General features: G+C 57.3%; 54 protein-coding genes (1 of these 54 only partly in view). 15 read left to right on the top strand and 39 right to left on the bottom strand.

Annotated features, from left to right (window positions below; all coding sequences use genetic code 11):
* The 4 genes from nusB to nrdR all read right to left on the bottom strand — a co-directional run.
* Positions 1-402, bottom strand: partial view of a transcription antitermination factor NusB gene (nusB, locus tag AC4ICF_RS05030; RefSeq protein ID WP_006809908.1) — the 5' portion only. 18 nt of this gene lie to the left of the window's left edge; the window shows 402 of its 420 coding nt (coding positions 1-402); it begins with the start codon at positions 400-402; the stop codon falls past the left edge of the window.
* 21 nt (positions 403-423) lie between these two features.
* Positions 424-894: a 6,7-dimethyl-8-ribityllumazine synthase gene (gene ribH / locus AC4ICF_RS05025; RefSeq protein ID WP_006176874.1), complete on the bottom strand. Its 471-nt coding sequence runs from the start codon at positions 892-894 to the stop codon at positions 424-426.
* An 87-nt stretch (positions 895-981) separates the two neighbouring features.
* Positions 982-2,085, bottom strand: a complete 1,104-nt coding sequence (gene ribD / locus AC4ICF_RS05020; protein WP_316380334.1) for a bifunctional diaminohydroxyphosphoribosylaminopyrimidine deaminase/5-amino-6-(5-phosphoribosylamino)uracil reductase RibD — start codon at positions 2,083-2,085, stop codon at positions 982-984.
* A 4-nt stretch (positions 2,086-2,089) separates the two neighbouring features.
* Entirely contained in the window at positions 2,090-2,539 is a 450-nt protein-coding gene (gene nrdR, locus AC4ICF_RS05015; RefSeq protein ID WP_008503337.1) for a transcriptional regulator NrdR, read from the bottom strand.
* A gap of 153 nt (positions 2,540-2,692) precedes the next feature.
* Here nrdR and AC4ICF_RS05010 point away from each other — a divergent pair, with 153 nt between their 5' ends.
* Together AC4ICF_RS05010 and AC4ICF_RS05005 are read left to right on the top strand one after the other, a co-directional pair.
* A complete protein-coding gene (locus AC4ICF_RS05010; protein ID WP_116341803.1) occupies positions 2,693-3,232 on the top strand; it encodes a SadB/YajI family lipoprotein in 540 nt (179 codons plus the stop codon).
* 270 nt (positions 3,233-3,502) lie between these two features.
* Positions 3,503-4,381, top strand: a complete 879-nt coding sequence (locus AC4ICF_RS05005; RefSeq protein ID WP_116341805.1) for a nucleoside-specific channel-forming protein Tsx — start codon at positions 3,503-3,505, stop codon at positions 4,379-4,381.
* A 120-nt stretch (positions 4,382-4,501) separates the two neighbouring features.
* Here AC4ICF_RS05005 and AC4ICF_RS05000 read toward each other — a convergent pair whose 3' ends face one another.
* From AC4ICF_RS05000 to queA, 7 genes are all read right to left on the bottom strand, one after another.
* A complete protein-coding gene (locus AC4ICF_RS05000) occupies positions 4,502-5,182 on the bottom strand; it encodes a helix-turn-helix transcriptional regulator (protein ID WP_116341636.1) in 681 nt (226 codons plus the stop codon).
* Between the two features lie 14 nt (positions 5,183-5,196).
* Positions 5,197-5,562: a VOC family protein gene (locus AC4ICF_RS04995; RefSeq protein WP_008503341.1), complete on the bottom strand. Its 366-nt coding sequence runs from the start codon at positions 5,560-5,562 to the stop codon at positions 5,197-5,199.
* A gap of 142 nt (positions 5,563-5,704) precedes the next feature.
* Positions 5,705-6,676 carry a protein translocase subunit SecF gene (gene secF, locus AC4ICF_RS04990; protein ID WP_028012143.1) on the bottom strand — a complete coding sequence of 324 codons (972 nt, stop codon included), beginning with the start codon at positions 6,674-6,676 and terminating at the stop codon, positions 5,705-5,707.
* Between the two features lie 10 nt (positions 6,677-6,686).
* A complete protein-coding gene (gene secD, locus AC4ICF_RS04985) occupies positions 6,687-8,534 on the bottom strand; it encodes a protein translocase subunit SecD (RefSeq protein ID WP_071888278.1) in 1,848 nt (615 codons plus the stop codon).
* 27 nt (positions 8,535-8,561) lie between these two features.
* Entirely contained in the window at positions 8,562-8,894 is a 333-nt protein-coding gene (gene yajC, locus AC4ICF_RS04980) for a preprotein translocase subunit YajC (protein ID WP_000007630.1), read from the bottom strand.
* A 22-nt stretch (positions 8,895-8,916) separates the two neighbouring features.
* Positions 8,917-10,044 (bottom strand): tRNA guanosine(34) transglycosylase Tgt, encoded by a 1,128-nt coding sequence (gene tgt / locus AC4ICF_RS04975; RefSeq protein WP_045259930.1) that lies wholly within the window; start codon positions 10,042-10,044, stop codon positions 8,917-8,919.
* 53 nt (positions 10,045-10,097) lie between these two features.
* Positions 10,098-11,168: a tRNA preQ1(34) S-adenosylmethionine ribosyltransferase-isomerase QueA gene (gene queA, locus AC4ICF_RS04970; protein WP_163330415.1), complete on the bottom strand. Its 1,071-nt coding sequence runs from the start codon at positions 11,166-11,168 to the stop codon at positions 10,098-10,100.
* Between the two features lie 92 nt (positions 11,169-11,260).
* Between queA and acpH the strand changes: the two genes are divergently transcribed.
* Both acpH and AC4ICF_RS04960 read left to right on the top strand, forming a co-directional pair.
* Positions 11,261-11,842 carry an ACP phosphodiesterase gene (gene acpH, locus AC4ICF_RS04965; protein ID WP_116341640.1) on the top strand — a complete coding sequence of 194 codons (582 nt, stop codon included), beginning with the start codon at positions 11,261-11,263 and terminating at the stop codon, positions 11,840-11,842.
* Between the two features lie 127 nt (positions 11,843-11,969).
* Positions 11,970-12,572 (top strand): peroxiredoxin C, encoded by a 603-nt coding sequence (locus AC4ICF_RS04960; protein WP_003859113.1) that lies wholly within the window; start codon positions 11,970-11,972, stop codon positions 12,570-12,572.
* Positions 12,573-12,615: 43 nt separating this feature from the next.
* On the opposite strand, the gene AC4ICF_RS04955 is transcribed toward AC4ICF_RS04960, so the two are convergent.
* The 7 genes from AC4ICF_RS04955 to phoB all read right to left on the bottom strand — a co-directional run bounded on the left by AC4ICF_RS04955 (position 12,616) and on the right by phoB (position 23,926).
* On the bottom strand, positions 12,616-14,001 hold the full coding sequence (locus tag AC4ICF_RS04955; protein WP_316380333.1) for a DUF3999 domain-containing protein: 1,386 nt from the start codon (positions 13,999-14,001) through the stop codon (positions 12,616-12,618).
* On the bottom strand, positions 13,998-16,619 hold the full coding sequence (locus AC4ICF_RS04950; RefSeq protein WP_316380332.1) for a DUF2339 domain-containing protein: 2,622 nt from the start codon (positions 16,617-16,619) through the stop codon (positions 13,998-14,000). The genes AC4ICF_RS04955 and AC4ICF_RS04950 overlap by 4 nt, the downstream gene beginning before the upstream one ends.
* Before the next feature lie 86 nt (positions 16,620-16,705).
* The gene (malZ, locus tag AC4ICF_RS04945; protein ID WP_316380331.1) at positions 16,706-18,523 is read right to left on the bottom strand and encodes a maltodextrin glucosidase; all 1,818 of its coding nucleotides are present in this window, start codon (positions 18,521-18,523) and stop codon (positions 16,706-16,708) included.
* A 212-nt stretch (positions 18,524-18,735) separates the two neighbouring features.
* Entirely contained in the window at positions 18,736-20,109 is a 1,374-nt protein-coding gene (gene proY / locus AC4ICF_RS04940; protein WP_116341648.1) for a proline-specific permease ProY, read from the bottom strand.
* Between the two features lie 81 nt (positions 20,110-20,190).
* A complete protein-coding gene (gene brnQ, locus AC4ICF_RS04935; RefSeq protein ID WP_316380330.1) occupies positions 20,191-21,510 on the bottom strand; it encodes a branched-chain amino acid transporter carrier protein BrnQ in 1,320 nt (439 codons plus the stop codon).
* A 409-nt stretch (positions 21,511-21,919) separates the two neighbouring features.
* Complete coding sequence (gene phoR / locus AC4ICF_RS04930; protein WP_316380328.1) at positions 21,920-23,215, bottom strand: phosphate regulon sensor histidine kinase PhoR; 1,296 nt, start codon at positions 23,213-23,215, stop codon at positions 21,920-21,922.
* A gap of 21 nt (positions 23,216-23,236) precedes the next feature.
* Positions 23,237-23,926: a phosphate response regulator transcription factor PhoB gene (phoB, locus tag AC4ICF_RS04925; RefSeq protein WP_008503265.1), complete on the bottom strand. Its 690-nt coding sequence runs from the start codon at positions 23,924-23,926 to the stop codon at positions 23,237-23,239.
* A 187-nt stretch (positions 23,927-24,113) separates the two neighbouring features.
* On the opposite strand from phoB, the gene sbcD reads away from it, so the two are divergent.
* Positions 24,114-25,319, top strand: a complete 1,206-nt coding sequence (gene sbcD / locus AC4ICF_RS04920) for an exonuclease subunit SbcD (protein ID WP_316380327.1) — start codon at positions 24,114-24,116, stop codon at positions 25,317-25,319.
* The gene (sbcC, locus tag AC4ICF_RS04915; RefSeq protein ID WP_316380326.1) at positions 25,316-28,447 is read left to right on the top strand and encodes an exonuclease subunit SbcC; all 3,132 of its coding nucleotides are present in this window, start codon (positions 25,316-25,318) and stop codon (positions 28,445-28,447) included. The genes sbcD and sbcC overlap by 4 nt, the downstream gene beginning before the upstream one ends.
* 75 nt (positions 28,448-28,522) lie before the next feature.
* On the opposite strand, the gene mak is transcribed toward sbcC, so the two are convergent.
* A complete protein-coding gene (mak, locus tag AC4ICF_RS04910; protein WP_316380325.1) occupies positions 28,523-29,428 on the bottom strand; it encodes a fructokinase in 906 nt (301 codons plus the stop codon).
* A gap of 123 nt (positions 29,429-29,551) precedes the next feature.
* On the opposite strand from mak, the gene rdgC reads away from it, so the two are divergent.
* Positions 29,552-30,466, top strand: coding sequence for a recombination-associated protein RdgC (rdgC, locus tag AC4ICF_RS04905; RefSeq protein ID WP_014882739.1), 915 nt, complete (start codon positions 29,552-29,554; stop codon positions 30,464-30,466).
* A gap of 48 nt (positions 30,467-30,514) precedes the next feature.
* Here rdgC and ppnP read toward each other — a convergent pair whose 3' ends face one another.
* The 5 genes from ppnP to AC4ICF_RS04880 form a co-directional block, all read right to left on the bottom strand.
* The gene (ppnP, locus tag AC4ICF_RS04900) at positions 30,515-30,802 is read right to left on the bottom strand and encodes a pyrimidine/purine nucleoside phosphorylase (protein ID WP_008503270.1); all 288 of its coding nucleotides are present in this window, start codon (positions 30,800-30,802) and stop codon (positions 30,515-30,517) included.
* Between the two features lie 71 nt (positions 30,803-30,873).
* Positions 30,874-31,551 carry an AroM family protein gene (locus tag AC4ICF_RS04895; protein ID WP_116341659.1) on the bottom strand — a complete coding sequence of 226 codons (678 nt, stop codon included), beginning with the start codon at positions 31,549-31,551 and terminating at the stop codon, positions 30,874-30,876.
* A gap of 237 nt (positions 31,552-31,788) precedes the next feature.
* Positions 31,789-31,980 (bottom strand): protein YaiA, encoded by a 192-nt coding sequence (gene yaiA, locus AC4ICF_RS04890; RefSeq protein ID WP_013095817.1) that lies wholly within the window; start codon positions 31,978-31,980, stop codon positions 31,789-31,791.
* Between the two features lie 44 nt (positions 31,981-32,024).
* A complete protein-coding gene (gene aroL, locus AC4ICF_RS04885) occupies positions 32,025-32,549 on the bottom strand; it encodes a shikimate kinase AroL (RefSeq protein ID WP_163330408.1) in 525 nt (174 codons plus the stop codon).
* A 144-nt stretch (positions 32,550-32,693) separates the two neighbouring features.
* Positions 32,694-33,152 carry a YaiI/YqxD family protein gene (locus AC4ICF_RS04880; protein ID WP_010428006.1) on the bottom strand — a complete coding sequence of 153 codons (459 nt, stop codon included), beginning with the start codon at positions 33,150-33,152 and terminating at the stop codon, positions 32,694-32,696.
* Positions 33,153-33,249: 97 nt separating this feature from the next.
* On the opposite strand from AC4ICF_RS04880, the gene proC reads away from it, so the two are divergent.
* Complete coding sequence (gene proC / locus AC4ICF_RS04875) at positions 33,250-34,059, top strand: pyrroline-5-carboxylate reductase (RefSeq protein ID WP_041911103.1); 810 nt, start codon at positions 33,250-33,252, stop codon at positions 34,057-34,059.
* A 14-nt stretch (positions 34,060-34,073) separates the two neighbouring features.
* Here proC and adrA read toward each other — a convergent pair whose 3' ends face one another.
* From adrA to AC4ICF_RS04850, 5 genes are all read right to left on the bottom strand, one after another.
* Positions 34,074-35,177, bottom strand: coding sequence for a diguanylate cyclase AdrA (gene adrA, locus AC4ICF_RS04870; protein WP_316380324.1), 1,104 nt, complete (start codon positions 35,175-35,177; stop codon positions 34,074-34,076).
* Positions 35,178-35,279: 102 nt separating this feature from the next.
* On the bottom strand, positions 35,280-35,600 hold the full coding sequence (gene psiF / locus AC4ICF_RS04865; protein ID WP_192983485.1) for a phosphate starvation-inducible protein PsiF: 321 nt from the start codon (positions 35,598-35,600) through the stop codon (positions 35,280-35,282).
* 287 nt (positions 35,601-35,887) lie between these two features.
* Positions 35,888-36,148: an anti-adapter protein IraP gene (gene iraP / locus AC4ICF_RS04860; RefSeq protein ID WP_061099070.1), complete on the bottom strand. Its 261-nt coding sequence runs from the start codon at positions 36,146-36,148 to the stop codon at positions 35,888-35,890.
* Positions 36,149-36,358: 210 nt separating this feature from the next.
* A complete protein-coding gene (locus AC4ICF_RS04855; RefSeq protein ID WP_192983487.1) occupies positions 36,359-37,573 on the bottom strand; it encodes a multidrug efflux MFS transporter in 1,215 nt (404 codons plus the stop codon).
* 168 nt (positions 37,574-37,741) lie between these two features.
* Positions 37,742-38,425 (bottom strand): extensin-like domain-containing protein, encoded by a 684-nt coding sequence (locus tag AC4ICF_RS04850; RefSeq protein ID WP_316380322.1) that lies wholly within the window; start codon positions 38,423-38,425, stop codon positions 37,742-37,744.
* 103 nt (positions 38,426-38,528) lie between these two features.
* Between AC4ICF_RS04850 and ddlA the strand changes: the two genes are divergently transcribed.
* Entirely contained in the window at positions 38,529-39,629 is a 1,101-nt protein-coding gene (ddlA, locus tag AC4ICF_RS04845; RefSeq protein ID WP_116341671.1) for a D-alanine--D-alanine ligase, read from the top strand.
* Here ddlA and AC4ICF_RS04840 read toward each other — a convergent pair.
* Entirely contained in the window at positions 39,626-39,856 is a 231-nt protein-coding gene (locus AC4ICF_RS04840) for a DUF2754 domain-containing protein (RefSeq protein WP_028012119.1), read from the bottom strand. The two genes, ddlA and AC4ICF_RS04840, sit on opposite strands and share 4 nt — an antisense overlap.
* Before the next feature lie 250 nt (positions 39,857-40,106).
* Here AC4ICF_RS04840 and AC4ICF_RS04835 point away from each other — a divergent pair, with 250 nt between their 5' ends.
* Entirely contained in the window at positions 40,107-40,406 is a 300-nt protein-coding gene (locus tag AC4ICF_RS04835) for a DUF2755 family protein (protein WP_014882725.1), read from the top strand.
* Here the strand turns inward: AC4ICF_RS04835 and AC4ICF_RS04830 are convergent.
* From AC4ICF_RS04830 to AC4ICF_RS04820, 3 genes are all read right to left on the bottom strand, one after another.
* A complete protein-coding gene (locus AC4ICF_RS04830; protein WP_302220095.1) occupies positions 40,403-41,500 on the bottom strand; it encodes a DUF1615 domain-containing protein in 1,098 nt (365 codons plus the stop codon). The two genes, AC4ICF_RS04835 and AC4ICF_RS04830, sit on opposite strands and share 4 nt — an antisense overlap.
* A 14-nt stretch (positions 41,501-41,514) precedes the next feature.
* Entirely contained in the window at positions 41,515-42,735 is a 1,221-nt protein-coding gene (gene sbmA, locus AC4ICF_RS04825) for a peptide antibiotic transporter SbmA (protein ID WP_316380321.1), read from the bottom strand.
* A gap of 115 nt (positions 42,736-42,850) precedes the next feature.
* A complete protein-coding gene (locus AC4ICF_RS04820) occupies positions 42,851-43,384 on the bottom strand; it encodes an isochorismatase family protein (protein ID WP_116341677.1) in 534 nt (177 codons plus the stop codon).
* A gap of 204 nt (positions 43,385-43,588) precedes the next feature.
* Between AC4ICF_RS04820 and ampH the strand changes: the two genes are divergently transcribed.
* The 3 genes from ampH to olsF all read left to right on the top strand — a co-directional run bounded on the left by ampH (position 43,589) and on the right by olsF (position 47,685).
* Positions 43,589-44,749 carry a D-alanyl-D-alanine-carboxypeptidase/endopeptidase AmpH gene (gene ampH, locus AC4ICF_RS04815; protein ID WP_061099077.1) on the top strand — a complete coding sequence of 387 codons (1,161 nt, stop codon included), beginning with the start codon at positions 43,589-43,591 and terminating at the stop codon, positions 44,747-44,749.
* A gap of 164 nt (positions 44,750-44,913) precedes the next feature.
* Positions 44,914-45,888 (top strand): porphobilinogen synthase, encoded by a 975-nt coding sequence (hemB, locus tag AC4ICF_RS04810; protein ID WP_061099078.1) that lies wholly within the window; start codon positions 44,914-44,916, stop codon positions 45,886-45,888.
* Positions 45,889-45,960: 72 nt separating this feature from the next.
* Complete coding sequence (gene olsF, locus AC4ICF_RS04805; protein ID WP_316380320.1) at positions 45,961-47,685, top strand: bifunctional ornithine lipid synthase OlsF; 1,725 nt, start codon at positions 45,961-45,963, stop codon at positions 47,683-47,685.
* A 111-nt stretch (positions 47,686-47,796) separates the two neighbouring features.
* Here olsF and tauD read toward each other — a convergent pair whose 3' ends face one another.
* From tauD to mmuP, 6 genes are all read right to left on the bottom strand, one after another.
* Entirely contained in the window at positions 47,797-48,648 is an 852-nt protein-coding gene (tauD, locus tag AC4ICF_RS04800; protein ID WP_116341681.1) for a taurine dioxygenase, read from the bottom strand.
* On the bottom strand, positions 48,645-49,472 hold the full coding sequence (gene tauC / locus AC4ICF_RS04795) for a taurine ABC transporter permease TauC (RefSeq protein ID WP_163330399.1): 828 nt from the start codon (positions 49,470-49,472) through the stop codon (positions 48,645-48,647). The genes tauD and tauC overlap by 4 nt, the downstream gene beginning before the upstream one ends.
* Positions 49,469-50,236: a taurine ABC transporter ATP-binding subunit gene (gene tauB, locus AC4ICF_RS04790; RefSeq protein ID WP_316380319.1), complete on the bottom strand. Its 768-nt coding sequence runs from the start codon at positions 50,234-50,236 to the stop codon at positions 49,469-49,471. Before tauB ends, tauC begins: the two co-directional genes overlap by 4 nt.
* 10 nt (positions 50,237-50,246) lie before the next feature.
* Positions 50,247-51,209 carry a taurine ABC transporter substrate-binding protein gene (tauA, locus tag AC4ICF_RS04785; RefSeq protein ID WP_166710245.1) on the bottom strand — a complete coding sequence of 321 codons (963 nt, stop codon included), beginning with the start codon at positions 51,207-51,209 and terminating at the stop codon, positions 50,247-50,249.
* 177 nt (positions 51,210-51,386) lie between these two features.
* Positions 51,387-52,319 (bottom strand): homocysteine S-methyltransferase, encoded by a 933-nt coding sequence (gene mmuM / locus AC4ICF_RS04780; protein ID WP_316380318.1) that lies wholly within the window; start codon positions 52,317-52,319, stop codon positions 51,387-51,389.
* On the bottom strand, positions 52,306-53,706 hold the full coding sequence (gene mmuP / locus AC4ICF_RS04775) for an S-methylmethionine permease (RefSeq protein ID WP_316380317.1): 1,401 nt from the start codon (positions 53,704-53,706) through the stop codon (positions 52,306-52,308). The genes mmuM and mmuP overlap by 14 nt, the downstream gene beginning before the upstream one ends.
* 348 nt (positions 53,707-54,054) lie before the next feature.
* Between mmuP and AC4ICF_RS04770 the strand changes: the two genes are divergently transcribed.
* Together AC4ICF_RS04770 and AC4ICF_RS04765 are read left to right on the top strand one after the other, a co-directional pair.
* Positions 54,055-55,164 (top strand): AI-2E family transporter, encoded by a 1,110-nt coding sequence (locus AC4ICF_RS04770; RefSeq protein ID WP_116341693.1) that lies wholly within the window; start codon positions 54,055-54,057, stop codon positions 55,162-55,164.
* Positions 55,165-55,277: 113 nt separating this feature from the next.
* Positions 55,278-57,062 (top strand): diguanylate cyclase, encoded by a 1,785-nt coding sequence (locus AC4ICF_RS04765; RefSeq protein ID WP_316380316.1) that lies wholly within the window; start codon positions 55,278-55,280, stop codon positions 57,060-57,062.
* Positions 57,063-57,303 lie beyond the last annotated feature (241 nt).

Here is a 57,303-nt window from a genome sequence, read left to right as displayed (position 1 = left end):
GATCGCAGGTGCTGCTTTATCAAGTACGCCGTTAACAAACTTGTGGCTGTCTTCAGCGCCGAAGGTTTTCGCCAGTTCGATCGCTTCGTTGATGGCCACTTTGTACGGGACATCATCACGTTTAGACAGCTCAAACAGCGCGATACGCAACACTGCTTTTTCCACCTGGCCCAGCTCTTCGAGCAGACGGGACAGGTATGGCTTCATCAGGCCATCGAGATACGCGCTATTAGTCGCCACTCCCGACAGCAGTTCACGGAAGTACAGAACGTCAACGTCTTTCACGTCCTGTTCTGACAGGAACTGGTATTCAACATCAGCGATGTCGTTCTGGGACAACTGCCAGGAGTAAAGTGCCTGGACGGCACATTCACGGGCGCGGCGACGAGCAGCAGGTTTCACGGAATTCCCCTTACAAAAAAATCAGGCCTTGATGGCTTTCAATACATTGATCATTTCAAGCGCGGTCAGTGCAGCTTCTGCACCTTTGTTACCGGCTTTGGTGCCAGCACGTTCGATGGCTTGTTCAATACTTTCGGTGGTCAGCACGCCGAACGCGACAGGAATTTCAGCATCCTGCGCAACGTGTGCCAGACCGTTGCTTGCACCGCCCGCAACGTATTCGAAGTGCGCAGTGCCGCCACGAATAACAGTACCCAGCGCAATCACCGCGTCGTATTTACCGGTTTTCGCCAGCGCGCCCGCCGCCAGTGGCAGTTCATAAGCGCCTGGAACCCAAACAACGGTAATGTTGTCATCTTTAACCTGGCCGATACGTTTCAGGGCGTCAATCGCACCTTCCAGCAGGCTGTCGTTGATGAAGTTGTTGAAACGCGCAATGGTGATGGCGACGCGAGCGTCCGGGGTAGCTACAGCAGCTTCAATAATGTTCATACTCTTCCTTTACGGGTTCATTTGGCCCCGCAGGGGGGCGGATTTTATCATAATACTTTGCGCACTGCTTCCCTATTTCGGGAGCAATTACGCTGTCGTTAAATGGAGGCAGACATCCGGACCCACCGGACGAATCTCGCTGAATGTGAGTTGCGGTGCGTCGGCCAGTTTTTCAAGGCCGGGCAGCACAAACAAGCCGCGCGCGTCGTGACCTAACAGTTTAGGTGCAACGTAGACGAGCAGTTCATCCACCAGCCCCGCCTGAAGCAGCGCGCCGGCAAGCGTCGGGCCAGCTTCGACCCAGATGCTGTTCACCTGCTGCTTGCCGAGCAGCATCATCAGCACCACCAGATCCAGATGCCCGTTATGCTCCGGCACCATAACGCTGCGCACGCCTTCCGGCCAGTCGCGCGTATCTTCCCTCGTGCGCGCAATCCAGGTTTCACCCGGCTGCTGGACGATGCGGTGCTGCGGCGTTACGCGGTTCTGGCTATCAATAACAATACGCAGCGGCTGACGCAGGTTCTCCTGCGGATAAAGCGCCTGGGTATCGGCATTCAGTTCATCCCAGCGCACGGTCATGGCCGGATCGTCAGCCAGGACCGTTTCACTGCTGGTGAGGATAGCATGGCTTTGCGCGCGCAGACGTTGCACATCGCGCCTTGCCTGTGGCGAAGTTACCCACTGGCTTTCGCCGTTTGCCATCGCCGTACGGCCGTCCAGCGAGGCGCCCAGCTTGAGCTGAATATACGGGAACCCTGTGCGCATGCGCTTCAGGAAGCCTCTGTTGAGGGCTTCAGCGTCCTGCATCATCAGCCCATGGCTGACGTCAATCCCTTCCTGCTGCAGGCGATACAGGCCGCGTCCGGCCACCTGCGGATTCGGGTCCTGCATCGATGCGACCACGCGTGAAACGCCCGCAGCAATCAGCGCTTCACAGCACGGCGGCGTACGCCCGTGATGGCTGCAGGGCTCCAGCGTCACATAGGCGGTGGCGCCGCGCGCCTTCTCGCCGGCCATGCGCAGCGCATGAACCTCCGCATGCGGCTCGCCTGCACGATAGTGAAACCCCTCCCCCACGATCTCGCCATCTTTCACGATAACGCACCCGACGTTCGGGTTGGGATGGGTGGTAAAACGACCGCGCTGCGCCAGCTTCATGGCTCGCGCCATGTAAATCTCATCGTGCATGAGCTTAATCCTGTAAGCGGGCGATCTCTTCGCCAAACTCTTTGATGTCTTCGAAGCTGCGGTAGACCGAGGCGAAGCGGATATAGGCGACCTTATCGAGCTTTTTCAGCTGCTCCATCACCAGGTTGCCGATCATTTTGCTCGGCACTTCACGCTCGCCAAGGCCACGCAGGTAAGATTTAATGTGGTTTAGCGCCATTTCGACGTCATCCGCGCTGACGGGCCGTTTTTCGAGGGCCTTCAGCATCCCGCTGCGCAGTTTCTCTTCGTTAAACGGCTCGCGCACGTCGTTACTTTTTACCACGCGCGGCATTACCAGCTCTGCAACCTCAAAGGTCGTGAAACGCTCGTTGCACACCAGACACTGCCGACGACGGCGCACTGAAGACCCTTCGCCCACAAGACGAGAGTCGATGACTTTGGTATCCACAGCGGAGCAGAATGGGCAATGCATACGGTATCCCTGTTATCTGGTTAACTGATTTTCATTTTACCCTGATCTGGCCTGACAACAAAGGAAGAGCTTTTTTGAGACAAAGGATCTATGTCTGGCGACGCGTTGCTGGCTACCATTATGGGGATCCGTTATTTCAAGGAAATAAACGCTATGACAAGACGTTACCTGAGAATTTTACTGGTGGGGAGCCTCTTCACCCTCAGTGCCTGTGCACAGCAAACCGAAGTTCGTCAGATGAAACAAAGCGTGAATACGCTCAACACGGCGATGGACAAACTGAACAAAGAAACGGTGAAGATCACCCAGCAAAACGCGCTGAACGCCAAATCCAGCAGCGGGGTGTACCTGCTGCCGGGGGCAAACACGCCTGCTCTGCTCAACAGCCAGATTGGCACGCTGAAAATGTCGCTGGTGAACGTGGCGGCGAATGCGGATGGTACGCGCGCAACATTGCGTATTCATGGAGAGTCCAACGATCCGCTGCCAGCCTTTAGCGGTACCGTCGAATGGGGACAGATCCAGGGCACCACGGAGAATTACCAGGAGGTGAATGTGAAGAATCAGCTGTTCACCGCTCCGGCCAGCGTGTTAGCGCCCAGCGACGTGGATATTCCGCTTCAGTTAAGCGGCCTTACGCCTGAGCAGTTAGGCTTTATCCGCATTCACGATATCCAACCCGCCGCGCAGTAATCCCCTCCTTTTGAGCGGAGTGAAATGTCACTCCGCTAACATTTACATTTCGTATGGATTGGCAACAGAAATGATTGCCGCTACAATCCCGGCCGTTTAAAGTACGCAAACGTGAACGCAATCGATTACGCGCGTGAGAGATATGTGAAACAACACATATTTTTGTGAGCAGGGATTCCTATAATAGGCACCGCAGAAACACGAAATATTTAGAAACGCAATTCGCGCATTTTTCACTCCCGGAAGGGAATTTCAATCAGTGGCATGATTATGAAAAAAACATTACTCGCAGCCGGTGCAGTTCTGGCACTTTCCTCCTCTTTCACTGTTAACGCAGCGGAAAACGAGAAACCACAATACCTCTCCGACTGGTGGCACCAGAGCGTTAACGTGGTAGGCAGCTACCACACCCGTTTCGGACCACAGATCCGCAACGATACCTACCTGGAGTACGAAGCATTCGCCAAGAAAGACTGGTTTGATTTCTATGGCTATATGGATGCACCGGTCTTCTTCGGTGGTAACTCTCAGGCTAAAGGTATCTGGAACCACGGTTCCCCACTGTTCATGGAGATCGAACCGCGCTTCTCCATCGACAAGCTGACCGGCACCAATCTAAGCTTCGGTCCGTTTAAAGAGTGGTACTTCGCGAACAACTATATCTACGACATGGGCCGCAACGAGTCCGGTCGTCAGAGCACCTGGTATATGGGTCTGGGTACCGACATCGACACGGGCCTGCCAATGAGCCTGTCCCTGAACGTATACGCGAAATATCAGTGGCAGAACTACGGTGCTGAAAACCAGAACGAGTGGGATGGCTACCGTTTCAAAGTGAAATACTTTGTTCCAATTACCCAACTCTGGGGCGGTAACCTGAGCTACATCGGCTTCACCAACTTCGACTGGGGTTCAGATCTGGGCGATAAGAGCGGTTACGCAGAGAACGGTATTAAGCAGCGTACCAATGACTCCATCGCCTCCAGTCACATCCTGGCGCTGAACTACGATCACTGGCACTACTCTGTTGTGGCACGTTACTGGCACAACGGCGGCCAGTGGAACGACGACGCTAAACTGGTATGGATGAACGAACACGTCCGTTCTACCGGCTGGGGTGGTTACCTGGTCGTAGGTTACAACTTCTAATCAGTGCGGGACCGTGCGGGCTGATGCCCTCACCCTGCCCCTCTCCCACAGGGAGAGGGAACAAATACTAAAAACGGCAACACACGTTGCCGTTTTGCTTTTACCTCGCCACCCGGCTTTTTACTGCCTCACCTTCCGCAAAAAATCCGCCAAAGACCTGTCCGCACTCTCGCTGAACCGCCTCTCCGTCTGCACAATATTGAGACACCGGTCGAGCCGAAAACAGCGGTAGTCATCGCGCCGTTCACACCACGCTGCCAGCAGCCAGCGCTCCCCCCAGAAGAACAAGCCCAGCGGCTGAACCTCACGTTTTGAGAGCTGCCCGGCTTCATCACGATAATGCAGCGCCAATACGCGCTGGGCGGAAATCGCCTGATGGATCATGTCAAAATCGCTGCGGGAGTGGCTTTGCATGCAAAAATCCGGGGCGTAGATCCGCGTCTGCTCCGCCTTTCGACGGTTCTCCTCGGGCAGGATAGCCAGCACCTTCTCCTGGGCCGATTCCAGCTCGCGCGACAGCGATTCGCCTCCCCAGGTTTTGAGCAGGCGAATCGCGACCATCAGCGCTTCGGATTCTTTATTTGTCAGCATCAGCGGCGGCAGATCAAAACCCGACATCAGCCGATATCCGCTTCCCGCCTCGCCTTCCACCGGCACGCCGGAAAGCGACAGGTCGCGGATATCGCGGTAGACCGTGCGCTCGGACACGCCAAGCCGGTCCGCCAGATGCGCTGCAGTTGTCAGACGCCTGCCCCGCAGGATCTGCACAATCTGAAACAAACGGTCAGCGCGTCGGGTCATATCTCATTCCGCTCTCAGGCAGGTTGATGGAGGCCGACGCGGTTACCCTCGCTGTCGGTAAACAGTGCGATAGTGCCGATACCATGCGGCAGTTCCAGCGGGCCAAATACGCACTCGCCGCCCGCGGAGGCAATGCGATCGAGCGTCGCCGCCAGATTGTCAGTATGCAGGTAAATAATAGCGCCCTGCAAAGACGGTGTAACGCCGTCAAATTTTGCCAGCGCCCCACCGGTGGCGGGATCCTCATGCGGAAAAACCGCCAGCTCTGCGCAATCCATTTTCTCGCGACGCAGCGCGAGCTGCATGACCGGCTCATAAAATTTGATGGCGCGATCCATATCCGAGACCGGAATTTCAAACCAGTTAATTACGCTTTTCATACATCCTCCTGCCTGTTGTTTGGGTTCAGAAGGAGTCTACGGCAGAGCTCCTGACAGCATACTGTCAGGAGTGTTTGTCAGGAGCAGATAAAAAAAATCCCGGTCAACAGACCGGGATTCCGATAACGCGCTAAACGTCGCCTTACGGCAGAATGGACGGCTGATCCGCCCCTTCTTTTTCGACTTTCTGCTGGAGCAGGTGCTCGCGCTTCATACCGAGTTTCAGGGCCAGAGCGGACGCGACGTAGATGGACGACGCCGTACCGATGGAGACACCGATCAGCATGGTCAGCGAGAAGCCTTCCAGCACCGGGCCACCGAAGAGGAACAGCATCAGGATCACCATCAGGGTGGTACCGGATGTGATCAAGGTACGGTGCAGCGTCTGGGTCAACGACACGTTAAAGATTTCGTACGGCGTGCCGCGACGGATCTTACGGAAGTTTTCACGGATACGGTCAGATACCACGATACTGTCGTTCAGTGAGTAACCGATAACGGACATCAGGGATGCCACGATAGTCAGGTCAATCTCAATGTGGAACAGAGACAGTATGCCCATGGTGATCACCACGTCGTGCGCCAGAGCGATAACCACACCGGCCGCCAGTCGCCACTCGAAGCGGAAACCGACGTACACCAGGATGGAGATCAGCGCCACCAGCAGCGCCATGGCGCCGGTCTGCGCCAGGTCTGCACCCACGCTCGGGCCGACGAACTCAATACGCTTGACCGCCGCGCTCTGGCTGGTGGTCTCGTTAATGACCTGTACGACCTTACTGCCCAGTTCCTGGCTGCCGTTGGCATCGTGCACCGGCGGCATACGCACCATGATGTCGCGGCTGCTGCCGAAGTTCTGCAGCAGCGGCTCTTCAAAGCCCGCTTTCTGCAAAGACAGACGCATCTGGTCCATATCGACCGGTTTTTCCAGGGAGATCTCGATGACCGTACCACCGGTGAAATCCAGACCCCAGTTAAAGCCTTTCACGCCCATAACGATGATGGACAGAATCAGCAGTAAACCTGAAATGCCGAAGGCCCAGTAGTCCCAGCGCATAAAGTCCCAGACTTTACGGCCATGGTTCAATTGTTCAACAGTATATTCCTGTGCCACAACGCACTCCTCAGATAGACAGCTTTTTGACGCGCTTGCCGCCGTACAGCAGGTTCACGATGGCACGGGTGCCGACAATAGCGGTAAACATTGACGTTGCGACACCGATACCGGTTGTAATCGCAAAGCCTTTGATCGCGCCAGTACCCACTGCATACAGGATAAGAACCTTAATCAGTGTTGTTACGTTCGCATCGAAAATGGAGCTGAACGCGCCTTTATAGCCTTCGTCAATCGCCTGCTGAACAGAGCGACCGTTGCTCAACTCTTCTTTGATACGTTCGTTAATCAGTACGTTGGCGTCGACCGCCACCGCAAGGGTCAGAACGATACCCGCAATCCCCGGCATGGTCAGCGTCGCCCCCGGCAGCAGGGACATAATGCCGATGATCAGCACCAGGTTCGCGATCAGCGCGGACGTCGCAATCAGACCAAACTTCTTATAGAAGAAGATCATGAAGAGGATAGAGACCGCCAGACCGGCCAGACACGCTTCCAGACCCTGCTGGATGTTTTGCATACCCAGCGTTGGACCAATGGTACGTTCTTCAACAATCTGAATTGGCGCAATCAGCGCACCGGCACGCAGCAGCAGAGAGAGCTGACGCGCTTCGTTCGGGTTGTTAATACCGGTAATACGGAAGCTGTTACCCAGACGAGACTGGATGTTGGCGATGTTAATCACCTCTTCCTCTTTCACCAGCACCGCACGACCGTTTGCATCTTTCTTACCGCTGTCTTTGTACTCCACGAACAGGGTCGCCATCGGTTTACCGATGTTGTCCTTAGTGAAGTTAGACATAATGTTACCACCCGCGCTATCCAGCGAGATGTTAACCTGCGGCTGGTTGTACTCATCCTGGCTCGACGTGGAGTCAGTGATGTGGTCACCGGTCAGGATCACGCGCTTGTACAGCACAACCGGCTGACCTTCGCGGGTCTGTTTCACTTCGGAGTCACCCGGAATACGGCCAGACGCCGCGGCGGACTGGTCGACATTGGAGTTCACCAGACGGAATTCCAGCGTCGCGGTCGCACCGAGAATCTCTTTCGCACGCGCGGTATCCTGGATACCCGGCAGTTCAACCACGATACGGTCAGCACCCTGACGCTGTACCAGCGGCTCAGCTACACCCAGCTGGTTCACACGGTTACGCAGAATGTTGATGTTCTGCTGAACGGCATATTCACGCGCTTCTTTCAGACGCGCATCGGTCATCACCGCACGCAGCTGGTTGCTGCCCTGAGAGGTGATCACCAGGTCACGGTGACGTTGGGTCAGGTAATCTACAGCCTGATCGCGCGCCGCGCTGTCGCGGAACGTGATGCTCATGCCGTAGTTATCTTCTTTACGCACGGTAGTGTATGGGATGCCTTTGTCACGCAGATCGCTGCGCAGGCTGTCGATATTCTGTTCCTGCAGCTTGCCGAGCGCGGTATCCATATCCACTTCCATCAGGAAGTGAACGCCGCCACGCAGGTCAAGACCGAGTTTCATTGGCTCTGCGTTCAGCGCAGCCAGCCAGCGAGGGGTTGCAGGAGCAAGGTTAAGCGCCACGACATATTTGTCACCCAGCACGCCCATCAGCGCTTCGCGAGCGCGGAGCTGCGTGTCGGTGGTGTCGAAGCGAGCAAGAATTGCACCCTCTTCCAGAGCCACAGACTTAGCGGTAATTTTTTCTTCTTGTAACGTTTTCTGGACCTGGATCAGCGTTTGCTCACTGGCGGCGACACCGCGCGCGCCAGTGATTTGAACAGCCGGATCCTCACCATACAGGTTGGGAAGCGCGTACAGCAGGCCGACGATAATCACGACGACCAGCATGATGTACTTCCACAAAGGATAACGGTTTAACACGGCAGTTCCCTTTGGGAAAAGTTGGGATTACAGCGCCTTCATAGTGCCTTTCGGCAGAACGGCAGCTACGAAGTCACGTTTGATAACCACTTCAGTGGTGTCGTTCAGGGCGATAGCAATGTAGCCGCTTTCAGCCACTTTGGTTACGCGGCCGACCAGACCACCGTTGGTCAGCACTTCATCGCCTTTCGCGATGGAGTCCATCAGCTTTTTGTGCTCTTTGGTACGCTTCTGCTGTGGGCGCAGGATCATGAAGTAGAAGATCAGACCGAACACAACCAGCATCAGGATCAGAGACATCGGGCTGCCCTGCGCCGGAGCACCTGTTGCCGCTACCGCATCAGAAATAAAAAAGCTCATTCAAATTCCCTCATTATTAATATTAATCAACGTTCAACGGTGGAACATCCCGCCCCTGACGTTGGTAAAAATCGGTCACGAAGCTCTCTAATTTACCCTCTTCGATAGCCTTGCGTAAACCAGACATTAAGCGCTGATAGTAGCGAAGATTATGAATCGTATTGAGACGCGCGCCCAAAATCTCGTTACAACGATCGAGATGATGCAGATACGCGCGAGAATAATTGCGACAGGTATAGCAATCGCACTCGGAATCGAGCGGGCTGGTGTCACTCTTATGCTTCGCGTTACGGATTTTCACCACGCCATCGGTAACGAACAGATGACCGTTACGCGCGTTGCGGGTTGGCATCACGCAGTCGAACATATCAATGCCGCGACGTACGCCTTCCACCAGATCTTCGGGTTTACCCACACCCATCAGGTATCGTGGTTTATCCGCCGGGATTTGCGGGCAGACGTGCTCCAGAATGCGGTGCATGTCCTCCTTCGGCTCACCCACAGCCAAACCGCCGACAGCGTAGCCATCAAAACCTATCTCTACCAGACCTTTAACAGAGATATCGCGTAAATCTTCGTAAACGCTGCCCTGAATAATGCCAAACAGCGCATTTTTGTTCTGCAGGGAGTCAAAACGGTCGCGGCTGCGCTTCGCCCAGCGCAGAGACATCTCCATAGAGCGTTTCGCGTAGTCCCAGTCTGCCGGGTATGGCGTACATTCGTCGAAGATCATCACGATGTCAGAGCCGAGATCGTACTGAATCTCCATCGATTTTTCTGGATCGAGGAAAATCGGATCGCCGTTGATCGGGTTACGGAAGTGTACGCCCTGCTCGGTGATCTTGCGGATATCGCCAAGGCTGAAAACCTGGAATCCACCGGAGTCGGTGAGGATGGGGCCTTTCCACTGCATAAAATCGTGCAGATCGCCGTGGAGCTTCATGATCTCCTGACCCGGACGCAGCCACAGGTGGAAGGTATTGCCGAGGATAATCTGTGCGCCAGTGGCTTCAACTTCTTCCGGCGTCATCCCTTTTACGGTGCCGTATGTGCCCACAGGCATAAACGCGGGGGTTTCCACCACGCCGCGATCAAACACCAGGCGACCGCGACGCGCGCGGCCATCGGTGGTATCAAGTTCAAATTTCATTTTTTCTCCGACGTCAGAAAAACAGTCCAACGTTGTAATACGGTGCCGCGGACTTATTCCCCGACACGCTCATTCAAAGCCAGCGGATTGTACGTGATAAACATCGCGTCCCCGTAGCTAAAAAAGCGATATTTTTGTTCTACCGCAGACTTGTAGGCGTTCATCGTATGCTGATAACCGGCAAACGCGGAAACCAGCATAATCAGCGTCGATTCAGGCAGATGGAAGTTGGTCACCAGCGCATCAATTACTTTGTACTGATAGCCCGGGTAGATAAAGATCTGCGTATCGCCAAAGAACGGCTCGATAAGATCGCGCTTTGCAGCCTGCGCGGCGCTCTCCAGTGAACGCACGGACGTCGTACCGACGGCCACGACGCGGCTACCCCGCGCTTTCGCCGCCAGCACCGCGTCCACCACATCCTGCGGCACTTCGGCATACTCGGAGTGCATGATGTGGTCTTCAATGCTGTCCACGCGCACCGGCTGGAAGGTGCCCGCGCCAACGTGCAGCGTCACAAACGCCATCTCAATGCCTTTGGCACGCAGCTTTTCCAGCAGCGGCTCATCAAAGTGCAGACCCGCCGTGGGTGCAGCCACCGCGCCAGGCTTCTGGCTGTAAACGGTCTGGTATAGCTCGCGGTCAGCCTCTTCGTCCGGGCGCTCAATGTACGGCGGCAGCGGCATATGGCCGATGGCGTTCAGGATATCGAGCACCGTACGCTCGTCGTTGAACTCCACCTCAAACAGCGCATCGTGGCGCGCGGTCATGGTCGCTTTAATGCTCTCGTCATCGCCGAGCAGCAGCTCCGCGCCCGGCTTCGGTGCCTTAGAGGCGCGAATATGTGCCAGAATGCGTTTATCATCGAGCATACGTTCGACCAGCACTTCAATCTTGCCGCCGCTGGCCTTACGGCCAAACAGGCGCGCCGGGATCACGCGGGTATTGTTAAAGACCAGCAGATCGCCAGGGTTGAGCTTGTCGAGCAAATCGGTGAAAGTACCGTGCGTCAGCTCGCCCGTTGGCCCATCCAGTGACAGTAAGCGACAGCTGCTGCGCTCAGGCATGGGATAGTGAGCAATCAGGGATTCAGGTAGTTCAAAGGAGAAATCGGCGACGCGCATGACGTATACTCGTGACTTAAAAACAGGCGGCATAGTCTAGTGCTCACACCCCTTTGCTGCAACAACTAGCCGCCACTGGACAAATAAAACGCATGAATTTTCTCGCTCACCTGCATCTCGCTCATCTCGCTGACAGCTCCCTGTCCGGCAATTTGCTGGCCGATTTTGTGCGCGGCAACCCCGCTGAGGACTATTCCCCTGAGGTTGTCGACGGGATTTTTATGCACCGCCGCATCGACGTGCTGACGGATAAGCTGCCGGAAGTGACGGAAGCCAAAGCGTGGTTTCGCCCTGAAACGCGCCGCGTTGCGCCGATCACGCTCGACGTGATGTGGGACCACTTCCTGTCGCGCCACTGGGAACAGCTGTCGCCGGAGATGCCGTTGCCGGCGTTTGTGCGCTACGCCCACCAGCAGGTGTCGATTATTCTGCCCGACTCGCCGCCGCGCTTTGTGAATCTGAATAACTACCTGTGGTCAGAACGCTGGCTGGAGCGCTATCGCGAGATGGATTTTATCCAGAATGTGCTGAATGGGATGGCAAGCCGCCGCCCGCGGCTGGATGCGCTGCGCGACTCCTGGTATGACCTGGATGAACATTACGATGCGCTGGAGAGCCAATTCTGGCAGTTCTATCCACGCATGATGGCGCAGGCGAAAAACAAACAGCTGTAACAGAATTCACATTGATAGGTAAAAGCTGGTGGAACGATTGTCACCACCTCTTTGTCTTATCCAGGAACACTCTCTATACTGGCTCGCGTTGCGTTCCAAATAACCTTAGTATCTACAGGAGAATCATATGGTTCTGGTAACTCGTCCGGCTCCGGATTTTACAGCTGCAGCAGTTCTGGGCAACGGTGAAATCGTTGAAAACTTCAACTTCAAACAGCACACCAACGGTAAAGCGACCGTTCTGTTCTTCTGGCCAATGGACTTCACTTTCGTTTGCCCGTCTGAGCTGATCGCGTTCGACAAACGTTATGAAGAATTCCAGAAGCGTGGCGTGGAAGTGGTTGGCGTCTCCTTCGACTCTGAATTTGTACACAACGCATGGCGTAACACCCCTGTCGAAAATGGCGGCATCGGTGCGGTGAAATACGCAATGGTTGCGGACATCAAACGCGAAATCCAGCAGGCTTACGGTATCGAACATCCGGACGCTGGCGTTGCACTGCGCGGCTCCTTCCTGATCGACGCAAACGGCATCGTTCGTCACCAGGTTGTGAACGATCTGCCGCTGGGTCGTAACATCGACGAAATGCTGCGCATGGTTGACGCGCTGCAGTTCCACGAAGAGCACGGCGAAGTGTGCCCGGCTCAGTGGGAAAAAGGTAAAGAAGGTATGGCAGCTTCCCCAGACGGCGTAGCTAAATACCTGTCTGAGAACGTATCCAGCCTGTAATCGGCACGGTTTACGGAAGAGGCCCGCTTATGCGGGCCTTTTTTTATGCCTTACGCTGCGTCTCTCGCCAGATGCGCCAGGCCATACCCACCAGCAGAATCACGCCCGCAATCAGCACGCCCCACACCAGCAGCGCGTTCATCCTGCTCTCCCGCTCGGACGCAGAGGTCGCGGTCAGACGCCCCTCGCCGCCTAATGCGACATCCCCCAGAATGTCGGCCTGCGGCAGGTTCGCCATATCATAGGTCTTGCGCAGATCGGCTGGGATCAGCATGTCAGGCTCCACGCTGGCTGGTTTTGCCGCCCCGTTACCCCAGGCGAGCACGTACGGTGCTTTTCCCTGCGCGTTGAACACCAGGTCATAGCGATCGCGATGCCCGGTGACGCTCGGCAGGTACTCCGGCAGGCGCGCATTCAGCGTCGTGACTTTCACCGCCTGCACCAGGCCCCCGTTAAGCGAAACTGGTGGAGACGTTTTTCCCTCCAGACGGTAAAGAACCTCTTTTTTCAGGGGGTGCCATGCGTCTTTATCCGAACTCCGCCACGCTATCTCCACGGGAAGGACGCCATCGCCGTTCAGTGAGATGCTGACAGCACTCAGCGGCTGCGGACGCGCCCAGCGCCACTGCGCTTCGCTTGTCGAAAGTTGCTCCCCTTCCCCCTCAAGGTCGATCGCTTCCGGGGCCGCCTGGGCAGGTGCGCTGATTGCGTTTACGCCGGTCAAGGTTATTCCCTGGCTCTGCGCGTTCAGCACCACCAGGAGATAGCGGTTCGTATCGGGAGACAAAACAATATCGGTATCGATCCGATCCAGCTTAAGACGATCCTGCCCGCTCACCACGTCCAGCAGCGGCATATCCTCACGCAGGGTATACCAGCGCTTAAGATCCTCGCTGTAATAGACCGACGCCGTTCCCTGCCACGGCGTCTGAGGGGTATTCCAGAGCAGCTGTAATTGGGACAGCCTTATTTCCCCCGTATCCTGCTCCGGCAGGGTCAGCAGATAATGCTGCCCGGTTGCGGCGGCTTTTTGTCCTTCAAGCACAATCTCAACGCCGTTTGCGGAACGGAGCAGGATCTTATCGCTCTCCTCACCCCCTCGCGCAGGCGCAAGGGGCGACGCGTCCAGCGGAAAGAGGCGCAGCGCCGTGGATTGCGCTGCCGCCTGCGGGCGCGTCGCGGTAACCAGGCTGAAGGGAACCGGCTCGCCCGACTGATTAAAGACGCGAACGTCATGCAGATCCGGCGACGTGCTCTGCGCATAGACGGCGAGCGGCAGCGTCACCCGATACCACTGGGAAGGAGCAGACGTATCCAGCGAGCGGCCAAAGACATAGTCCCGGGGCGATTCCGTTTGTACCTCTTCGCAGAACCCCGGGACGGCAAGCGCCAGCAGCGCGGTACAGGCTACCGCTTTCATCCATTTCATTTTTCATCTCCTGTTTTGGGCGGCAGCGGCGAGAAATACCCCACGATCAGCACCAGTATTGCCACGCCGATAAACGCCACCGCGCGTGACAGACCGCCTCCGCCCGCGCTGTCCACCAGCATCAGTTTAACCATCACCACCCCCAGCAGCGCGGCACCGCCAAGCCACTCCTGACGGGAAGCCCGGCGGGTGGCGTGGACCATGATCACCAGCGCGCTCAGCATCCAGAACAGGGCAAACGAGGTCTGGATAAGTCGCGAATCCCACAGTGATGCCATATTCCAGGCCACGTCGCCGTACCAGGCCAGGGCGCGCATCAGCGCACCGTTAAGCCACCAGAAGCCAAACGCCATAATCGCGACGGCAGGCCACGGACGTGCCTGCGAAAGCAGTGCCGGGTAGTAGCGTTCCACCATCTGATAAAAGACCACCAGCCCCAGCAGCGCGAACGCCGCGCCTTCCTCAAGCGGATTCACCAGCGGCAGCCAGGTCTGACGGTAAACCACGCCGTCCTGGAAATTGGTCACCACCAGCAATACCAGCAGCGCCGCGACCACGGGGATCGGTGCTATACACGCGTAGAGTGCGGGCCACTCCCGGAACGGCCACCCGCGACGGCGTACCGCCGCAGAGAGCGCCATAATCACCCCGCCGCCTGCGGCCATTGCCAGCCCGCTGCCCCAGGCCGCCATGCCCCACGGCAGCGACCGGGCAAACCAGTAAAGCTCCGCCGCCAGCACCAGTAAAATCATCCAGAACAGAGACAGGTGCAGCCCCCCAGAGATGCGCGGCGCTAAACGGGCGCCGTCGCGCCGCAGCAGCATCAACGCGGCAGGAAGCGCGATTCCCCAGGCCAGATTTGACCAGCCGGCGGCAAACATCTGCTGGTGCGAGAGCTGATAGCCCACCATCACCAGCATCAGCGGCCACAGCAGCCATTTGCTGGCATCCAGTTCCCGCCACGCCAGACGAGCCGCAGCCTGCCGCCAGCCCCAGACCGACGCCGCCGTCAGTGCCAGCACGCCCGCCAGAACAGGCAGTTCCTGCTTCAACACCAGCCGCGACGCGCCAAATAGCGCCACGAGCCAGAACAGCAGCCCGCCTGCCAGCAGCGCCCAGCTAACCGGCAGAAAGAGGTTCCGCCACAGCCAGGCCGCAGCCAGCCAGCAAAGGCTGAGGATGGTGAAGATCAGCAGCAGGCTCAGCGGCGTAACGCCGTTCATCTGCGCCCACAGCGCGCTGCCGAGCGCCAGCACCAGCAGCGCCGTCCCGCTATAGCTCATGCGCCGCTGGTGCTGCTGCACGCCCAGCCAGAGGATACCCAGCCCCTCAAGCGCCCAGGCCATCGCCGTCCACCGCGCGGAGAGCGCCAGCGGAATGGCGAGCGTGGCAAATCCGCCGCCGATGGCCAGCGCTGCCATCACCAGCGGTCGTCCGATGGAGGGATAGCGCCGCAGCGCAAGGAACGCGAGGGTAAGATAAAACGCCCCGTATCCCAGCGCGCTCAGGGCCGGGCCATATTCCCAGTGCCGGGTCATACCGTACTGCATCCCAAAGCCTATCAGCGGCGGGGCAAACAGCAGCACGCCGTCAATAATCTGCTTTCCTTTCTCCTGCGCCCGCAGCGACAGCGCCACGCTCAGCACGCCGAATATCAGCGTATTGGCAATCAGGAACAGCTGGCAGATCCAATAGTCTTCAGGCTGGTAATCACTCAGCCCCCACAGGCCGCCCACGCCAAAGGTAAAGAGCAGCCCGAGCAGGTTAAGCTCGCGCCAGTGCTGCCAGATGCTGATGGCGAGAATGCCGATGGAAAGCAGGAGATAGAAGGAGAACAGCGCCACAAAGTTGCCGCCCCCGGTAGATAGCAGCAGCGGCGCAAGATACCCGCCGAGGCTCGCCAGCATGGCAAGGCTCAACGCCTTTTGCAGCACCGCCAGCCCGACGCTCGCGGCGCAAATCACCACCAGCAGCGCAAAGGCCAGCGTCATCGGCAGCATCTGCCAGAGCCGGAAGGCGCCGAAGACCGTCAGGTAGAGAATGCCCGTCGCCCCGCCCTGCAAGATAAGCGCGTAGACCGGCTGCCTGTGCCGCAGCCGCCACCCAACCGCCAGCAGAACGATGGCAAACAGCGCCGTCGCCACCAGGCGCAGCTCAAGCGGGAACAGGGAATGTTCAACGGTATAGCGCAGCAGGAATGAAAGACCCAGGAAGAGCAGCAGAATGCCAAGCTTCGCCAGGGGATTGCCCTGCATAAACCAGCGCGCCAGCGAGGTCACTATGCCGCCAAAGGCAGAAGGCTGTTTAGCCGCAGGCGCAGGGGCCGGAGCGGGTTCGGCCTCGATAGCGGGAATTTCGGGACGCCAGGGATCGACAGGCGCGGGAGCGTCCTCAGCCACCAGCGCGGTCACGACCGCCGGAGTAGCAGCTTGCACCTGTTCTGGCTCCGGCGCTATCTCTGCCGCGCCGCGCTGCTCAAGCGCCTCAATGCGCTGGCGTAGCCGGGCGATCTCCTGCTGTGCCGCCGTGCTTCGATTAAACCCGATAACCGCGAGCACGGGCGCAACCAGCAGCGCAAAAACCAGGAACAAACAGCCAAGGATGTAAAGCTCGTCCATGTTTCCACCTTCACCGTATACAATCCGTTAAGATTGACACAAATCGTTGCATTTGCGCCATCTTAAAAGGTGGAAACATTAGCGGATTAGCTGCCGAGCCAGACCGTCGCGGATACCGCAGGCAGCGCCAGCACGCCGTCCTGCATCGTCGCCTTGCCCTCTTTATTCTTCCACATCGCCACCTTTAGCAGCGGTGAATCATCCAGCACCACTTCACAGCCCTCGCCCCGGTTGATCGCCACCAGCACGCGCTGCTGGTTATAGACGCGGACAAACACCACCACGTTATCGTGGGCGTACACTACCTGACAGCCACCGTAGCGCAGGGCAAGGCTCTGCTTGCGCAGTTTCGCCAGCCGCTGATACAGGCTGAACAGCACCTTGTCCTGTTTCTCTTCCTCCCACGGGAAAGTTTTGCGGCAGAACGGATCGTTGTTGCCGTCCAGCCCCACTTCATCTCCGTAGTAAATGCACGGCACACCCGGCCAGGTGAAGAGCCATGTGACCGCCAGGGGGAAACGTGCGATGTCCTTGCCGAGCAGGGATTTAAAGCGCGCGGTATCGTGGCTATCGAGCTGGTTAAACATCCGCAGCTGCTGCTGATGCGACAGGCCTGCGCGATAGTTATCCATCCACGCTGCGCAGGTTTCGGCATCGATATGGTTCGGATCGTAGGAGATATCGGTATTTGCCAGGAATCCCCACAGCGGGAAGGTAAAGCCGCGATAGTTCATCGCCGCATCTTCCGCATCGTTTTGCAGCCACTGCCGCGCGTCGCCAAAGTGTTCGCCAAACACAAACGCCTCCGGCTGGGCCGATTTTGCCGAGCGCGCGATCCCGGCGACGTGCTGAAGGTTATTCCGCGCCCCGCCCGCTTCACCGAGCATATGCACCACGTCCAGGCGCCAGCCGTCCATATTCCACGGCGCCTTCAGCCAGTGACGGACGATGCTGTCTTCACCGCCGTAAATTTCATCAATCAGAGAAGGCGACTGGAAATCCAGCTTCGGCAGGCTCGGGTATCCCAGCCAGTCCAGCGCGCGGCCCTCTTCGTTAAAGCTGTACCAGTCGCGCTGCGGCGAGTCCGGGTTATGACATGCCCCGCCCATCGACTGGTTATGGCGGTCAAACCAGGCGTGCGAATCGCCGCTGTGGTTGAACACGCCGTCCAGGATCAGGCGCATCCCCTCTTTTTGCGTATTCTTACGCAAGCGCAGCAGCGCCTCGTCGCCGCCAAACTGCTCATCAACGTGGCGATAATCTTCGGTATCGTATTTGTGCACGCTCGGGGCTTTAAACACCGGGTTGAGGTACAGCGCCGTCACGCCCAGTTTTTTCAGGTACGGCAGCTTTTCGCTGATGCCGTCGAGATCGCCGCCGTAGAACGTCGAGCCACCTGCCTGCGCCGTCACCGGTTCATCCCATTTTTTCAGGATGATGTCGTGACCGGCAGCATGATGGAAATAGACCTTGTCCTGGTCGGCGGTGCGTTTTTCGCTGCGCGCAAAGCGGTCCGGGAAAATCTGGTAAAAGACCTGTTCGTTAACCCACTGCGGGCCGTTATCAGGATAATCGACGGCAAACTGCTCCAGCCGCGCGGGCGGGAAACGGCTAAACCCCTGCGGGGTAAACCACAGCTGACGGTTGTTCCACAGCAGCTTGAAGCTGTATCGACGGCGCGGCTGCCCGCTGCGCAAATCGATATTCGCGCGCCACGCGGTGATCCCCGGCTGCGGCTGGCTGCGCAGCTTGTGCATTTTCAGCCCGGTCTCTTCGTTATCAATTTCGGCGCGAAGCGTCACGCGTTCAGGCTGGTTTTCCCCCGCCAGCCAGAGCGTAATCACAAGGTTGTCTTTGTTTTGCTTAACAAATGGGGCAACCGGAAGGTGCCAGGCGTTTAACATCACGAATCCCCTCTGATGAAATTGACGTCACCTTGCCACAGGGTGGTTAAGGATAGCTCACCATGACGTGATTTATTGGGGGAGGAGGACGGGGGAGGAGGTAATAATGCCCGCACGGACAGCTCCCTCTCCCTTGAGGGAGAGGGCTGGGGTGAGGGGGAAACATGCGGCTATTGGGGTAATTCCGTTCCACGGAACAAGTAATACAAATATTACTGTGCTTCCGCCAGCTGGCGGTCGCGGCGGCACTTAAACACCCAGCCGATCAGCAACAGAACGATCCACGCACAGCCCACGTACAGGGAAATGCGGGTATCCGGGTGGTAGCCAATCAGGCCAATGATAAACACCAGGAAGATCAGCCCGACCACGGTCGTCGCCACCCCGCCCGGCACCTTAAACTTCAGCGCTTTCGCCTCATCCGGCGACAGACGACGGCGGAAGGCAATCTGCGACAGCAGGATCATGATCCATACCCATACCGTCGCGAAGGTCGCCAGGGACGCAATCACCAGGAAAACGTTCTCCGGCATGATGTAATTCAGGTAAACCGAGAACAGCAGCGCTACGGTCATCACCACCACCGTCACCCACGGCGTGCCGCGGCGTGACGTTTTGGCGAACACCTTCGGCGCGCTGCCCTGCTCCGCCATGCCGTGAAGCATGCGGCCCACGCCAAAGACGTCACTGTTTATCGCGGAGAGCGACGCGGTTAGCACCACAAAGTTAAGAATGCTGGCCGCAAAGGCAATCCCCATATGCTGGAAGGTCAGAACAAACGGGCTACCGTTGGTACCCACCTGATTCCACGGGTAGATGGACATAATCACGAACAGCGTACCCACATAGAACACCAGAATACGCATCGGCACCGAGTTGATGGCGCGCGGAATGGACTTCTCTGGATCTTTCGCTTCCCCGGCGGTGATACCGATAATCTCGATACCGCCGTAGGCGAACATCACCATTTGCAGCGACATGACCATCCCGAGCCAGCCGTTGCTGAAGAAGCCACCGTTGCTCCAGAGGTTGTGAATACCGGTCGGCTGCCCGCCGTTGCCAATTCCCCAGATAATGATCCCGAAACCGGCCACAATCATGATGATGATGGTGGCGACCTTGAAGAAGGAGAACCAGAACTCCAGCTCGCCGAACACCTTCACGCTCATCAGGTTGACGGCGCAAATGATCAGCACCACGCTCAGCACCCAAATCCAGTGCGGCACCGCCGGGAACCAGACGCCCATATAGATGCCGAATGCCGTCACGTCGGCAATCGCCACAATCAAAATTTCAAAGCAGTAGGTCCAGCCGGTGATAAACCCGGCCAGCGGGCCGAGGTTTTCCTGCGCGTAGCGGGAGAAGGAGCTGGCAGACGGGTTGTGAACCGACATTTCGCCGAGGGCGCGCATGATGATATACGCCGCCACGCCGCCGATAATGTACGCCAGCAGAACGCTGGGACCGGCCATTTTGATGGCATCTGCCGAGCCATAAAAAAGACCGGTGCCGATAGCAGAGCCCAGCGCCATAAAGCGGATGTGGCGCGTGCTCAATCCACGTTTAAGTTTGTTAGTGCTTTCCATTTAAATCTTGCCATTCAACACGAAAAAAACAAAAAACCACGGGGCCTTAAGCCCCGTGGTTAAACAGTTTGTTGCCGTTGATTAATGAGCGTTAGATGCGACCTGACGCCCTGCAGCACGATCCCAGATAACCGCCAGAACCAGTGCAACAACGGTAGGCATCAGCCAGGCCAGGCCCTGCTCGGACAGCGGCAGACGCTGTGTCCAGGCTGGCAGAATTTCAGCGAACGCTGATGCTTTAATCCCGTCAAGGATACCAAAAATCAGGCTGATAAACATAGCTGGCGCAATAATTCGTGAGGAGTTATGCCACCACGGACGGGTGAAGCTCAACACCACCAGCACGATGCACGGCGGATAAATCGCCGTCAGCACCGGAATCGAGACCTGAATCAGGTGGCTCAGACCGAGGTTGGACACCGCCATGGAGAAGATACCGAGGATAAACACCAGGGTACGGTATGAGAGCGGCAGATACTGCGCAAAGAACTCTGCGCAGGCGCAGGTCAGGCCAACCGCGGTTACCAGGCACGCCAGGAAGATCAGTGCCGCCAGCAGCATACTGCCCGCACCACCGAAGGTGTGCTGAACGTAACCGTGCAGGATAGCCGCACCGTTGGCGTTTTGATCAACCAGCATCGCGCTATCAGAGCCCAGGCGGAACAGTGCCAGATACAGCAGCGTCAGCCCCACGCCGGCCATCAGGCCAGCCCAGATGGTATAGCGGGTCAGCAGACGCGCTTCGGTCACACCGCGGGAACGCGCGGCGTTAACGATAACGATACCAAACACCATCGCGCCCAGCGTATCCATCGTCAGGTAGCCGTTCACAAAGCCGTTAGAGAACGCGGCGTTTTTATAGGCGTCCATCGCGTCGCTAATTGGACCGGCTGGCCAGATGATGGCCGCCACGGCCAGCACGATCAGCGCCACAATTTTCAGCGGTGCCAGGAAGTTACCGACCGTGTCCAGCAGCTTGCCCGGATAGAGGGAAACCAGGATCACGATGGCAAAGTAAATCAGGCTGTAGATAAACAGCGGCATCGCGCCGTCGCCGGTCAGAGGAGCAATACCTACTTCGAAGGAAACGGTCGCGGTACGCGGGGTCGCAAACAGCGGGCCAACGGCCAGATAGCAGACGGTAGCCAGCAGTACGCCCGCCACTTTACCAATCGGGGTGCTGAGGCTATCCACGCCGCCGCCGACTTTCGCCAGCGCGACAACGGTCAGGACCGGCAGACCCACGGCAGTAATCAGGAAACCAAACGCGGCGGTCCAGACGTGTTCACCCGCCTGTAAGCCAACCATTGGAGGGAAAATGATGTTGCCTGCGCCAACGAACAGCGCAAATGTCATAAAGCCCAGCGCGATAATGTCACGCGATTTTAAGTGATGGGTCATAAAACCTTACTGCCTGTGGATGTGGTGTTGAAAACGTTGAGATTTTCGATTCCCCTGACGGGACGATACAGCCGAAAATTTGCTCAATTTCAGCGGGAAATGCTCCCGTCCTGGCGTGGAGAAGAATAGTTTTTCGATTTACCACGCAAATACAGTCGGTCTGACAGTATCTGGGGGGCAATTTAAACGCTTATAACGTTTAAAGGCAAGGTGGGATCGTAAAACCAGAACAATATGCCAGCATGAAAATACACTCCAGCACAATACGCTAATTATAAGAAAAACCCATGGCTAATCATGCGAACAAAAAACAGCCAGCCGTATAAAATTCACACGCGTTTCGCTTGACTGCAAAGCAAACGGGCCAGCAAACGCTGACCCGTGGAAAGGTAAAATGACACGCCTGCCGTCAGGCGCTCTTTTTGGCAATTAATCGTTCCGGGATAACGAAACTGAAGCGGGTTCCCTTACCCAGGGTACTCTGGATATCAAGACGGCTTTCATGGTGATTCACCGCGTGTTTCACAATCGCCAGCCCCAGTCCGCTCCCCCCCGTCTGCCGCGAACGCGCTTTATCCACCCGGTAGAAACGCTCGGTCAGGCGCGGAATATGCTCCGGGGCAATCCCCGGCCCGTTATCCTCCACGCTAAACTCGGCGCCTGTCGGCGTATGCTGCCAGCGCACCACGATATCCGTCCCTTCCGGCGTATGGTTTACCGCGTTGTACACCAGGTTGGAGATGGCGCTACGCAGTTCATCTTCGCTGCCCAGCACCTTCAGCGTGTTGTCGACCTCAAAGGTCAACTGATGTTTTTTATGGCTTAACGTCTGCGCTTCACGCTCCACGACGCGCAGCATCATTGGCACATCTATGGTGTCATTCAGCGCAAGCGACGGCGCCGCTTCAATCTTCGAGAGCGTCAGCAGCTGTTTCACCAGCCCTTCCATCCGGTGCGTTTGCTCGCGCATCGTGTGTAGCGCTTTTTCACGCGGCGCGCCTTCCAGGGTTTGCTCCTGCATCATCTCCAGGTAGCCCTGCAGCACGGTCAACGGGGTGCGTAGCTCGTGGCTCACATTGGCGAAGAAGTTACGACGCGCCCCTTCCAGCTGGTGCATCTGGGTAACGTCGCGCGCCACCATCAGCCACTGGCGATCGCTGTAGGGCATAACGCGGATTTCCAGATGGCGACCGTTATTCAGCTTCAGATTGTGTGGACGGGTAAAATCACGCTTTTTCAGATACAGCGTGAACTCGGGATAACGCAGAAGATTGAGGATGTTCTGACCATTATCGTCCGGCCAGCGCAGGCCCAGCAGCTGTTGCGCAAGGCCGTTACACCAGAAGATTGTCCCTTCTTCGGTTGTCAGGATCACCGCATCCGGCAGCGACTCTGCACCGCTGCGAAAGCGTTTGATCAGGCTTCCCAGCTCGCGACGGCGCTTTTTATTACGCATCTGCATCTGGTGCAGACCGTACAGCAGCGGCTCCCAGCTGCCGCTTCCCGGCGGCGGCGTCATGCTGCGGTCAACCCACAGCCACCATGAGAGACGCAGCAGGTTCCAGAAATGCCAGACTAACAGCCCGGTGACCGCCGCCAGCAGAAACCACGGCAGATGCCCAAGAAAGGCCCCCAGAATAAGGGCCGGAATACAGCATAAGATCAGTTCAAAGACGAGCCTTTTCCATGACAGACGTTCCAGCACGCGTCACACTCCTGTCATTGTTCAGAAACGGGTCGAGAAACGATAACCCGTGCCGCGGACCGTCTGTACCATGCGATCGTGGCCGCTCAGTTCCAGCGCTTTTCGCAGGCGGCGGATATGTACGTCAACCGTCCGGTCTTCGACATACACGTTAGTTCCCCAGACGTTATTCAGCAACTGCTCGCGGCTGTAAACGCGTTCCGGATGGGTCATAAAGAAGTGCAGGAGTTTAAATTCGGTAGGCCCCATGTCGAGGGGGTTTTCGCCGGTCATCACGCGGTGTGAGGTGGGGTCAAGGCTGAGGCCCTGCATTTCGATCACCTCTTCCACCGCCATCGGCGAAATCCGGCGCATGACGGCCTTAATGCGCGCTACCAGCTCTTTCGGGGAGAAAGGCTTGGTAATGTAATCGTCCGCGCCGGTCTCCAGACCGCGCACGCGATCCTCTTCCTCTCCGCGCGCCGTGAGCATCACAACCGGAATATCGCGGGTCAGCGCTTCACGCTTCAGGTGTTTGATAAACTGCAGTCCGGAGCCGCCGGGCAACATCCAGTCAAGCAGAATCAGATCGGGCCAGGGTTCATTCAGCTGGTTCACCGCGCTGTCATAATCTTCCGCTTCAACCGGCTGGAAGCCATTTTGTTCGAGCACGAAGCACACCATTTCACGAATTGGAGCTTCATCTTCTACGACCAGAATACGTCTCGCCATACTTTGCCCTGTCTTATCTTATTTAAGTTACAAGTTTGTAATGCGGCGCCATTATGCGTCAGTTTTATGACAGATTTATGAAAAACAGTACCACTACAAATGGCAAACTGTTGTTTTATTACAGCGGTTATTTTCCTCTCCCTGACAGTTTATAATCGCCCGCATCGTTTTTCGCCACGGATCTCCTATGCGCATACTTCACACCTCGGACTGGCATCTGGGTCAAAATTTTTACAGCAAAAGCCGTGCGGCTGAACATGAAGCGTTCCTGAACTGGCTGCTGGAAACGGCCCGGACGCACGAGGTGGACGCGATTATCGTGGCGGGTGACATCTTTGATACCGGCTCGCCCCCCAGCTATGCGCGTGAGCTGTACAACCGCTTCGTTGTCAACCTGCAGCAGACCGGCTGTCATCTGGTGATTGTCGCCGGCAACCATGATTCCGTCGCGACGCTCAATGAATCCCGCGACATCCTGGCGTTTCTCAATACCACCGTGGTCGCCAGCGCCGGGCACGCGCCCCAGATCCTGAAAAAACGCGACGGCACCCCGGGGGCGGTACTGTGCCCCATTCCGTTTTTACGGCCGCGCGACATCGTGCAAAGCCAGGCGGGGCTGTCGGGTGCGGAAAAGCAGCAGCATTTATTACAGGCCATCACCGATTATTACCACCAGCAGCATGCCGATGCCTGCGCCCTGCGCGGTGAACAGGCCATTCCGGTCATTGCCACCGGGCACCTCACCACCGTCGGGGCCAGTAAAAGTGACGCTGTCCGCGAGATCTATATCGGCACGCTGGATGCGTTCCCGGCGCAAAACTTCCCGCCAGCCGACTACATCGCGCTCGGGCACATTCACCGTGCCCAGGTCATCGGCGGCTGCGAGCATATCCGCTACTGTGGTTCCCCTATTTCGCTCAGCTTCGATGAAACCGGGAAAGCCAAGTCCGTGCATCTGGTGAGCTTCAGCGAGGGTAAACTCAGCGCCGTCGAGACGCTGGAGGTGCCGGTCACCCAGCCGCTGGCGGTGCTGAAGGGCGATCTGGACGCCATTACCGCCCAGCTTGAGCAGTGGCGCGGCGCGGAGCTTAACCCGCCCGTCTGGCTGGATATCGAAATCACCACCGACGACTATCTCCACGATATGCAGCGGAAAATTCAGGCGCTGACCGAAGAGTTGCCGGTAGAGGTGTTGCTGGTGCGCCGCAGCCGCGAGCAGCGCGAGAAAATTCTGCTCGGCACCCAGCGCGAAACCCTCAGTGAACTGCGGGTAGAAGAGGTATTTGAACGCCGCCTGTCGCAGGAAGAGATCGATGATGCGAAGCGCCTCCGGCTCAACGAGCTGTTCAGCCATACCCTGCACGCCCTCAATGACGAGGAAGAAAACGCATGAAAATTCTGAGCCTGCGTCTGAAAAATCTCAACTCCCTCAAGGGCGAGTGGAAAATTGACTTCACCGCGGAGCCGTTTGCCAGCAACGGCCTGTTTGCCATCACTGGCGCAACCGGTGCGGGCAAAACTACCCTGCTCGACGCCATCTGCCTTGCGCTCTACCACGAAACGCCGCGCCTGAATAAGGTCTCTCAGGCGCAAAACGACCTGATGACACGCGATACAGCCGAGTGCCTGGCGGAAGTGGAGTTTGAGGTGAAAGGCGTTGCCTATCGCGCCTTCTGGAGCCAGAACCGGGCGCGCAACCAGCCGGACGGGAACTTACAGGCACCGCGCGTGGAGCTGGCCCGCTGCGAGGACGGCAAGATTCTGGCCGATAAGGTTTCGGATAAACTGGAGCAAACCGCGGCGCTCACCGGGCTGGACTACGGCCGCTTTACCCGCTCGATGCTGCTCTCGCAGGGACAGTTTGCCGCCTTCCTGAATGCCAAACCGGGCGATCGCGCAGAATTGCTGGAAGAGCTAACCGGCACCGAGATCTACGGTCAGATTTCCGCCATGGTGTTTGAAAAACACAAAGCTGCACGCGGCGTGCTGGAAAAGTACGAGGCGCAGGCGGCGGGCGTCGTGCTGCTCAGCGAAGCGCAACAGCAGCAGTTGCAGCAAAGTTTGCAGGCACTTACTGACGAAGAGAAAACCCTGCTGGCCCAACAGCAGCGACAGCAGAAAGATTTTCAGTGGCTTACGCGCCATGACGAGCTTGTGCAGGAGCAGCAGCGCGTCACCGCCCTGCAGCAGCAGGCGCAACAGGCGCTAACGAACGCGGCGCCGGAACTGGCAAAGCTCCAGCTTGCTCTGCCCGCCGCCCAGCTTCGTCCGCTCTGGGAGCACCAGCAGGAGCAAACCTCACGTCTGACGCAAACCCAGCAGCGAATTAACGAAGTAAATACTCGCTTACAGACTAAAACCGCACTGCGCGCGCGGATCCGCAATACCGCCCTGCGTACCCATGAGCGGCTACAGGCCGAACTGACGGCACTGGCGCAGTGGCTGGCGGAGCACGAGCGTTATCGCCTGCTGGGACAGGAAATTGCCGGCTGGCGCGCCCAGTTCTCACAGCTAAACCGTGACAAAAGTCAGCTCGCCGCACTTGCTGCGCGGATGACTGAGCTACGTCAGAAGCTGGCGGAGATGCCGGAAAATACGCTGACGCTGACGGCGGATGAGGTCAGCGCGGCCATGGAGCAGCAGTCCCGGTCCCGCACGCTGCGTCAGCAGCTGACGTCGCTCCATGCCCGCTATCAGCCGCTGCAAAAGCGCCTGCGCCAGAGCGGTGAAAGCGCGCAAAAAGCCCAGGCGGAGCAGAGCAAGCTCAATGAAACGCTGGCGCTGCGCCGCCAGCAGTACAAAGAGAAACACCAGCACTATCTGGACCTGAAGGCCCTGTGCGAACGTGAAGCGACGATTAAAGATCTGGAAAGCTATCGCTCACAGCTTGAGGCAGGCAAACCCTGTCCGCTGTGCGGCTCCAGTGACCATCCTGCCGTTGAGCAATACCGGTCGCTTGAGCTGACGGATAACCAGCGCCGCCGTGATGCGCTGGAAAAAGAGGTCGCCGCGCTTAAAGAGGAAGGCCTGCTGGTGCTGGGGCAGGTGAATGCCCTGGCTCAGCAAATCCAGCGTGAGACAGACGAAGCGCAGGCCTTGTCTCAGGAGGAGCAAGCACTCACTAAAGCGTGGGTGGAGGCCTGCGCGTCTTTGAATATCGCATTGAATATTCAGGAGGATATCGCGCCATGGATGAACGAGCAGGAACAGTACGAGCGGCAGCTTTATCAGCTCAGCCAGCGCCTGACCCTGCAAAACCAGCTGAACGAGCAGGAAGCGCAGGAGCGCCAGTATCAGCAGCAGCTGACGGCCGCCCGCCAGGCGCTGGAACACACCCTGCTCGCACTCTCGCTTAGCGTTCCCGAAGAGGGTAATGAAGCCGGCTGGCTGCACGCCCGCGAAGCGGAATTCTCTCAATGGCAGGAGAAGCAAACGCAGCACGGCGTGCTTCAGGAACATATAAACGCGCTGAAGCCGCTGCTCGACACGCTTCCGGCAACAAACAGCGAAGAGGCTGAACCGGCCATCCCTGATGGCTGGCGCGACATCCACAATGAATGCGTGTCGCTGCAAAGCCAGCTCACCGTCCAGCAGCAGCAGGAAGCGCTGGAGCGCGAGCGCCTGCAGCAGTCGCAGACGCAATTCACCGCGGCGATCGCAGCGAGCTGTTTTGCCGATCGGGAGGCGTTCCTTGCGGCCCTGCTGGACGACGACGCTATCAGTCACCTCCAGCAGCTGAAACAGTCGCTGGAAAACCAGATACAGCAGGCCGCAGCCCTTTCCGGCCAGGCTAATCAGCAGCTGCAGGCGCACCTTGCACTGCGCCCGGAAGAACTTGACGCGGATGCGTCAACTCTGCAAAGCCAGCTGCAGCAGCTGGCGCAACGGCTTCGCGAGAACACCACGCATCAGGGCGAGATCCGCCAGCAGCTTAAGCAGGACAGCGATAACCGCCAGCATCAGCAGGCGTTAATGCTGCAAATTGAAGAGGCCGCGCGCCAGGCAGATGACTGGGGATACCTGAACGCGCTGATCGGCTCCAGCACCGGCGACAAGTTCCGCAAGTTCGCGCAGGGGCTGACGCTGGATAACCTGGTCTGGCTCGCTAACCAGCAGCTCAACCGCCTGCACGGGCGTTATCTGCTGCAGCGCAAAGCCAGCGAGGCGCTGGAGCTGGAAGTGGTCGACACCTGGCAGGCCGATGCGGTGCGTGATACGCGTACGCTCTCCGGCGGCGAAAGCTTCCTGGTCAGCCTGGCGCTGGCGTTAGCGCTGTCCGATCTGGTGAGCCATAAAACGCGAATTGATTCCCTGTTCCTGGATGAGGGGTTCGGCACGCTCGACAGTGAAACGCTGGATACCGCGCTGGATGCGCTCGACGCGCTGAACGCCACTGGAAAAACTATCGGGGTGATCAGCCACGTTGAAGCGATGAAAGAACGCATTCCGGTGCAGATTAAGGTGAAGAAAATCAACGGGCTGGGGTATAGCAGGCTGGATAGGGTGTTTGCGGTGGAATAAATGGGGGGATGGTGCGGTCTGATGCCCTCACCCTGGCCCTCTCCCACGGGGAGAGGGTACAAACACAACCTGTTTTTATTCCGGCCATAACCACGCCGCGCCTCGCACGCCGCTTGAGTCGCCGTGGACGGCTTTACGGATCGGGGTTTCACACTCGCCGCCGAAGACCCACTGTTTCACCAGGTTCGGTACCGTGGCGTACAGTCGATCAACGTTGCTCATGCCGCCGCCGAGCACAATCACGTCCGGGTCAAGAATATTCACCACGTGCGCCAGCGATTTCGCCAGACGCATTTCGTAGCGGCTGAGCGCCAGTTCGGCCACGGGATCCTGTTCTTCCACCAGACGCATAATCTCGTTCCCCTTGAGCGGCTGACCGCTCAGGCGATGGTAGTCGTTCGCAAAACCGGTGCCGGAGATAAACGTCTCGATACAGCCCTGCTTGCCGCAGTAGCACGGCACCTCGGCGCGGTATTTAAGCTCATCTTCATCCATCCACGGCAGCGGGTTGTGTCCCCACTCGCCCGCCGTGCCGTTGCCGCCGATATGGGCACGTCCGCCAAAGGCCACACCCGCGCCGCAGCCGGTACCGATAATCACCGCAAACACGGTCTGCGCCCCGGCTGCCGCGCCGTCGATGGCCTCAGAGACCGCCAGGCAGTTAGCGTCGTTGGCCAGACGCACTTCCCGGTTCAGGCGCACGCTTAAATCTTTATCAAACGGCTGACCGTTGAGCCAGGTGGAGTTGGCGTTTTTTACCACCCCGGTATACGGCGAGATCGACCCCGGGATCCCCATCCCGACGCTGCCGGTTTGTCCTGTCGCCTGCTCGGCCATATCGACCAGCCGGGCAATCGTCTCGATCGTCTGGTGATAGTCATCGCGCGGCGTCGGCAGACGATGGCGAAACAGCTGTTCCCCCTGCTCGCTCAGTGCGATGACTTCTGTTTTGGTGCCGCCCAAATCAATCCCAATACGCACAAGACTCTCCTCATTATTTTGATTATCAACAGAGTAGAAGCACGCTTCCCGATTAGCAATGCAAGCGATGCGACAATTCGTTATCATGCCCGCTGATTTAACGACAAGGCCGTGGAAATTATCATGCTGTGGTTCAAAAATTTGATGGTTTACCGTCTCAGCCGCGACGTTTCGCTGCGCGCAGAAGAGATGGAAAAACAGTTAGCCGCTTATAGCTTTTCCCCTTGCGGTAGCCAGGATATGGCGAAAACCGGCTGGGTTCCGCCAATGGGCTCACAAAGCGATGCACTGACCCACGCCAGCAGCACGGGTCAAATCATCGTCTGCGCCCGCAAAGAAGAGAAAATTCTGCCCACGCCGGTGGTTAAGCAGGCGCTTGAAGCAAAAATTTTCAAGCTGGAAGCCGAACAGGGCCGCAAGCTGAAAAAAACCGAAAAAGATTCGCTGAAAGACGAAGTGCTGCACTCTCTGCTGCCGCGCGCCTTTAGCCGCTTCAGCCAGACGATGATGTGGATCGATACCGTTAACGGGCTGATTATGGTGGACTGCGCCAGCGCCAAAAAAGCCGAAGATACGCTGGCCCTGCTGCGTAAAAGCATCGGCTCTTTACCGGTCGTTCCGCTGGCGCTGGAAACGCCGATTGAGCTGACCCTGACCGAATGGGTCCGCAGCGGTACCGCGGCGCAAGGTTTCCAGATCCTGGACGAGGCCGAGCTGAAAGCCCTGCTGGAAGATGGCGGCGTGATCCGCGCGAAGAAGCAGGATCTGGTGAGCGACGAGATCGCCGTACACATTGAGGCTGGTAAAGTGGTCACCAAACTGGCGCTCGACTGGCAGCAGCGCATTCAGTTCGTGATGTGTGACGACGGCTCCGTGAAGCGTCTGAAGTTCTGCGATGAACTGCGCGATCAGAACGAAGATATCGACCGGGAAGATTACGCCCAGCGCTTTGACGCGGACTTTATCCTGATGACCGGCGAGCTGGCCGCGTTAATTCAGAATCTGGTGGAAGGTCTTGGCGGCGAAGCGCAGAGATAACAGGCAAAACGTAGGCCGGGTAAGCGTGAGCGCCACCCGGCTTATTTTTTATTTCAGGTAGCGGCACAGATAAGAGGTCGGCTCAGCAACCTGCAAATGGAACTCGCTGTGGCCAGGTACGTTGAAAACTTGCCCGGCAGCGTAAACTTTCCATTCCGTTTCACCCGGCAGTAAGACGTTCAGCGCGCCGCTGACCACCGTCATCTCTTCCGCTTCAGCCGTGCCAAAGGTGTATTCCCCTTCAGCCATCACGCCCACACTGGCGCGGCCAGTGCTGCTGCTGGTAAAACCGATGGATTTCACTTTACCGGAAAAGTATTCGTTACTTTGAAGCATGAACTGGCCCTTATATTCAGAGATAAAAATTCACTATAGGGGCCATGCTCATCACCTGTCACGCAAAATCATTACGTCAGAAGCTCTGAGGCCAGGCGAGCCATCAGAACGTTGGATAACAGCACCGGCACGTCCAGCGCCTTTTGCAGTAAATCCCGGTGATGCTGGTGGAAACCAAGACAGTCCAGAATCAACACATCTGCCCCTCTCTCCAGCAGCGCCTTCCCGGCAGCAATGAGTTTAGCCTCGCTGTCCCAGAAGGGGTTTGCCAGAGCATACAGAGGCGTTTTTTCGAGCACATGCCATTTTGCTTCCTGGTTGTCCATGAGCTCCTCAATGGGCACAATGACCCCAACCTGGTGCCCGTCAACAATGGAGGCAACCAGCGGAGGAATAATGCGCATTGGCTCAAGCAGAATCGCATTACGCGCAATGAGTCCCTTAATGGGGGCGGTACTCATCAGCAAAATAACGTCATACGCTTGATTATCGAGTACTTCTATTACAGCCTGCAGCGAACGCTCAATTTTCTGTCGAGAAACATGCGCCAGTTTACCGTCGCTTAATAACGTCGCCAGGGGATCCTCCCCCGCCTCTACAGCGTAGTCTTCCATGACCTCTTCCCGACTCATCTTACCCAGCAGGCTAAGATGCGTGATCTGTTGTTCAGATACATGCTCGGTTAAGAGCGGTAACACTTCGCTTACAGGGACCACACCAATGGTGAGGATCGCCAACGTTGCCTTCATCTTCTTCGCCTTCCATCACTACAAAAACGTGTACACAGGTACAGGCTCACTACGCTGCACAGTTCGTTTTTTCAACAAAACAGCACCAAGCGTAGCAGGCGATCTCTGTCCCGAAATGTAAAGATCGCCTGCCGGTAACGGAGCTACCTGTAATAACTAAATATTAACTCCTGCTTAACATTTGCGATGAGTAAAAAGTGTGATTCAGGCACGGTATTGGAGCGTTTAGGAAAACATTCATGACTTATCGGGATCTTCGTAGCGCCGTTTGGCATCCAGCGCTTCCTGTTCAGTCTCATGTTCACTGATCAGCGAGTCCGGTTTGGGGTGATCGGCACGCAGCTGGTACCAGGTGACAGTCTGGTCGCCATTGCCTTTTTCAACGGTAACAATACGTGCTTCGCGCGGATAGGGAGGTCTGGTTGGCATAGCTCATCCTTTTTTTATGTCTGAGCTATCAGTATAGACGGCGGTTAGCTGGCACACGCCAGACGCAGGGCGGTAATAATCTGAATTACCACATCTTCCGGGGCCGCAGAGGCATCCACAACATGGTGCGCCGCTTCACGGTACAGGGCATCGCGCTCGGCCAGCACTTCGCTCACCTCTTCGCTGAGCGGCCTTGACGTCAGCGCCGGGCGTTGTCCCTCTTCAGGAAATGCCTCAAGGCGCCCGACCAGCGCCGCCACCGGCGCGCAGAGATAGATCACAATGCCTTTTTCGCGCATAAAGTGACGATTACATTCGGCCAGAACAATGCCGCCTCCCGTCGCAATGACGGCTGACGGCGTGGTGACCGCTTTCAGCGCGGCCGTTTCGCGGGCGCGAAAGCTTTCCCATCCCTCTTGCTCCACGATGTCTGCAATGGTTTTGCCGGCCTCGGTCTGCAGCCAGTGGTCGGTATCAATAAACTGACGATGACACGCGCGTGCCAGTTCCAGGCCAACGGTGGTTTTCCCACAGCCGCGGGGGCCAACTAAAAAGATGGGTTGGGTCATAGCCAGGTGTTCCCCTTGATGCCGAATGGCTGAAGAGTGTAAAGAAATAATTGCAGAAGATGTGTCGATTACTTTACTGCAAAGCGGTACGGGATGACAACCCTGTGGAAGCCACACTGTACCACAAATTGACAATAATTATCATTACGCTGTACGGCGCTTCACTTCCAGCAGCCATTTATCCAGTTCGGCGGCAAACTGCTGGCGATCGCGCTGGGACAGGCTGTCCGGCCCACCGGTCTGCACGCCGCTGGCCCGCATCGTATCCATAAAATCGCGCATGGTGAGCTTTTCACGAATGGTTGAAGGCGAATAACGTTCACCGCGTGGGTTGAGCGCCGCCGCCCCTTTCTCCAGCACTTCAGCCGCCAGCGGTATGTCGGCGGTAATAACCAGATCCTCCGCGCTGCACAGACGAACTATTTCGTTATCCGCTACGTCGAACCCGGCCGGCACCCGCAAGGAGCGGATGAACCGCGAAGGCGGTACGCGAATATTCTGGTTCGCCACCAGCGTCAGCGGCATCTGAACGCGCTCGGCGGCGCGGAATAAAATCTCTTTAATCACATTCGGACACGCGTCCGCATCAACCCAAATCGCCATATTGTCTCCCCATAATGACTCTGCCGACTATTGTCGCCTGCATTTCGTTGTTAAGCTATCAATCAGAGAAAACAACGCATAATGACGGAGAATCGTGATGGATAAGAAAATCGGGTTTATCGGCTGCGGTAACATGGGCAAAGCCATCCTGGGCGGCCTGATCGCCAGCGGGCAGGTCCTGCCGGGTCAGATTTGGGTCTATACCCCGTCACCGGATAACGTCGCCGCGTTGCGCGATCAATACGGGATCAACGCCGCCGAAAGCGCGCAGGAGGTGGCCCAGGTTGCCGATATCGTCTTTGGTGCCGTTAAGCCGAACATCATGATCAAAGTGTTAAGCGACATCACCTCCAGCCTGAATAAAGAGACGCTGGTCGTGTCGATTGCCGCGGGCGTGACGCTCGATCAGCTGGCCCGCGCGCTGGGCCACGACCGTAAAATCGTCCGCGCGATGCCGAATACCCCCTCACTGGTCAACGCTGGCATGACCTCCGTCACCCCTAACGCGCTGGTGACCTCAGAAGAGGTAGCGGACGTGCTGAACATTTTCCGCTGCTTCGGCGAGGCGGAAGTGATTGCGGAATCGATGATCCATCCGGTGGTCGGCGTGAGCGGTTCAGCCCCCGCGTACGTCTTCATGTTTTTAGAAGCGATGGCGGACGCCGCCGTGCTTGGCGGTATGCCGCGTGCGCAGGCGTATAAATTCGCCGCACAGGCAGTGATGGGCTCCGCCAAAATGGTGCTGGAGACCGGTAAACACCCGGGAGAACTGAAAGATATGGTCTGCTCCCCGGCCGGTACCACCATCGAAGCGGTGCGGGTGCTGGAAGAGCGCGGGTTCCGTTCGGCCGTCATCGAGGCGATGGCCAAATGCATGGAAAAGTCAGAGAAGCTGAGTAAATCCTGATGTCTGGTCGGGCGTCAGGCCGCCACTTCGGTGCGGCCGCGCCCGGCATTTTTCGCCTTATACAGCGCCACATCTGCCGCCTTCAGCCATTCCCGATAGTGCACAAACTGCGGTCCCCAGGGAGCCACGCCCACGCTGATGCGCAGAGGCTCTTTCGGCGCACACGGTAACGAGAGCGTTTCCAGCCGCGCGTGAACCCGCGACATGACGGCGATGGCGCTTTCAGCGGCCGTCTGGGACATAATCACCGCGAATTCATCCCCGCCAAACCGACCTATCGCATCGCCTGACCGCACCGACATCTGGAGCTGGCGGGTAATGGCCACGATAGCCTTGTCGCCCACGTCGTGCCCCCAGGTATCGTTGATGTTTTTAAAGTGGTCGATATCAATCAGCAATATCGTGGCGGTGCAGTGGCTCCGGCGACAGAGCTCAAACTCATTGCGCAGCAGCATTTCCCAATGTCGACGGTTAAAGACCCCGGTCATGCCGTCACGGGTACTCATCATTTCCAACCGCCGCTTATGTTCCGCCAGCCTGACGGCAGTGCGATGGCTAAGCCAGGCAAACAGCATGGGATAAAGCATAAGGACGGGAAGCGTTAAGCCCCACTCCAGCACTCCCGGATTAAAGGGCACCACGCGGCCAACGAGAGGTAATGTGACCAGCACGGAAAGCGTGGTGAGTGCCATCCCTGAAATAAACAGACGACAGCCGCCTGAGCCCATCATATTTATACCCACCATCATCAACAGCGCTGCCGCAGGTAACGCATAAACTCCCATCACGCCAATCCATAGCCCGGCGATAATGGCATCCATCTTAAGGTTGAAGATCTCCTGCTGAAGAGGTGAAGCGGCGCGGCAGGATAACTGCCAGGCGAAGTGCGGCCAGACGAATGCCCACCCCACCAGTAACAACCACCAGCCGCCGGGTAAAAAATGGCTGACAAGCATTTCTGCCACGGGGAAAAACATCGCCGCCAGCCCGACAGCGCGCGCCAGCCGAACTCGCCTGGCGAGCTGGAAGCCGGCGCGGTGAGGGTCATCCTGAGAAAGAGTTAAACTCCACTCTTCCCGAATGCGCTTTTTGGTGTAATACGTTTCATCATTCATCATTTTTGGGAATATTCTGAAACATTTTCCCAAATTATAGAGAGGGGGTCTGCGGGGAAAGTATGAAATTTCGGGTGAGCAGCCCGCGCCGCTCACCCGTTAGAACTACACTTTTTTCTTCAGGCAGGCACTCATGAACTTGCTGCGATCGTCTCCCTTCAGGGACTGTTCGGTCGCTTTCGCATTACACTCGCGCATTTTTTGCTGCTGCGGCGTCAGGCTTTTTTCGCCGGGTTTCGCGGCGCCGTTTTTCAGGCAGTCGCTCATGTAGGTCTTACGCGCATCCCCCTTGAGACTCTGGGACGTCGCCTGTTGATTGCAGGTGGTCATACGTTGCTGCTGCGGCGTGAGCGTTTTCTCTTCCGCATTCGCCGAGGAGATCAGGAACAGGCCGGAGAACAGAGTAACCAGTAATGTTGTTTTCATTGCACCATCCTTTTGTGAACATTCCCTGTAAGTCTGGTTCGTGACAGAAAAAAAACCACCCGGCAGATGTGATTTCCGCCGGGAATTTATCATTTCATATCCAGCGCGCCGAAATGGACGGTCTCGGCATAAATAGCCGGGGTAATTAACAGGGGAAGTAACGCGATAAAACATGCGCTCTGTTTCAATTTATTTTATCCAGGTCCCAATACATAAAAAATAAAACAGAGCGACTACAGGCATCCGGCATGACAATTTTATGATATGTCAGCACCGTCCGTAACGGCTTAACTGCGCGGATGCCTCAACAGCTTCTTTACGTATTGCTGCAGCAACTCGGCATCCTCTGGCGGAACCTGCGTATCGGGCCGCGCTTTGTCCAGCGCCCCTTCGATGCTATCAATCAACGCCTGCTGGTCAGATGTTGCCATCTGCCGCAGCAGCGCCGTGACAACGATTTCCAGCGCTTCGACCTGGGCGACCAGCTCTTTCGACTCCTCTTCCTTTTGTGCAAGCTTGACCAGCAACTCAGCAATGAGATTCTTCATCGTGCTATTTCCTTATGGGATTTTCTCTGAAATTAACACCAGGAATGAAATATGCAAAGCGGAGAAAAGTATTATCTTATGCAAAAGTGACGTTGCCGCCAAATTAGCGCCCCGGCATTTTCAGCGAAACGTTTTTCTATAAAATAAACGCCGCATTTTGTTATATAAAAATGCGGCAACCATAAGAATATATAATACATCTAACAGCGGTTATTTCGCCGATTTCGCCTCCGCTATTTGCCTGCGGCGACGCAGGGCAATAGCCAGCTGAATAATATTGATTAAAACGACTATCGCCGTCGCGGCAAATACCCAGCGAAAACCCGCCATTGCAGAAACGGATGCGCCAATAAGCGGACCGGCAACGTTGCCTAAATACATAAAAGACTGGTTATAACCAAAAATACGCCCCGTGACCTGGTCGCTGGAATATTTGACCAGCAACGTCTGTACGGCAGGCAACATAGCGCCATCCGCGAAGCCGAGTAAAAATCGCAGCACGCCCAGCTGAAGCGGAGAGGTAACAAACGACATGGCGAAAAAGAGCACCACCGCAAAAATCAGCGTCGCCATCAGGATGCGCGCCGTGCCGATCCTGTCACCTAACTTGCCCAGGCGCGGGGCAGAGATCAGCGCGGAAACGCCCGGCACGGCGGCAATCATGCCGCTGAGAAAGGCGATATTGTTGCTGTCCGGCTCCATCGACTTAATAAACAGCGCCAGAATCGGGCCGACCGAACCGTTGCAGAGCTGGATCACCATGGTGGTGACAAACAGGCTAATCACGAGTCCCGGGTAAGGCAGCGAGGCGAAGACGGCCCTGCCGCTCAGGCGCTCAGATTTACTGATAACGGGGCGGCCACCCTCTTTGATAAGAAAGAGCGTAACCAGAAAGCTGATCACCAGCAGGATCGCGGTGATGATGAACACCGCGCGCAGCCCGACGTGGTCAGCCAGAAAGCCCCCCAGCAGCGGGCCGCCGATAACGCCGCTGATCTGGGCGGTAGAGAGCGTACTCAGCGCCCAGCCGCTGCGCTCGCGCGGCACCTGAGAGGCAACCAGCGCCATGGCGTTGGGAATATACCCGGACGTCAGCCCCATCACCGCCCGCAGGAAAAACAGCTGCCAGACGTTGGTGGCAAAGGCCTGGAGCAGAATAGCTATCGCCATCCCGAGCGAGGCGCGCAGCAGCATCAGCTTGCGCCCTTTCCTGTCGGCCAGGCTGCCCCACATCGGTGACACAATGGCGGAAACCAGAAACGTGACGCTGAACGTCAGGCCGGACCACATGGAGAGCGCTTCATGCGAGGTGACCCCCAGCTGCGAGACGTACAGCGGCAGGAACGGCAGGATCTGGCTGATGGCAAGCCCTGTAAAGAAGCAGCCGAACCAGACCGAGATGAGATTAACTTTCCAGGATTCCATACAGAAATAGTCTTCATTTTTAGGCGAATTCGCCGTCAGATTAGCAAGTTACGCGCCTTAACGTCGCACCAGAGATGCGGCCTTGCTGACTTTGGTGTTTTATCTTCCCAGTCATCATATTTGTGAAATAAGTCGCAAATCATCCATTTTCTGGCGGAAGATTATGCTTCAGCGACAGAGGCCAAAACCGCGCATTCCCAGATGAAAATGGCTGGCGTGCGCCGCGTTATACTCCGGCCCAAGACCGTTACCGTAGTAGCCGCAGCTTGCCGCCAGCAGAGCCTTCAACCAGGGCTGCGTTTTTGCCGATTTCCAGCCCTTCAGCACCGTAACATGCTCCCCGTTCGCCAGCCGAAAAGCGGCGATATCCAGCGCCTCTGCCGTGGCATGCTCGCTGCGCCGCGCATCGGGCCGGTGGTAGATATTGCGGCAGGCAAAGCTGCCGAGGTGCTCAATGCGGGTCAGTTCACTGCCGGTGAAGCGTTTAGTCAGGGGCCGGGCTTGCTGGCTGACAAACAGGGCCGAGCTGAGCGCCAGCGGACAGCTGGCAAGAAAACTGCCGTTCAGGCTCACCGGGCCGAAGTCTCGCACGCGCACGACGTCGCTCAGCGGACATTCCCCGCCGCTGTCAGCGACCGCCTGGGTGCGAATAAGGTTTCTTTGATTAGCCTGCGCTAACAGGCTCGAGCAGGCTTCGGGCGTTAAGCGCCGAAGTTTATACTGGGTAATGCGGCCAGGCGGGTCGTCCAGGGTCAGCGGCGTGAAGGGGTTGTAGTAAGACGGCAACCAGCGATAGCCCGCCGTTGCGATTGCCCCAAGGATGAAAACGATCAGCAGCGTTTTTCCTTTCACTCTCCCCCCTCACTGTTCCCCAAAACATTATGGCAGAAGGCCGCGAAACCCGCAGGGCATCGTGGTATGTTATTGGCTTTTCGTCAGACTGGAAGAGAGTGAGATGGCAAAGCAGCGCGTAGGTATTGTCTTTGGGGGAAAATCAGCAGAGCACGAGGTGTCATTGCAATCGGCTAAAAATATCGTTGATGCGATCGATAAAAGCCGTTTCGACGTGGTGCTGCTGGGCATTGATAAACAGGGCCAGTGGCACGTTAACGATGCCAGCCAGTATCTGCTGAATGCCCACGATCCGGCGCACATCGCCCTCAACCCTTCGGAGATCAGCGTCGCCACCGTACCCGGCGTCATGAAGGGACAGCTCATCGACGCAGGCAACGCGCAGGCTCTCGCCCAGATCGACGTGGTCTTCCCTATCGTGCACGGCACCCTGGGCGAAGATGGTTCCCTGCAGGGGATGTTGCGCATGGCCAACCTGCCGTTCGTCGGCTCGGACGTACTGGGCTCCGCCGCCTGCATGGACAAAGACGTCACCAAACGTCTGCTGCGTGATGCCGGCCTGAATATCGCACCATTCGTGACGCTCACCCGCGCCAACCGCGATAAGCACAGCTTCGCGCAGATCAGCGCTGAATTGGGTCTGCCGCTGTTTGTGAAGCCGGCCAATCAGGGCTCCTCCGTGGGCGTCAGCAAAGTCACCAGCGAAGCAGAGTTCACGCAGGCCGTTCGTATGGCGTTTGAGTTCGACCATAAAGTGGTGGTTGAGCAGGGGATCAAAGGCCGCGAAATTGAGTGCGCCGTGCTGGGCAACGATTTTCCACAGGCGAGCACCTGCGGTGAAGTGGTCTTAAACAGCGACTTCTACTCCTATGACACCAAATACATTGATGATAAAGGCGCACAGGTTGTCGTTCCGGCGAATATCGATCCGGTGATCAACGACGCGATCCGGGCGATCGCCATTCGCGCCTATCAGACGCTCGGCTGCAGCGGCATGGCGCGCGTAGATGTGTTCCTGACGCCGGAGAACGAAGTTGTGATCAATGAAATCAACACGCTGCCGGGTTTCACCAACATCAGCATGTATCCAAAACTGTGGCAGGCCAGCGGGCTAGGCTACTCTGAGCTGATCACCCGCCTGATCGAACTGGCGCTGGAGCGTCACGCCGCCGACAGCGCCCTGAAAAGTTCCGTTAACGGTTAATCGGCACCCTTAGCCGTCTCCTCCGCTGTCGTCTCTTCCGGACGACGGCGGATAATCAACCCTGCGAGCCAGAAACTGATTACCCAGGTCACCAGGCCCACGGCATAGGTTTGCCAGCCTTTTGCCTCAAATCCCAACAGCCCCACGACGCCGTTAAGAATAAAAATCAGGCCAATAGCAAAGGCGTAGTAGTGCCAGTCACGGCGAAGTTTGGACGTGAGCTTCATAACAACTCCGGCAGGGAAAAAAAGACATCCTCTCACAGTTTTACCGCCAGGTCTGTGGCAGATGCGGAAATTCTGAAACGCGGCGCAGTTTCATTTAAGTTAACAAATTGTGACATGCTGCAGAAATCAACAATCCAGGAGAATTCCTGAGCGAAAATTACCACGATTCTGATATTGACAAATGCGATGACCTGTCAAACTCACTCCGTAAGACGCGTATTAAAACAGAGTGATATCTCGGGAGGTCAACATGGCTGACTTTACATTGTCGAAACCGATTTTTGGCGGCAAACCAAAAACCTCCACGGCGGGTAATATCGCGTATGCCCTGTTTGTCCTGTTCTGTTTCTGGGCTGGCTCCCAGCTGCTCAATATGCTGGTGCACGCGCCGGGCGTTTATGAACATCTGATGCAGGTGCAGGATAACGGACGCCCGCGGGTTGAAATCGGGTTTGGCGTGAGCACGCTGTTTGGCCTCGTTCCCTTCCTCGCGGGGTGTATGATTTTAGGCGTTGTCGCGCTCGTCCTGCGCTTTCGTCGTCGCCATTAAAGCCCCATACAGCGAGCCCGTCGATCGTCCACGCGTTTCGCGAACCATGCTGTTGTCAGGTTACGCGTGATCTTAGGGCTTTCCAGCTGAATACCCGGCAGAATAGCCCTCGGTAACGTTTTCCCACTCTTCTTCTCTGCAAGGGCAAATACCTTCTTGTAGAGATCCGTTTTCTCAAACGCCAGGCTGTCGCCTTTCTCAAGCTGACGCCGAATGTCGCTATTACTCATATCAAGCGCTGTCGATAATTTCCGGATCGCCCGCTCGGTGCTTCCCGCCTCGCTGCTGCCGTAGGCGATAAGATCGCCGTCCAGCGCCAGCTTGACGCCGCTTGCGCGGCTGACCGCACTCTGAAACGCCGCGTTACGGCTGGCATACCAGCCTGCGTTAAAGTCTGCAAAGCGGTACAGCGGCTCGCTGTAGTTCGCCGGATAGTTCAGCAGATGATACGTGCCGAACCACAGCCCGCCGCGCAGGGAGAAGACCTCCTGACGCACCGTACCGTCAATTTCCCACGGGTAGCCGTCGGTATGCTTCTCAGCAAACGCAATGCTCACCTGCATCGGGCCGCCGGTGTGAACCGGATTCAGCGAGCCAAACAGTTTCTGTCCCATCGGCACCATGTTAATGAAATCATCAAAGATGGCGCTGAGCTGTTTTTCGGTTTTCACCGTGTCCAGCCGTTCGCTGTAGCTTTTACCGTTTGGCGAGGTGATTTTCAGCGCGGTATGCACGAGGAACACCGGGATATGCATTGATTCCGCGCGGCGGTCAATCTCTTTCCAGGCGATTTTGTTGAGACCCGGCACCACCGGGTCTGACTGGTACATCGACTCCTGCTGTGCCACCGCCAGCACCGAGCAGATATTCTCCTCGGTAGGGGCAATCTTCTGGCTTTCGAAGGTTTTTGCCAGCGCATCGGCCCACGCATTGCGATCCTTCACGCTGGCGGGCATTTTTTGCCGCACAACGCTTGCCACATCCACGGGCTTCTCACCCTTTTTAAGCGGAGTCGCCCCTTTTTCGGCGCAGCCCGCCAGAACGAGGGCAGCCAGCAAGGACAACGGTAACGCACGCGGTAAGGCAAAAGACATAGCAACTTCCTGTATTAGCTAAATGTGTTGGTGACTTCCTGCAGGTCACGATCGCCCAGCTCATGTTCAAAGCTGCGCAGACGTTTATAGATAGACATCAACTCTACCAGCGTGGTCCAGGAGTTGATCAGATACTGTAATGAGTTTCTGACCTGATCGAACACGTTCGTAATCTGGGTCAGTAAGCCCAGCGTGATTGTTCCCGCAACAATAGATGGGAACAACAGGAATAGTCCAAAAACAGTATCGACCTGCAGATAGAAAATACGGGCAATATTGAAATACATGTAGTGGAAATAGAGCCTGAAGTAGTTGAAACGGACGTTGCGGAACAGCTCTTTTATCGTCGGGGGCGCAGCGCGCGTTGGGTCGTCCTCTCCGTAGACCAGTTCCTTACGATAGGCCGCTTCAACACGCTGGTTCTTAAACTCTAAGCCCGGCAGCTTAATCCCGACGACGGCAAGCAGGCCTGTGCCCATAAGCGACCAAATCAGCGCCGGGATGAGCAGGCCGTACGGTAAATGTCCGACAATCGGCAATGCTGAAATATGGGGAGAAAGCGCGACCAGAATCGGTAAGAACGCAAACAGTTTCAGGATGGCATTAAGCAGGCTGACGCCCATATCCTCAAGCGTTGACGCGAAACGCATGGTGTCTTCCTGAACGCGCTGAGCAGCACCCTCAATATGACGCAGACGCTCCCAGTGCGTCATGTAGAATTCGTTCATCGCCGTACGCCAGCGGAAGACGTAATGGCTGACGAAGAAATTATTCAGCACCGCCACGGTGACAGCGATCATCGCAATGCCCATAAAAATTTTTAACTGATTATAAAGCTCGCCGATTGGCACCCTGTTAGGGGCGCTCAGCGCTTTCTGGATGAGATCGTAGAACGGGGCATACCACGCGTTAATGGCTACGCTCACTTCGACCAGAAACCAGGTGACAAAAATAATCAGCGACGTTCCCAGAATGGACCACGTCTGCCAGCGATGAGGGGAATAATTAAACCAGAACAGCGCAAACAGCCCCACGCACAGCGCGTAATAGGCATAAAACAGCAGATAGCTGAACGACCAGAAGCGCGCCGCGCTAATTGGCACCTCGCCTGTCGCCCCCACGATGCGTGCCAGCCATGCACCGCCGCCCGCCAGCCAGAACACGACCGCGATCAGTGCCCAAATAAATGCCGACAGGAAAAAAGGCCCCGGCTTTGGGAAAAAAGACTTAAACATGATGCTTCCTTCTTGTTGTTATGGTTGTTGCTGTGCTCAACGCATTACCACACGAATACCTTGCCCGGGCCGGTCTCCCGGCTCGGGCAAAAAGGTCAGACCCGTGGGTTGATTATTAGTTCGCTTTCCAGTTTTCGAGAATTGTTTCGGTGCGTTTCACCGCGACAGGGTTCGCCGGCGCAATGAAGTTTCGCCAGACGTCGTTGTGATGGTTAATCAGGATGTGTGCTTCAGCTGCCGGGCGGTTGGCGGTGGTATGGGCATCTTCCGCCACGGTAATGTGGTAACCCCGGCTGACGCCATTTTTGACCGTGGCATCAACGCAGTAGTCGGTGGCGCAGCCGCAAATGACAAACTCACGAATGCCCTGCTCGCGTAATAGCGTTTCTAGCGTGGTGTTGTAAAAAGCATCACACGCGGTCTTGGTCACGTACAGCGCGCCAGCGGGCTGATGGAGTTCAGGCAGCAACGCAAACCCTTCACTTCCCTCTTCCAGCCCCCCGGCCTCGGCATGCTGAATAAAAATCACCGTGTCGGCTGCCTGCGTAAGCTGGTTGATCAAAGAGACACAGTTCTTGCGCTGATGACGAGGGGTTTCAAACACCCCGTTCTGCATATCAACCACCATTACAACACGCTTTTCAGACATACCATTCTCCGCAAGATTGAGTAACACTGGTACCTATCATAAGCCCGATGTCACAAAATGGGAGAGCACTCGCAGGGAAATTCTTCATATTTACCCATGGTTACGTTTTTCTCGCTATGGTTATGCTAATCGGGGCATTGCACGGTGCCGATTAGTAGTATAAATACCCATTACTTTCCTCATTCACTTCATGGATGCTTTTCGTTGAAACGTTGTCTGCTCTCTTTTGCCGCGCTGTGTGCGGTGAGCTTCTCCACCGCCCAGGCAGCCCAGCCGCTGACGGCGCCCGTTTTGGCTTCAGATATTGCCGATCGCTACGCGAACCTTATCTATTACGGCAGCGGCGCGACCGGGATGGCAATGGTGGTCATCGACGGCAACCAGCGCGTTTTCCGCAGCTTTGGTGAAACACGTCCAGGTAATAACGTTCGCCCGCAGCTGGATTCCGTTGTACGCGTCGCGTCCTTAACCAAGCTGATGACCAGTGAAATGCTGGTGAAACTACTCGACCAGGGCGTGGTGAAGCTCGACGATCCGCTCAGCAAATACGCCCCGCCGGGTGCCCGTGTTCCGACGTATCAGGGCACGCCAATCCGCCTTGTGAACCTGGCAACCCACACCAGCGCTCTGCCGCGCGAGCAGCCGGGCGGCGCAGCGCACCGCGACGTTTTTGTCTGGCCAACGCGCCAACAGCGCTGGAACTACCTGAGTACCGCCACGCTGAAATCCGCCCCGGGCTCGCAGGCCTCTTACTCGAACCTGGCGTTCGATCTGCTGGCGGATGCGCTCTCAGCGGCGGCGGGCAAACCTTATCCGCAGCTGTTTGAAGAGCAGATCACGCGTCCGCTGGGCATGAAAGACACCACCTTTACCCCTTCCCCGGACCAGTGCAAACGCCTGATGGTGGCAGAGAAAGGCGCAAGCCCGTGTAACAACACGCTGGCGGCCGTGGGCAGCGGCGGGGTCTATTCCACCCCTGGCGACATGATGCGCTGGATGCAGCAGTTCCTTTCTTCGGATTTCTACTCCCGCAGCAGCCAGGCCGATCGTATGCAGACCCTCATTTATCAGCGTACTCAGCTGCACCGCGTCATCGGGATGGACGTGCCGGGTAAAGCCGATGCGCTCGGCCTGGGCTGGGTCTATATGGCGCCGAAAAATGGCCGTCCGGGCATTATTCAGAAAACCGGCGGCGGCGGCGGATTCATCACCTACATGGCGATGATTCCGCAGTCCAACGTGGGCGCGTTTGTGGTGGTCACCCGTTCTCCTAACACGCGCTTCGTTAATATGAGTGACGGCATTAATAACCTGGTGGCTGAGCTGAGCGCCAATAAAGCCCAGGTGCTTACCGCATCTAACTGATCTTAATAATCTCAGGGCAAGCGGTTGATGTTAAACCGTTTGCCCCGAACGCTCCCCCTTCCGCAGTCTTGCATTATCTACCGCTAAACCGCCCACTTTAATAAACACCTCACGGTGCTTTCGGTTACACTAACCTTCTTTGTTCCACAAACATCAGGCATACCATGACCGATTTAATTGCACGCCCCCGCCGCCTGCGCAAGTCACCTGCACTGCGCGCTATGTTTGAAGAGACAACACTGACCTTAAACGATCTGGTGTTGCCGATTTTTGTTGAAGAAGAGATTGATGACTACAAAGCCATCGAAGCCATGCCGGGCGTGATGCGCATTCCTGAAAAATATCTGGCGCGCGAGATCGAACGCATCGCCAACGCGGGGATCCGCTCGGTGATGACCTTCGGCATCTCCCACCATACTGACGCGACCGGCAGCGATGCGTGGAAAGAAGACGGGCTCGTGGCCCGCATGTCCCGCATCTGCAAAGAGACCGTGCCGGAAATGGTGGTCATGTCCGACACCTGTTTCTGCGAATACACCTCCCATGGTCACTGCGGCGTGCTGTGCGATCATGGCGTGGATAACGATGCCACCCTGCTGAACCTCGGCAAGCAGGCTGTGGTCGCTGCCGCTGCGGGTGCGGACTTCATCGCGCCGTCTGCGGCGATGGACGGCCAGGTTCAGGCGATCCGTCAGGCGCTGGATGCGGCAGGCTTTACCGACACCGCCATCATGTCCTACTCCACCAAATTTGCCTCCTCGTTCTACGGCCCGTTCCGTGAAGCAGCCGGCACGGCGCTGAAGGGCGATCGTAAGACCTATCAGATGAACCCGCTGAACCGCCGCGAAGCAATTCGTGAATCCCTGCTCGATGAAGCTCAGGGCGCAGACTGCCTGATGGTGAAACCAGCTGGCGCGTATCTCGACATCCTGCGCGACATCCGCGAGCGCACCGAATTGCCGCTGGGGGCATACCAGGTGAGCGGCGAGTACGCGATGATCAAATTCGCCGCGCTGGCAGGGGCTATCGACGAAGAGAAAGTGATCCTCGAAAGCCTGGGGGCGATCAAACGCTCGGGCGCGGATCTGATCTTCAGCTACTTCGCGCTGGATCTGGCTGAGAAAAAAATCCTCCGCTAATCTTCACCAAACTGCAATACAACCGACATCTGCTCCTTCTACTGTCTTCGCAAGACGGCAGGAGGAGTAATCATGTTTAGCCTCGATAGCGTTCTCGACGATCTTTGGCCTCAGGCGAGGCCTGCACCCTGGCAAAAAAGTCTGTTAAAAAGGCTGTTTTACGAAGACGAATTCCAGCAGTTTGCCGCCGCTCACCGCCACCTGAAAGGACTGGATATGGTGGAGCAAGTTCTGGAACACCTTGATATTCTCTGCACCGTTTCCGCCCGCGATCTCGAACAAATCCCCGAACATGGCCCGCTGGTCATTATTGCCAACCACCCGACGGGCACCCTGGACGGGCTGGCGCTGATGTACGCCGTCTCCCGCGTGCGACGCGACGTTAAAGTCGTGACCAACCGGATGCTGACCCACCTTGAGCCCCTCAGTTCTCTGTTTATTCCGGTCGACAATATGGGCGGCAGGACGGCGAAGTCGTCCCTGATTCAGATGGAGCAGCATCTGCAAAACGCGGGCGTGCTGATCTTCTTCCCGGCGGGAGAAGTTTCACGGCCCACGCGCAAAGGCATTCGCGATAAAAAATGGCACTCCGGCTTTATCAAACTCGCCAGCAAGCTGCGCGCCCCGCTGCTGCCGGTGCATATTCAGGCGCACAACAGCCTGCTCTTTTATGCCAGCACGCTGGTGTCACCGACATTGTCGATGCTGCTGCTGATGCAGCAGATGTTCCGCCGCCGCCACAGCCAGCTGCCGATTAAAATCGGCCAGCAGATTGCGTGGAACAGCTGGTTTAGCGCTACCCTTTCGTCTCGTGAGATGGCCGAGCAGTGCCGTCAGCACGTGATGCGTCTTGGCAAGGGATTGCCTGGCGTTTTTAAAACCCAGTGTGCGATTGCCCGTCCGGAAGACCGGGCCACGCTGAGACGTGAACTGGCGCAGGCCGAGTGTCTGGGTAAAACCAGCGACGGCAAAACCATCTACCTGTGGCAGCGCAACGGGCAGGAAGAGGCTCCTCTTCTGCGCGAGCTGGGCCGCCTGCGCGAGATTGCGTTTCGTGCGGTGGAGGAAGGGAGCGGTAAACGCCGGGACACCGACAGCTACGATGATGATTATCTGCACCTGATCCTGTGGGATGAAGAGGATCTGGAGATTGTCGGCGCGTATCGCTTTATGCCAACGGCCATGCAGGTCGAAAAGCGCGGCGTTGATGGGCTGTACAGTTACAGCCTGTTTCACTACGACGACAAAATGCAGGACGTGCTGGAGCACGGTATTGAGCTGGGGCGCAGCTTTATTCAGCCGCGCTACTGGGGGCGTCGCGGTCTGGACTATCTGTGGTCCGGCATCGGGGCTTACCTGGCGCGTTACCCTCACTACCGCTACCTGTTTGGGCCCGTCTCCATCTCCGGCGGCTTACCGCCTGCGGCGCGGGATCTGCTGGTCGCCTTTTACCGCCTGTGGTTCCCGGCGACGCATCCACTGGCCGCGTCACGCCAGCCTTACCCGGCGTCGCTGCCGGACGTACTGGCACAGTTTGGCGGCGTGGATTACGTGGATGACCTGACAAAGCTGAAATCCCTGCTCGGTAATCTGGGCTGTGGTATACCGCCGCTCTACAAGCAGTATTCCGAACTCTGTGAACCCGGCGGCGTGCAGTTTATTGATTTTGGCAGCGACCCGGCGTTTAACAACTGCGTAGACGGTCTGGTGCTGGTGGATTTGTGTTACCTGAAGGCGAACCGCTATCAGCGGTATATTGAGGCGCATTTAACACCCTCACCCCAGCCCTCTCCCTAAAAGGGAGAGGGTGAAAAACGTACCACACAGCCCCTCGCCCTTTGTTCAGAAGGTGAAAACCGCACCGTACAGTCCCCTCGCCCCTTTGGGGAGAGGGTTAGGGTGAGGGGATCAAGGCGCACGATAAAACGGTTTATCCCCCAAAATCGTCGCCCGCTGCATAATCCTTCGCTGCGGCAGATAGTCCGCATTGGCATAGTGCTGCGTCACGCGGTTATCCCAGATCGCCAGGTCGTTCTCCTGCCAGCGCCAGCGCACCTGAAACTCCGGTTTAGTGATATGTGCGAACAGGAAACCTAACAGCGCCTCGCTCTCTTTTTCCGTAACGTCCACAATGCGCGTCGTAAATCCTTCGTTCACGAACAGCGCCTGCTTGCCCGTGACCGGATGGGTGCGCACCACCGGGTGCAGCAGCGGCGGATGCTTCGCCACCGCCTCCAGCCAGCGCTGGTGCTCCTCTTCGGTTTTACGGTACTTGTATTCCGGGAACGATTTTTTGAAGTCGTGCTCCGCCCGCAGCCCGCTCAGGAGCACCCGGAGCGGTGCGGAAAGCGCCTCATACGCCGCAATCCCGCTGGCCCACAGCGTATCCCCGCCCGTCTCCGGCAGCAGCTTCGCCGCCAGAATCGCCCCGGCGGGAGGCGTCTCGATAAAGGTCACATCGGTGTGCCAGTTGTCGTTATCCGGCGGGTTATCGTTGTGGGTGTCCAGAACGATAATCTCCTCCACCCCTTCCGCATGCGGATAGACGGGGTGGATATGCAGATCGCCAAAGCGCAGGGCCAGCGCGCGCTGCTGCTGCGGGGTGATTGCCTGCTCGCGCAGGAACACCACCTGATGGCGCAGCACCGCGTGGTACAGCTGCTCGAACTGGTTATCGCTCAGCGGACGGGTCACATCCAGGCCCGACACCTGCGCGCCAATGTACGGCCCCAGCGGGGTAATGGTCAGACGTTCACTCATTGTATTTCTCCATGCCAGGGCGTCAGGCGGCGCTGTAACGCGCGCAGCCCCAGTTCTAATCCGAAGGCGATCGCAGCAATTACCGCAATCCCTGCCAGCACCACGTCAGTCGCCAGGAACTCCCCCGCCGACTGCACCATAAACCCTAATCCTCGCGTGGCGGCGATCAGCTCTGCCGCCACCAGCGTGGACCAGCCCACGCCAAGCCCGATGCGTATCCCGGTTAAAATCTCCGGCAGCGCGCCCGGTAAAATCACGAACAGCAGCACCTGCGTGCGGCTGGCCCCCAGCGACTGCGCCGCGCGGATCCGCACCTGCTGGGCGCTCTTCACGCCCGCCAGCGCCGACATGGCAACCGGGGCGAAAATCGCCAGATAAATCAGCAGGATTTTTGACGTTTCACCGATGCCGAACCAGATCACCATCAGCGGCAGATAGGCCAGCGGCGGCACCGGACGGTAAAGCTCAATCAGCGGGTCGAGGATGCCGCGCACCGTCGGGCTTAGGCCCATCGCGATCCCGACCGGAATACCGATAATCACCGCCGCCAGCAACGCCACCAGAATGCGCGTCAGGCTTGCCCCAAGATGCTGCCAGAGTGTGGCATCCATAAAGCCCTGCGGCCCGGCGATGGTAATGAGTTTGTCCAGCACCTGTCCCGGCGGCGGCAGAAACAGCGGGCTGACCCACTGCAGGGCCGCAACCGCCCACCACAATGCCCACAGTACAAGCAGCGTACCGACGCTCAAGGTGATTTGGCGCGAGAAAGGCCAGCGCAGCGCCAGACGTGTGCGGCGCGTTTTTTCACTGAAAACGATGCTCATGAGAAGGCCTCCCGCTGCTCAAACACGCGGCTTAAGACATATTCGCGCTGCTCAATAAACCGCGGGTCGGATTTGATGCTGCGCACGGGTTCGCCCGCGACGTAGCGGCGGGCGAAATCCAGCGGCAAGCGCTCCAGCACGCGCCCCGGCCCCGGCGAGAGCAGCACCAGCTCCGTCGCCATAAACACCGCCTCTTCGATATCGTGGGTAATTAACAGCACCTGCTTGCCCGTCTCATGCCACAGGCGCAGCAGCAGGGTTTGCATCTGCTCGCGGGTGAAGGCATCCAGCGCCCCGAACGGCTCGTCCAGCAGCAACAGCTGCGGATTGGCCGCCAGCGCGCGGGCAATGCCGACGCGCTGGCGCTGACCGCCGGAAAGCTGCCAGATAAAGCGTTTTTCCGCCCCTTCCAGCCCGACCTTTTTCAGCATCACCCGCGCCGTTTCCAGCCGCTGTTCGCGGTTAATACCCGCAAGCTGTAGCCCAAACGCTACGTTTTCCTGCACGTTACGCCAGGGAAGCAACCCTTCGTTCTGAAAGACCACCCCGCGCTCGGCGCCCGGGCCTTCCACCTTTTTGCCTTCCAGCTGAATGGTGCCGTGCTGATACGGTACAAACCCGGCGATCAGATTCAGCAGCGTGGTTTTTCCGCAGCCGGACGGGCCGAGCACTACCAGCAGTTCACCGCTGTCCAGCGTCAGGTTGATGTCCTCCAGTGCGGGTTTCCCACCGTAATCGGCGTACAGGTTCGTAATATTCAGCATGGCGGACTCCTTATTTCACAAAGCGGTCGGTCACGTACTGGCTGTAATCTGCCGCCACCGCGGGTACTTTGCCCTGCTCTTTCAGGAAGGTGGCGGTATCAACAATCGCTTTGCTCACCGGCCCGTTCAGCTGCTGCACCTGCTGCGCGGGGGTCAGATAGGTATTGCCCTTCACCAGCCCCGGCACGTCCGATTCCGGCACGCCGCTCAGGCGGGAGAGTTTTTCCAGGTTGGCGGGCTGCTTCAGCCATTCTTCCGGATTGCTGATGTACGGCTGCTGGGCGTCAATCGCGCTTTTGGCGAAGGCTTTCACCACCTCAGGATGCTTCTCGGCAAAGTCTTTGCGCACTACCCACACGTCGAGCGTCGGCGCCCCCCACTGGCCCACTTTTTCGGAGTCGGTCAGCACGGTGCCGTCTTTTTCCAGTTCGTTCACTGCCGGTGCCCACACGTAGGCCCCGTCAATATCGCCGCGCTGCCAGGCGGCGATAATCGCCGGCGGCTGCAGGTTGATGATTTGTACCTGACCCGGCTTGATGCCCCAGTGTTTCAGCGCCGCCAGCAGGCTGTAGTGAGTGGTGGAGATAAACGGCACGGCGATGCGTTTGCCGATCAGATCTTCCGGTTTGGTGATGTTTTTCTTCACCACCAGCGCTTCAGAGTTACCAAGCTGCGAGGCGAGCAGGAAAACCTCAATCGGCACCTGCTGGCTGGCCGCGACCGCCAGCGGGCTTGAACCAATATTGCCGATCTGCACGTCGCCGGAGGCTAACGCACGCACGACGGACGCGCCGCTGTCGAACTTGCGCCAGTCGACCTTCGCGCCGCTCTCTTTCGCAAAGGTATTGTCTGCTTGCGCAACCTTCGCCGGCTCCGCAGAGGTTTGATACGCGACGGTAACGTCCACCGCCTGCGCCTGAAATGCCCACAGCGCCAGCGCGCCGAGAAGTGTGATTCGCGATGAATTTGCCATAGTGCCTGCTCCCCTTGTTGTTATGAGGGCAGTATTTCCGGCGCAGGAATTTTGATAAAGGAATAAAAAAGAATCGTTAATGACGATTCGTTTTTAGAAAAAAAGCGGGAAAGAATAGTTGGTTTTGTGCGGTTGGTTTTTTCCCTCTCCCCGTGGGAGAGGGTCAGGGTGAGGTCATCAGCGCTGTGCGTTCAGTTCCGCAATATCCTTCGGCGTGGTGCGACAGCATCCGCCGATTAACTTCGCTCCCGCCGCCAGCCACTGCGGCAGATACCCCACCAGCGTCTCGCACGCTTCGCCGTGGTGATGCCAGGTTTTGGTTACCGCGTCATAATGCTCGCCCGAGTTCGGGTAGACCACCAGCGGCAGCGACGTCAGGCTTTGCAGATGCTTCAGCGCCGCCGTGGTATTTTCCAGGGCGATGCAGTTAATGCCCAGCGCGACAATCTGCGGGTAGTTTGCCAGCACGTTGACTACGTCACGCAGCGGCGTACCGTCGCTCAGGTGCTCGCTGTCGCGCAGGGTAAATGAGAACCACGCCCGGGCGCGGGGATACTCGGTCAGCAGTGCCGCCAGCGCCTTAATCTCCTCAAAGGACGGTAGGGTTTCGCAGGCCAGCAGGTCAGCGCCCGCATCCAGCAGCGCTTCCACGCGCGGGCGGTGGAATTCTGTGAATTCTTCGGCGCTACGCACGTAGTCGCCGCGATACTCTGAGCCATCCGCCAGATACGCGCCGTAAGGCCCAACGGATCCCGCCACCAGCAGCGTGCCCGCATGCGGATTTTCAGCCAGATACGCTTCGCGCGCCTTGCGCGCCAGCTCCACGCTTTTGCCAATCAGCGCGCGGGACTGCGCCTCGTCCAGACCGCGTGCCGCAAAGCCCACAGGCGTGGCCTGGTAGCTGGCGGTGATCGCCACCTGCGCGCCCGCGCGGTAGTAATCACGATGCACTTCGCGAATAAGATCCGGGTTTTCCACCAGCACTTTGGCAGACCAGAGGCTGTCTGCAAGGTTACAGCCGCGCGCTTCCAGCTCCGTTGCCATTGCGCCATCCAGCACCACAAACGGCTGTTTTTCAAGGATGGCGGTAAGCGGATTATTCTGCGACATGTTCAGGCTCCTGCGATGTTATATTTCGGGTCAGATAGTAGGCACCATAACACAGGGCGACGAACGGAAGCCCGCAATAAAGGGCAATCCGCTGGCTGGGGTCAAACCACAGGCCGACGCAGGCCACCACGCAGAGGATAAAACCGAGCACCGGCACCAGCGGATACCACGGCGCGCGGTACTGCAGCGCAGAGAGCGGCTGGCCGGACTGCAAATGACGACGGCGGAAAACGAAGTGCGACGCGCAGATGCTGATCCACACTGCCACCACCGCAAAGCCAGAAATGGCCGAGAGCGCGACAAACACCGTATCCGGGGCCACCACGCTTGAGAACAGCGCCAGCACGCCGCCGAGCATGGAAACCGAGAGCGCCGTCAGCGGCACGCCGTTTTTGTTCACGCGGGCAAAGCAGCGCGGGAGCGTTTTCTCATTCGAGAGCGACCAGAGCATGCGGCCAGACGCGTACAGCCCGGAGTTCGCCGCCGAGAGGATCGCCGTCAGGATCACGAAGTTAAAGATATCAGCCGCATAAGGAATACCGACCTTCTCAAACACCAGCACGAACGGGCTCTTTTCCACGCCCGCCTGCTGCATCGGGATCAGCGCCGCCAGCACAAACACGGTGCCGATAAAGAAGATGATCAGCCGCGCGATGGTGGTGCGGATTGCAACCGGAATGACCTTATGCGGATTTTCCGTTTCACCCGCCGCGATGCCGATAAGCTCGGTCCCGGAGAAGGCAAAGTTCACCGCCACCATGGTCATCAGGATCGGCAGGCCGCCGTGCGGGAACCAGCCCTCGGCAGTGAGGTTGCTTAAACCCGGCGCGGGTGAACCGTCCTGCATCGGGATGAAACCAAAGACCGCCGCCCCGCCGAGGATGATAAAGGCGACGATGGTGATGACCTTCACCAGCGAGAACCAGAATTCCCCTTCGGCAAAGAAGCGTGTGGAGATGACGTTAAGGCCAAAAATCACCACGCAGAAGACCACGCACCACGCCCAGACGGGCACCTGTGGGAACCAGTACTGCATGCAGAACCCGGCGGCGGTAAAGCTCGACCCGAGCGCCACCGTCCAGGTCAGCCAGTAGAGCCACGCCACGGTATAGCCCGTCGCCGGGCCAAGATAGCGGGCGGCATAGACGTGGAACGCGCCGGTTTCCGGCATCGCCACGGAAAGCTCGCCCAGACACTGCATCACCAGCCAGACCACCAGCGCGCCGATCAGGTACGCCAGCAGCGTGCCCGCCGCACCGGTGGTGGAGATGATGTATCCCGTATTAAAAAACAACCCTGTCCCAATCACGCCGCCCAGGGAGAGCATAATCAGGTGGCGTGTTTTCATGGTGCGCTTAAGCTGCCCATTTTCTTGTTGTGTTTGCATATTACCTTCTATACGTATGGACATCTAAACATCCAAAGAAGGTGTTATACCGCGATTATTAACAAAAAGCTAGATGACCAGACGCAAGCGGGCGCGCCGCGCGCTGAGTCTGGGGTGGGTTGTGAGGATCACATAGAGAATCGGACGCCAGGCCATAAGCACCTCCGCAAGCAGATACTTACAGCATGGTGCGGGAGCGTGCGATCTTCGGTCAGTCGAAAGTGCTATCCGTGAAGCGCAAATTCATACCGCGATAGTGCCCTACAGGCCGCCACCCGGCGCAAAGGTTGGTAATTCTCACAATCAGTTCTATAGTCGACACAGTTTATTAGTAACCAGGACTGACTGATGCGCTTTAACGGACTGACCAAAGGTTTCTTTATTTTCATTCTCGCCCTTGTGACCTGGGCCTTCTTCGACGTGCTGTCGCCCTACTTCTCCGCGATACTGTGGGCCGCTATTCTGACCGTCATCTTCAACCCGGTAAAAAACAGGCTGCGCGCCGCGCTGGGGGATCGCAACGGGCTGGCCTCGCTGCTGACGATTGGCATTATCTGCCTGATCGTCTTCATCCCGCTGATGGTGATCCTCTCCTCGCTCGCCATTGAGCTGAACGTGGTTTACACGAAGCTCCAGGAGAACAACACGCAATTCCCGGAAGTGGTAGCGAGCATCTTTAACCACCTGCCGGACTGGGCCAGCGGCTTCCTGGCGGACCACAACCTGACCAACGCGGCGCAGATCCAGAAAAAACTCTCCGACGTCGCGCTGCAGGGCGGGCAGTATCTGGCGGGCAGCGCGTTCCTGATCGGCAAAGGCACGTTTGGCTTTGCCATTAGCTTCGGCATCATGCTTTATCTGCTGTTCTTCCTCCTGAAGGATGGACCGTATCTGGTGCGCCAGATCCTCGACTCCCTGCCGCTGTCCGATTTTGTTAAACAGCACCTGTTCGCCAAGTTTGTCGGCGTCTCCCGGGCGACGGTGAAAGGAACGGCGGTAGTGGCCGTCGTTCAGGGCACGCTCGGCGGGATCGCGTTTGCCATCGCGGGCATCGACGGCAGCGTGCTCTGGGGCGCGCTGATGGCGTTCCTCTCGCTGGTCCCCGCCGTCGGCTCGGCGATTGTCTGGGTGCCGGCCGCCATCTACCTGTTCGCCACTCACCAGCTGTGGCAGGGGCTGTTTATTGTTGGCTTCTTCGTGATTATCGTCGGGCTGGTAGACAATATCCTGCGCCCGTTGCTGGTGGGGAAAGACACCAAAATGCCGGACTACCTGATTTTGATCACTACCCTCGGCGGTATGGAGCTGTACGGCATTAACGGCTTTGTGATCGGGCCGCTCATCGCCGCGCTGTTTATCGCCTGCTGGAACCTCTTCTCCGGACGCGATCACGAAGGCAACGCCGAAGAGCTGGACGCGGATTTCATCGAAGAGGGAAAAAACTCTCCTGATTTGTAAGAACAGGCGTTCTGAAAGGCGGCGCTGTGCCGCCTTTTTTTTCGCTCTGAATCAGAGGTTTTCTATAATCTGAAAGAACGTTCTTCCATTTTTGCCGTAGAGGAAACCAACAGGTGCGAATCGCCACGATCACAAACTGGGCTTATGGGGTCACGGTGTGCCTGACCATTGCTTCCGGCATCGTCATGGTGATGGCTTCCCATGCCGACAACATAGAACGTGAGGCCGTAAAACAACGGCAAACCTTTGATCAGCTTACGGAAGAGATTGAAATAGACGCCTGGATGCTCTCTGATCTGGCGCGACTTTATGCCATCAAAAAAGAGCCTGACGTGCTGGAGAAATATCAGGCGAAAGAAGCGGAACTGAAGAATATTGAACATTCGCTGCAACAGCTCAAAAACACGGGAGCATCGGGTGAGGAGCTGGCGCTGCTGTATGACGGACTGAAGATTGTTGACGAACTGCAGGATGAGCAGCAGGCAGCCATTGACGGCATCACCCGGGGCGAAGATCGGCAAGCCGTTGCGTTACTCTTCGGTAAAAGTTATGAACTGGAATTAGAGCGGGCGCAGAGTAACATCGACCGCTTTCGCCTGCTGCTGGACAAGCGCATTATCGCCGACGTGCAGGCTGCCACCAGAACGTCAAAAGCGCTTCGTACCGCTTCAGAGGTGATGGTCGGACTGACCGCCGTGCTCTTCCTGTTTGTGATGGGCTTTATCCTCAAGCGTCGCGTGCTGCGTCCGGTGGTACGCCTGAGCGACGTCGTTCATCGTCTGGCATCACAGGATTACGCCGTCGAACCCCCGAACTTCACCCAGGTTGATGAGATAGGCGATATGGCTCAGGCCATCCGCATCTTCCGCGAAAACGGCCTTGCGCGACAGCGGCTGGAAAAAGAGCGCGACGCCGACTGGGCCATCCGCGAGCTGCTGGCGCGCATGACGCAGCGGCTGCAGGGGTGTGAAAACTTTAACGATGTCATTAACGTGGCTGAGATGTTTGCTCCCAACATCGCGCCGGGTATAGCGGGACGGCTCTACGTTTTCGATCGCGATCCGTGGCAAATGCGCTGCGCCGCCCAATGGCTTTCACCGACCGGTGATGAGACCACGTTCCACCCCGATGCGTGCTGGGCCGTGCGTCGCGGTCAGAGCCACCCGCCGGTTAACGGTGAGCCGGATGTCGCCTGCTATCATCTCCCGGCGTCACAGGCGGAAAGCGCGCTGTGCGTGCCGCTTATCGCCCAGGGAGAGGCTATTGGCCTGCTCTCATTCCAGAACATCACCCCGGAAAATGCCCCTTCCCGCGCGTATCTGGAACTGATGGCCGAGGCGCTCGGGCTGGCGCTGGCAAACCAGCGCCTGCGCGACGCGCTGCTGGAAAAAGCCTTGTTTGACCCGCTTACCGGCCTGCGTAATCGTCATCATCTGGAAGACACCCTGCATATTCAAATGACGCAGGCCATGCGCAACGACGAGCCGTTAAGCTGCATGATGATCGACATCGATCACTTCAAAAGCATCAATGACCGCTTTGGTCACGAGGCCGGCGATGGGGTGATCAAAAACGTGGCGTCGATTGTTCAGCGGGCCTCGCACGACAGCGGGCTGGCGTTCCGCTACGGGGGCGAGGAGTTTCTGGTTCTGCTTCCCAATGCCGGTGAAGCAGAGGCGCACGCCTGCGCCCAGAAGATTTACAACGCCGTGCATGAACTGTCGCTTCGCTACGGGCTGACTGAGATTGGGCCGGTGGACGTGTCGATTGGCATCGCCAGCTATCCAGAGCATGCTCAGAGCGACAACCTGCTGCGCGCCGCGGACGTGGCCCTGTACCGGGCGAAAGAGCTGGGACGCTCGCGAATTGTGAGTTTTGGGATGCTGGAAGCGGGCTAGGCCACCCGCCGGGTGGCAGACGCAAGAATATCGGGTATCAGAAAATAATAAACTTTTCGTGATATTCTTTTTTGATCGGGTTTACCTCATATACTCTTCTCAGAGAGGACAAACGCACGTTATAAAAATACTGACTTTTCAGTCCGTTATTATTTAGCGCGTAGGTGGCCGCCTCATCATAAAAATATCCTCTGGCATATTAACCACGGCGTTAATGTTACCGCGATTATAAAAAAATAAT

Source organism: Enterobacter sp. ECC_219_Taxon_10 (genome assembly GCF_058354905.1).
This window is presented reverse-complemented; position numbering and strand designations above follow the sequence as displayed.

Bases quoted from the DNA above. Each gene is read 5' to 3' on its own strand.
- ribH (WP_006176874.1), bottom strand. From the start codon at position 894: ATGAACATTATTGAAGCTGCTGTAGCTACCCCGGACGCTCGCGTCGCC.
- ribD (WP_316380334.1), bottom strand. From the start codon at position 2,085: ATGCACGATGAGATTTACATGGCGCGAGCCATGAAGCTGGCGCAGCGC.
- nrdR (WP_008503337.1), bottom strand. From the start codon at position 2,539: ATGCATTGCCCATTCTGCTCCGCTGTGGATACCAAAGTCATCGACTCT.
- AC4ICF_RS05010 (WP_116341803.1), top strand. From the start codon at position 2,693: ATGACAAGACGTTACCTGAGAATTTTACTGGTGGGGAGCCTCTTCACC.
- AC4ICF_RS05005 (WP_116341805.1), top strand. From the start codon at position 3,503: ATGAAAAAAACATTACTCGCAGCCGGTGCAGTTCTGGCACTTTCCTCC.
- AC4ICF_RS05000 (WP_116341636.1), bottom strand. From the start codon at position 5,182: ATGACCCGACGCGCTGACCGTTTGTTTCAGATTGTGCAGATCCTGCGG.
- AC4ICF_RS04995 (WP_008503341.1), bottom strand. From the start codon at position 5,562: ATGAAAAGCGTAATTAACTGGTTTGAAATTCCGGTCTCGGATATGGAT.
- yajC (WP_000007630.1), bottom strand. From the start codon at position 8,894: ATGAGCTTTTTTATTTCTGATGCGGTAGCGGCAACAGGTGCTCCGGCG.
- tgt (WP_045259930.1), bottom strand. From the start codon at position 10,044: ATGAAATTTGAACTTGATACCACCGATGGCCGCGCGCGTCGCGGTCGC.
- queA (WP_163330415.1), bottom strand. From the start codon at position 11,168: ATGCGCGTCGCCGATTTCTCCTTTGAACTACCTGAATCCCTGATTGCT.
- acpH (WP_116341640.1), top strand. From the start codon at position 11,261: ATGAATTTTCTCGCTCACCTGCATCTCGCTCATCTCGCTGACAGCTCC.
- AC4ICF_RS04960 (WP_003859113.1), top strand. From the start codon at position 11,970: ATGGTTCTGGTAACTCGTCCGGCTCCGGATTTTACAGCTGCAGCAGTT.
- AC4ICF_RS04955 (WP_316380333.1), bottom strand. From the start codon at position 14,001: ATGAAATGGATGAAAGCGGTAGCCTGTACCGCGCTGCTGGCGCTTGCC.
- AC4ICF_RS04950 (WP_316380332.1), bottom strand. From the start codon at position 16,619: ATGGACGAGCTTTACATCCTTGGCTGTTTGTTCCTGGTTTTTGCGCTG.
- malZ (WP_316380331.1), bottom strand. From the start codon at position 18,523: ATGTTAAACGCCTGGCACCTTCCGGTTGCCCCATTTGTTAAGCAAAAC.
- proY (WP_116341648.1), bottom strand. From the start codon at position 20,109: ATGGAAAGCACTAACAAACTTAAACGTGGATTGAGCACGCGCCACATC.
- brnQ (WP_316380330.1), bottom strand. From the start codon at position 21,510: ATGACCCATCACTTAAAATCGCGTGACATTATCGCGCTGGGCTTTATG.
- phoB (WP_008503265.1), bottom strand. From the start codon at position 23,926: ATGGCGAGACGTATTCTGGTCGTAGAAGATGAAGCTCCAATTCGTGAA.
- sbcD (WP_316380327.1), top strand. From the start codon at position 24,114: ATGCGCATACTTCACACCTCGGACTGGCATCTGGGTCAAAATTTTTAC.
- sbcC (WP_316380326.1), top strand. From the start codon at position 25,316: ATGAAAATTCTGAGCCTGCGTCTGAAAAATCTCAACTCCCTCAAGGGC.
- rdgC (WP_014882739.1), top strand. From the start codon at position 29,552: ATGCTGTGGTTCAAAAATTTGATGGTTTACCGTCTCAGCCGCGACGTT.
- ppnP (WP_008503270.1), bottom strand. From the start codon at position 30,802: ATGCTTCAAAGTAACGAATACTTTTCCGGTAAAGTGAAATCCATCGGT.
- AC4ICF_RS04895 (WP_116341659.1), bottom strand. From the start codon at position 31,551: ATGAAGGCAACGTTGGCGATCCTCACCATTGGTGTGGTCCCTGTAAGC.
- yaiA (WP_013095817.1), bottom strand. From the start codon at position 31,980: ATGCCAACCAGACCTCCCTATCCGCGCGAAGCACGTATTGTTACCGTT.
- aroL (WP_163330408.1), bottom strand. From the start codon at position 32,549: ATGACCCAACCCATCTTTTTAGTTGGCCCCCGCGGCTGTGGGAAAACC.
- AC4ICF_RS04880 (WP_010428006.1), bottom strand. From the start codon at position 33,152: ATGGCGATTTGGGTTGATGCGGACGCGTGTCCGAATGTGATTAAAGAG.
- proC (WP_041911103.1), top strand. From the start codon at position 33,250: ATGGATAAGAAAATCGGGTTTATCGGCTGCGGTAACATGGGCAAAGCC.
- adrA (WP_316380324.1), bottom strand. From the start codon at position 35,177: ATGATGAATGATGAAACGTATTACACCAAAAAGCGCATTCGGGAAGAG.
- psiF (WP_192983485.1), bottom strand. From the start codon at position 35,600: ATGAAAACAACATTACTGGTTACTCTGTTCTCCGGCCTGTTCCTGATC.
- iraP (WP_061099070.1), bottom strand. From the start codon at position 36,148: ATGAAGAATCTCATTGCTGAGTTGCTGGTCAAGCTTGCACAAAAGGAA.
- AC4ICF_RS04855 (WP_192983487.1), bottom strand. From the start codon at position 37,573: ATGGAATCCTGGAAAGTTAATCTCATCTCGGTCTGGTTCGGCTGCTTC.
- ddlA (WP_116341671.1), top strand. From the start codon at position 38,529: ATGGCAAAGCAGCGCGTAGGTATTGTCTTTGGGGGAAAATCAGCAGAG.
- AC4ICF_RS04840 (WP_028012119.1), bottom strand. From the start codon at position 39,856: ATGAAGCTCACGTCCAAACTTCGCCGTGACTGGCACTACTACGCCTTT.
- AC4ICF_RS04835 (WP_014882725.1), top strand. From the start codon at position 40,107: ATGGCTGACTTTACATTGTCGAAACCGATTTTTGGCGGCAAACCAAAA.
- AC4ICF_RS04830 (WP_302220095.1), bottom strand. From the start codon at position 41,500: ATGTCTTTTGCCTTACCGCGTGCGTTACCGTTGTCCTTGCTGGCTGCC.
- sbmA (WP_316380321.1), bottom strand. From the start codon at position 42,735: ATGTTTAAGTCTTTTTTCCCAAAGCCGGGGCCTTTTTTCCTGTCGGCA.
- AC4ICF_RS04820 (WP_116341677.1), bottom strand. From the start codon at position 43,384: ATGTCTGAAAAGCGTGTTGTAATGGTGGTTGATATGCAGAACGGGGTG.
- hemB (WP_061099078.1), top strand. From the start codon at position 44,914: ATGACCGATTTAATTGCACGCCCCCGCCGCCTGCGCAAGTCACCTGCA.
- olsF (WP_316380320.1), top strand. From the start codon at position 45,961: ATGTTTAGCCTCGATAGCGTTCTCGACGATCTTTGGCCTCAGGCGAGG.
- tauD (WP_116341681.1), bottom strand. From the start codon at position 48,648: ATGAGTGAACGTCTGACCATTACCCCGCTGGGGCCGTACATTGGCGCG.
- tauC (WP_163330399.1), bottom strand. From the start codon at position 49,472: ATGAGCATCGTTTTCAGTGAAAAAACGCGCCGCACACGTCTGGCGCTG.
- tauB (WP_316380319.1), bottom strand. From the start codon at position 50,236: ATGCTGAATATTACGAACCTGTACGCCGATTACGGTGGGAAACCCGCA.
- tauA (WP_166710245.1), bottom strand. From the start codon at position 51,209: ATGGCAAATTCATCGCGAATCACACTTCTCGGCGCGCTGGCGCTGTGG.
- mmuM (WP_316380318.1), bottom strand. From the start codon at position 52,319: ATGTCGCAGAATAATCCGCTTACCGCCATCCTTGAAAAACAGCCGTTT.
- mmuP (WP_316380317.1), bottom strand. From the start codon at position 53,706: ATGCAAACACAACAAGAAAATGGGCAGCTTAAGCGCACCATGAAAACA.
- AC4ICF_RS04770 (WP_116341693.1), top strand. From the start codon at position 54,055: ATGCGCTTTAACGGACTGACCAAAGGTTTCTTTATTTTCATTCTCGCC.